We start from the raw sequence: 46,547 nt of genomic DNA on the forward strand, positions 1-46,547 counted from the left end.
TTAGAAAAATAATCTTTAATTAATGATCCCAAAGCATAGTATTGATGCAGCGTAGATGCATCTCCAGCCTCTTCTGCAAACATCGTTTGCAATTTTCTAATATAGTCAACTTTAAATGTTTTTTTATCAATAACCACAACATTCACCACCCAGTAATTTATAATTTAAATACTAAAAACTTATTTTATTATATTATTATATAAATCCATATAGTTTTTAGCTGAATTTTCCCAACTATTGTTTGAAAGCATGGCACTTTGAACTAATTTATCCCAGGATTCTTTGTCGTTATATAAATCTAGAGCTTTATTTATAGCTTCTAGTAACTCATTACTACTATAATTTATAAAAGAAAAACCATTACCATCACCTGTATATTTATTATATGGAATAATGGTGTCTTTTAATCCTCCCGTTTCGCGAACAATTGGAATACTTCCATATTTAAGTGCTATAAGTTGACCAATACCACAAGGTTCAAATAATGATGGCATCAAAAACATGTCTGAAGCAGCATATATTTGCTGTGCTAGCGTCTCATCAAAAACAATGTTTGTAGATATCCTACTTGGATATATAGAGGCGTAATGTTGGAATATATCTTCATAGTATTTGTCACCATTACCAAGCAATACTATTTGAATATTAAGGCTAAGTAATTCTTGGAGTTTAAGAGTTATCAAATCCAACCCCTTTTGTTTAACGAGTCTAGTAACAATGCCTATCATTGGTATATCTTTATTTACTGCAAAGTTTAATTTTTCTTGAAGATTTAACTTATTTTTAACTTTTTGATCTCTACTTTTCACATCATAATTACAGAAGATTTTTTTGTCCACTTTAGGATCGTATAGACCATAATCTATTCCATTTACTATGCCATATAAATTTTCTGATTTTGAGGATAATAGTCCATCTAGTGATTCCCCATAAAAAGGAGTCTGTATTTCCTCTGAATAAGTTTTACTCACAGTTGTTACTACATCTGAGAAAACAATTCCACCCTTCATAAAGGATATTGAATCATAAAATTTTAGAGCTTCATCCGAAAAATACTTCTCATCTAAATTTAATAAATCTCCTAATACTTCTTTTGAAAATATTCCTTGATATTTTAAATTATGAATAGTAAATATACTCTTTATTTTATCATATCGGGCATCCTCACTATAGTTTTCTTTAAGTAGTGTTGGAACAATTCCACAATGCCAATCATTGCAATGAATTATATCAGGTACAAAATCTCCCATGTACTTTATAGATTCTATGATTGCTTTTGAAAAATAAGAAAATCTCTCACCATCATCATAACACCCATATATCTCAGATCTTTTAAAATAATCCTCATTATCCACAAAATAATAAGGTATATCGTCATATGTTAAATATTGTAGCCCACAGTATTGATTTCTCCATCCAACATCCACATTAAAACTAGCAATAGTCTCCATGCAATTTTTAAATAACAATGGAATACTACTATATTTAGGAATAATTACTCTTGCATCAATTCCAAGCTTTCTTAGTTCTTTTGGCAGTGCATATGCTACATCTCCGAGACCTCCTGTTTTTATAAAAGGGTAAGCCTCCGAAGCTACAAATAATACTTTCATATTAAACCTCCTTTAGGCACCTTATTTTCTTAAGATGCCATTGATTTTAAAATTTTATAATCGAGTTTTTTTCTCTATAACAACCGGAAACTCTACCGCTCCCTTTAACACTGTATCTTCACTTAAAATAGTGTTTTTGTCAATAATGACATTCGTGAGGTTACAACCCTTTTTAATTACACAGTTTTGGAATATTATGCAATTTTCAATTTGAGCACTTTCCTCCACAGTAACCCTTCTTGATATTATACTATTCTCTATATTTCCTTTCAAAACACATCCATTTGAAATCAATGAATTATTAACATTCGATCCGTTAAAATATTTAGTAGGAGCTTCATCCTTTATCTTAGTATATATTAACCCATGACTATAAAACAATTCCTTTGTTACTTTAGCATTTAGCATATCCATACTTATTTTATAGTAATTTTTTATAGAATTTACACATTGTACGTAACCCTTAAACTCAAATGCATTTACATTTAATTCTTTAACACTATCATATATTGCAGCTTTTATTGAATTATGAGAACCTGTCTGGGTGCAATTGTTTATAATCGTTATTAGGGTTGTTTTTTTCATTATAAACATTTCCATAGATATATTTAATTTGTCCTCTGATCCCTTATTCTTACCAATACTCAAAACTTTATTATTGTCATCAATATATAAAGTACTAGCATCTAAATAATTCTTTTTACCATTACTTGTTTTTTTGTATAATAGAGTTATATCAGAACCAGATTCTTCATGATACTTAGCAGCCTCATTGTAATCTATGTTACATATTACATATGAAGAAGATATTATTACATAATCTTGTTTTGTTCTATGAATGTATTCCATATTTTCACTTAATGCGTTTATATCCTGTGTGCCTGCACCTTCCGTTGTAAAATTAAATACAAATAATCCATTTATTTTTCTATCCAAATCCCAAGATTTGCCTGAACCTAAATGATCCATTAATGACCTAGATTTTGTATTTGTGAATATTCCTATATTATAAATACCCGAATTAACCATATTTGAAAGCACGAAATCAATAACTCTATATCTTCCACCTATAGGTATGGATGCTATAGGTCTTGATTTGGTAAGACTTTTAATATTATCTTCTTGCTCATTTAACATTAACATTCCTATATAATTATTAAGCATACAATCACCCCGTTAAATTTATAATTTAGTTGATATCCTAGAATCAGCTTTAATCTCTTTTCCTTCTTCTATAACAATAATGTCTTCTCCATTACCAATACAAGAATTACGTCTTATGGTAACATTGCTTCCTATAATTGCCTTATCAATAACCACGTTATTTCCTATTTTAGTATTAGGTAGAATAACTGAATTAGTTATTTTAGTATTTTTGCCTACATGAACCCCTTGAAAAAGCACACAATTATCTATCTCTCCAAAAACAGTACAACCCTCATTTAGCATTGCGTTGTTAATTTTTGCTTGAGGCCCTATATATTGTGGTGGTAACATTGGGTTAACTGAATATATTCTCCACCTCGTATCGTAAATGTCCAGTTCATTATCATCAGCTAACATGTCCATATTAGCTGCCCAAAAACTTTCAATAGTACCCACATCTCTCCAATACCCTTTGAAAGGATATGCATATAGCTTCTGATTATTATTTATCATTTTCGGTATTATATTTTTCCCAAAGTCATTACTGGAATTTTTATCAAGGTTGTCCTCTTTTAAAAGTTGCTTAAGAGCAGCCCAATTAAAAATATAAACTCCCATAGATGCTAAATTACTTTTAGGTTTTGTTGGTTTTTCATCAAATTCATAGATACTATCATCTTTACGTGTGTTCATCATTCCAAATCTATAAGCCTCTTCTAATGGTACTTCTAATACTGCGATAGTAACATCGGCACCTTTTTCCTTATGATAATCCAGCATTTTGGAATAATCCATTTTATAAATATGGTCTCCTGATAAAATAAGCACATATTCCGGATCATAACTATCAATATAATTTGTGTTTTGATAAATAGCATCTGCGGTTCCATTATACCAATTCCCACCATCTTCACTTTGGTACGGTGCAAGCATGCTAACTCCACCATTTCTTCGGTCTAGATCCCAAGGTGTTCCTATTCCTATATGAGCGTTTAAAGCCAATGGTTGGTACTGAGTAAGAACTCCTACAGTGTCTATATCGGAGTGAGAACAGTTACTTAAAGAAAAATCTATAATTCTGTACTTTCCTCCAAATGGAACTGCAGGTTTTGCTATCATTTTTGTTAATTGCTTGAGTCTTGAACCTTGACCTCCTGCCAATATCATAGCTATTAATTCTTTTTTTATCATGCTAGTTTTCTCCTTTCTACCACTATACTAATGTAGCCTACTTATTAGTGATCTTTTAAATGTGTTGCAGTAAATCAAACCGTTTTCAAGCTTATTCTTGTAAATAAATATTAATACATCTCATTTGTTATAATATTTTTAATATATGTTTAATTATACCATATAAATATATAAAAAACATAAGTTACAAGACAATGTGTACTTACTTATTCTATAATTATTTTAATTTTATTTTTTAAAAAAAGACTTCAGAAGGCAATATAAATTTTCTTCTGAAGTCTTTAAATAATTTACTATGTTATTTATAAACAAAACATACTACAACCACTACAAATTAGGAACGTCCATGCCATAAAATATTTCTATCATTTCTTTTTCTAACTTTTGTATAATATCGCTTCTTTCATCCTCACTTAAATCTTCTTCCTTAATCTCAAAGAGATAATTAGGAAGATCTAATTCGTTTAACTTCATTTTTGTATGAAATATATTAGATTGAAATATATTCATATCGATTAAACTATATCTATCTTTGGTTTCTTTAGTAATGTAATTTTGGATGGAACTAATCTTATGATCTATAAAGCATTTTTTACCGTCCATATCTCTGGTAAAACCTCTAACCCTATAATCAATAGTAATAATGTCTGAATCAAAACTAGCTATTAAGTAATTTAAAGCCTTTAGTGGTGATATCGTTCCACAAGTTGATACATCTATATCTACTCTAAAAGTACTTATATCATTTTGAGGGTGACTTTCAGGATAAGTATGTACTGTTACATGACTTTTATCTAGGTGTCCCACAATATTCTCACGAATTGGTGTTAAAATACCTCTATTACAAGAAGGATCAACCACATATAGAGGAATTTCTTCCTCTGAGATAAGTAATGTTACGCTTGCTCCCTGAGGATCGTAGTCCTGCTTTGCAAGGTTAAGTACACTAGCACCTATTGTTTCAGTTACATTAGTAAGAATTTTAGTTAGTCTCTCAGCATTGTATTGCTCGTCAATATACTCTATATATTTTTTTCGATCTTCTTTTGTTTTTGTATAGCAAACATCATAAATATTAAAACTTAATGATTTTGTTAAATTGTTAAATCCATACAACTTTAACTTATCTTGATCATTTATAAACAACTTCATTCCCCATTCCTTTTAAACTCTTTCTACACATATTATATAACTTTAGCTTAATTAGCATAACATAAATTTATTATACATATCTATTCTATACAAAAATACACTTGAAGTATATACTTTTTACCATTATAATCAACTATAATAGAAATTCTTATATAAGTTTTATATTTGTTATTATTATTAACTTTATAAAATAGTTAAAAATATTTATAAGTATAAGTGCTTTTATTCTATCACAAGTATATATTATTAAATCAGGAGGTATTAATACAATGCATAAAAAATTAAAGGTTGGTTTACTCGGCGGAACTGGATTTGTTGGTCAACGTCTTATTACACTTCTTCACGAGCACCCATATTTTGAAATAGCTGTTATAGCTGCTAGTGAGAACTCAGTGGGTAAAACTTATTCCGAAGTCGTAAAAAATAGATGGAAATTAGACGTGCCTATGCCTGAAAGTGTTAAAAATATAGTAATAAAAAATGTTAAGCAAGTAGAGGAAATAAGCAGTGAAGTAGATTTCGTATTTTGTGCAGTTAATATGCCTGCAAATGAAATAAGAGAAATCGAAGAAAAATATGCAAAATCAGAAACTCCAGTAATTTCAAATAACTCTGCCCACCGCGGATGCGTGGATATTCCAATGATCATTCCAGAAATAAATGCTGAACATTTAGAGTTAATTCATATGCAACGTGAGCGTCTAGGCACTAAAAAGGGATTTATTGTTGCTAAGCCTAACTGCTCAATTCAAAGTTATGTTCCTGCTATAAATGCACTTATGGAATTTAAACCTACAAAAATATCAGTATGTACTTATCAAGCTATATCTGGATCTGGAAAGATATTTTCAGATTGGCCAGAAATAATGGATAATGTTATACCTTATATCGGAGGCGAAGAAGAAAAAAGTGAGCAAGAACCTATGAAAATTTGGGGACATATAGAGAACAATAAAATTGTTAATGCAACGGAACCTATAATTTCCGCTCAATGCATTCGTGTGCCTGTCTCAGATGGTCACTTAGCTGCAGTTTCCGTTTCTTTTGCAGTTAAACCAACTAAAGAAGATATTTTAGAACTTTGGGCGAGTTTCAAAGGTAAACCTCAACTTTTAAAACTTCCAAGTGCTCCGGAGAAATTTCTAACTTACTTTGAGGAAAATGATAGACCTCAATCTAGACTAGATAGAGATATTGAAAACGGCATGGGAGTATCGATTGGAAGACTCCGAGAAGACACTTTATTTGACTATAAATTTGTTTGTCTATCTCACAATACTCTACGTGGTGCAGCTGGTGGCGCAGTACTTACAGCTGAGCTTTTAATGGCTGAGGGGTATTTTAAGTAACGGTCAACTTATCGGGGATGGTTAACACTATTTTGCAAGTTGTTAACCGTCCCCCATTATTTTAATTATATATATACTCATTATTATCTACCTCAATTTGTTCTATCTTATCTATTTTAATTATTGGAATCACATTAGTTTCTCCACTTTTAGCATCTTTATATTCATATTGCCCAAGTGTACCCACTACATTTACCCAAGTGCCTTCAGTCAATGCATTTCCATCTGAGTAATCACACAAAATACCCACTAACTGAGCATCTGCGCTGCAACAACTTACTAGAACTCTAGATAATATAAATTCATTTTTATTAAGTCCATTTTGATTATATACGAACCCCTTCATATTAATAGTTTTACCAACATAATCATATGGATTTCCATATATATTCTCATAAGTATTTATAAAATTTTCACTTCCCATATCTATAGCTGCACTTTTTACTAGTGCTATACTGTCTAATGACTCATTTAACAGCACATAATCATCGTCACTAGAATGACTCTCTTCGTCATCACTATGCTCGCATATCTCTGTTCCATCATCTAACGTTGCATGTTTATGCTTTAAGGTATTAATTTTTAGTTGTGATGTTAATGAAAACCCTTTGTTTATTACATTATAGGCACTCACTCCCTCTGATTTTAATAAAAATCCTAAAGTAAGTGGGATCAAAAACATAATATAACCAATCTTTAACTTTTTATTTTTTTTAATACTAAAAATATTTTTGCATTGTAAAATAGTCAAAACAATAAAAAAATATAATGCAAACTTTACGTATTTAATCATTTTGGGATGTACGTATAGAGTTATTTTTTCTGTACTTATAATCATATAAAAATAATAAGAAAAACCTAAAAGTATAAAAAGCCATATTAATTCGTTCAAATTTATCTTTTTTCTCACACATTTCCCTCCTTATAATTTCCTACCAATTTATATAAATATCATTTACAAAGCAAACCTCTTGCTTAGAAGTTCGAGTGGAAATAAATTCGCTATTACTGCAAGTATAAAGCAAATAGTAATTATAAGGAAAATAAGTTTAACTACGAAATTTATTTTAAAGCTTCCACAAAGCATAATGGTATTTTTTATATCTATCATAGGTCCTAATATTAAAAAACCTAAAATTGAACCAGTGGTAAATTGTCCTAAGAAACTTCTAGCAATAAACGCATCAGTTTCTGAACAAACTGATAAAACAAAAGCTAATACCATCATTACTATTATAGATGATAAAACACCGCTACCTATTGACAATATAAATTCCTTTGGTATAAACACTTGCATACATGTAGATAGAAATACCCCCATTATAAAAAACCTTCCTATATCATATAACTCTGCACTTGTATGTGATATTACCTCTTCTAAATTTCTTATAAACATATTACGTGTATTACTTTGATTATGATTATGACCGCAAGAACAGTTATCATGACTTTTATCTAAATGACTATGATTATGTATAATTATGTTTCCTTTAGACGTTTTTATTTTTTTCACTTTAAATGGGCTATCTTTATGAAGTCCACCTATAAGAACCCCTATTGTTATAGCACCCATCATACCAAACATAGCTCTTGCTATTACCATATATGACATTCCCATAAAAGCATAATGTGTTGACAATAAAACCACTGGATTCATTATAGGCACGGATAACATAAAGGTAACTGCAATACCTAGAGGGACCCCTTTTTTAAGGAGTCTTCTTGTTATCGGAACAATAGCACATTCACATACTGGAAAAACAAGACCAACTAATGATGCTATAAGTACTCCTACGAATTTATTTTTAGGAATTATCCTTGCAATTGTTTCCTCCGATACGAATATTTGAATTATAGAAGAAGCTAAAGCACCAATTAAAATAAAGGGTATACCTTCAAGTATTATACTAAGAAATATAGTTGCAAAATCATTAATAACTCTTGAATTCACTTTAATAGTGTAGATACTATTTACAAAATATGTACCTAATAATAAGACAATGATGATACATAAAATTTTTATTAACATGATTTCACCATCATAAGTTCTTTTGTTTTCCTGCATTAAGTGTTCAACCCCTTAATAATAATATTTACACGTTCTAAACAATTATATTATTAAAGAGCTCTTACTATGACACTTGTGTGATTATGTAACAATAATCAATGAAAAAACTAAAATTGTCCACACTAAAACCAAACTTCCTGGCTATAGTGTGGACAACTCTGTTTATAACTTTATTATATTTTTAAATGTTTAATCATTCTCTACAATTAATTTAGCTAGCAAAAACATAGTTTTCATACCGAGTTCTGAGAATTTAGCTTCATATTCTGTAACTACATTCTCTTTAAAATCACTTTTGTGGAGATCATAGGTTAAAAATAATATTTCAAAGCCACTTTCTTTAAAGTATTCTAAAGATTCTTCAAATAATTGTGTATTATCTGTTTTAAACCAAATTTCAGAGCCTGGCTTTAGAAATTTTTTATAATTAGTCAAGAACCTAGTGTGAGTTAATCTTCTTTTGTTATGCCTTTCTTTTGGCCAAGGATTACAAAAATTTATATAAATCCTGCTTATCTCATCTTTTTTAAAGACATCATCTATTAGCATAATATTTAGAGGCATAAGTCTTACATTTACCTCTTCTGAATCTTCAATTCCTCTTACATCTAGTACTTTTCTAAGGGCAAATACTAGCACCTCATCTTTTAAATCTATACCGATAAAATTAATATTTGGATTTTGCTTAGACTTCTCTGCTATAAATCCACCTTTACCGCAGCCTACCTCTAAATATATTTCATTATTATTATTAAATATTTCATTCCATTTTCCTTTATGAGCATATTGGTCTGTAATTACAATCTGGCTAGAGTCTAACTCTGGTCTAGCCCAATATTTTTTTCTTAGGCGCATATAATTCTCTCCTTATATTTATAATATTAAAAATTACTACATACTTATTTCTAGATTTCACTTTATTATTATATCACAGGAGTTACTCTAAACAAACTTTATAGTTTTAGTTGTTATCTTCGGGTGATGGTTTAATATTTTTAAAGTGTTCCTTATATTGTCCATACCTTTGCTAGCACGTTAATACTGCTCTGAATGATTGATTTTAATTTAGGTATATTAACACCTAATAAAAGTTTCGCCACCTCTAATTACGTAAGAGCTCCATACAAGACATGTCCAATATAGAAAATTCATAAAGAATAATCCATCCTTTCATTTAAATCATATCCGCAATACTTATGAAAAAGGAAAATAGCTTAGACGCGGGTAGTCCTACAATTATATTAAATACTGAATTTCCACCAGGTAATATAGGGAATATAAGCACCATAAATAATAAGAATTGGTACTTAGTAACTGAATCTGATATATTGTAAAAAAACTTTGGAAACAAATCTCTAAGTATATGAAATCCATCAAACCCTGGTATCGGCACTAAATTAAGAAAAAACAACAAACAATTTATATATATTGCATTTTTTAGTATTTCTAGAATGATTTTGTTTAACTCACCTTGAATTGGTGAAATTCTAAAAAATAATACTGCAAAAATTGCAAATATAAGACCAAGTATCATATTGGCCATTGGGCCTGCTAGTGAAACTTTTAAATCATCCTTATAATAATTTTTATAGGCACTGGGATTTGTTTGAACTGGTTTTGCCCATCCAAAGCCTACCAATAAAATTAAAATAAATCCCATTGGATCTATATGAGAAATCGGATTAAGCGTAATTCGCCCTTGAAATCTAGGAGTTTTATCACCTAACATATCTGCTGTAATTGCGTGTGCAAACTCATGAAAAGTAAATGCTATTAAAATTGCTGGTATCATCAAAATAATTTCTCGAATGCTTGCTCCACTAAACATTTTATACCTCCTTTTATTTTTCTAGGATAACTAGCAATTATATCAATCAATAATTGTTAGTTATCCTAAAACCTAGTACACTTATTATAACAAAGTTTCTTCCTATTTCAAATTGTAAATTGTTAAAAATAAAATAATAAATTATTACAAATACTTCTCATTAAGTAAGCTTAGTTTATAAGTATGTAGGTTTTTTCAAGTAATAGAATAATTACTATATTTCCAAATACGCAAAATACCTTATCTTAAAAAGATAAGGTATTAAGTAACATTATATAATTTTAATTACGCTGCTTCATTTCTTCTTTTCCTGTCATTTTCTACAACTATATAACCTGCTCCTAAAAGCATCATCAAAACTCCTAAATTCACTAATACACTTGTATCAACCACTGAACCTGTTTTTGGTAAGTTTGTTACATTACCTGCTGCTGTTGGCGTTGTAGTCGTTACTGGTGCAGTACCTGAAACAAGGTTGTTATTGTTTGTAACTGATAATTTTTTAACTGCTTTTAATTCAGTTACTAATGCATCTCTTATTGGAAGCATAGTATCTACATCATCTATTGCACCTGTGAAGTCAAATTTATCTCCACCTGAGAACATAAAGTCGTTAGTTACTACTGAATAAGTTTTGTCCATTTCAACTGGAGTGCCATCTTCTAAGAGCATAGTCGAAATTCTATCCATAAACTCAGCTTTTTCATCATAGTAAACTTTAACTCCGCCTACTTGAACCCAACCAATTTCTGCATTGCCTATTCCATTTTCTATTACTCTCTTTAAATCTGAACCCTTAAGTTTCATAGTTACTAATGTATTATCAAAAGGCATAACTTCATACATGTTACCCATTGTAATATTTCCAGCAGCTAATGGAACTCTTAGTCCACCACCATTAGTTATACCAATTTGTGTACCTGCTACCTTTCTCATAACATCCGTTGTCCATTGTCCGAGGAGTGAGGTTCCTGGAGCACTTTTATCATGAGTCAATTTTTTATCTGTTGCTCCTAAAATCTCACCAAGTATAGGTTCTAATTCTTTAGAATATTTATCAGCAATTGCTTTTACTGTAGCATCTTCTACTAAAGTATCTGCTCTCTTATATAAAGTATCTACTGATGGCACTATTCCTGCTACTTTATCATCAGCATCAACTTTAATTGTTAATCTTCCTAAAGATCTTCCTTCTTTATATGCCTGAACTACAGGAATTCCATTAACCATACCACTTACTGTTTGATGAGTGTGAGCTGAAATAACTGCATCTATATTTTCAACGCCACAAAGGTCAGTTGCTTCTCCTGTAATTTTATCATCATCATCCTGGAAAGCTCCTAAATGAGTTAATGCAATAACTACATCTGCCCCATTATCTTTTGCAACTTTAGCCCATTCTTTAGCTGAAGCTACTGGATCTTTAAATTCTAAATTTTTAACTATTACTGGGCTTGTTTTGAATGCTGTTTCTGGTGTTGCAATTCCAACAAGTCCTATTTTAATTCCACCTTTTTCAACTATCATATATGGCTTAGCCCAAGTTACTGGCTTACCAGTAGTTTTATCATAGATATTTGAAGCTAAGAAATCATATTCACCTTCCTCTGCCCACTTAGCTATTTTATCAATGCCCCAATCAAATTCATGATTTCCTACTGCTGATGCAACCACACCAACTTCTTTCATCATTTCATTTACTGGTGCACCATAAGTTAAGTTAGACATTGCACTTCCTTGGAAGATGTCTCCTGCTGCTACTACTATAGTATTAGGATTGATATTTTTTACTCTATTTATTTCTCCAGCAAACTTAGCTATACCTGCATTCTTTCCACCTTCTTCTACAGCGCCATGGAAGTCATTGAAAGTAAGTATATTAACTTCTCTCTCACCTGTAGCTTGTACAAGATCCTTATAAGTTACAGATGCTATGTTTGGAGTTCTTCCATCTGCTGACATTGGCAATTGTAATTTTCCATCACTAATAGCCTTTACTGCATTGGCTCTAGCTTGGAATTCCCAATTATTTCCTATTATTTTCCAGTTACCATCTACATCTGGAGTTATTGTTCCACCTTTTACATCTTTAATATAATCACCAATCATTTCTCTTATCGGTCTTCCTTGATTTACGTCTGATTCTAATAGTATTGGTAGTGAATCTCCTTCTGAGAACACATCACCAATTTTAGATAATTGAGAAGAGTATCTATAATTATTTACAGCAACTTTAAAAGTATCTGTATCTAATACTTGTGTTCCATCAAGTTTTTTTAGATTTACTATTCTTTTTCCTGGTTCCTTTGATATATCTATATCATATTTTACACCAGATAACATATCATAGTTGTATCCTCTTATATCAGGATTAAATGAAACTGTTAAGTCTCCTGGCTTGTGAGTATTAAAATAGCTCGCTGACCATTCCATATACTTTTTAAGTTGTATTCCTGTCATTTTAACCAAATAAAGAGTGTTTGGATATTTGTAAATAAGAGCGGAATCTGATTTCTTGATATCACCTGCTTTAATGTTTGCATTACCATCTAAAGCCGCTGCTGAAGATATCTCCGCCCCACTGTAGTACATTTGAACTTCATTAATAAGATCAGTCATAGCATTATCTTGCACGTATGCATTGGATATTCCTTTAACCTCTGGAGCCGGAACTAAATCTCCACCTTCAAGCTTTCCTATAACTTTAGCCCCATTATCTTTTAACATCTTATCAAAAGGTACAAGTACAGCCGCAAGTGATTCTTCTGGCTGATAAACCACTTCCTTAGTAGTTGGATCTTTTACATATATAATGTTTTTAGTAATATCATTAGCCTTATCACTAACTACATATTTCCCATCGGTATAAGTGAGACTAATATTAATTTGTGCTAAGGTACCACCATCATTCAAATTCTCAACAAGCACAACTCCATTGTCATATACCTTTTGTGTTGCTTTATGCTGATGAGCTGCAATTATTGCAGTAAGTTCTGGACATGCTGCAGCTATTTCATCTGCACCGGAACCCGCTTCTCCATATTCAGGCGTTTCCGACATATGCATTATTCCAATCATTATATCTACTTTACCTTTTAATTCTGCTATTGCTTTTTTAGTTTCAACAATTGGGTTTGTAACTGTGTACTCTTTTAAGTTTGCTGCATCCCATCTTTTTATATTAGGACTAACCATTCCTATAAGACCAACTTTTACTCCGCCTATTTCTTTAATTGTATAAGCTTTTGCAATAGGTGTTCCATCTTTTTTAGATACATTTCCATTTAATGCAGTACCATTAAATTGGTTTGATATTTTTTCTAGAGTTGGTACTCCAAAGTTAAATTCGTGGTTACCATATGTCCATGCGTCATAATCCATTGTATTAAGTGCAGTCATAATAGCATGTTCATCTGCATCATTAAATACATCATCGACTGTGTTTCCTTGAATTGTATCCCCTGCGTCGATCAAAATTGTGTTTGGATTAGATGCCCTTAAATCTTTTACCGCTGATGCTACTTGAACCAAGCTTCCTCCATCTGAAACTACATTTTGCGCATAGTCAAAAGGCATAATTTTTCCATGAATATCGCTTGTAGCAAGAATCTGAATTTCTACTTCCCCCCCACTTTCTTCAGCAAATGCATTCACCGGTGAAATAAAAGTTAAAATCATCATTAATGTCAATAACCAGGCTGTAATTTTTTTCCCTTTGAATTTAGTAAACAAATAAACCCCTCCATTCATTAAATAAGGATGTCATTCTATAATTTGCATCTAAACTATAATTATTCATTTATATGTAAATTACGGACAAGCCAGTAAATTTAGTATATTACTAAATTTCCATTTTGTAAACATTTTGCATTTTTTTTACAAAATTCATTTCAAATAAAAAAACTATGCCATTGGCATAGTTTAAAATCATAAATATTCATTAACTACTTAAAAGAAACAAAAGATATTTTATTACCTATTAAGGTTACTATGCCTTTAGTATATGACTGCAATAATTTGCCTTTATAACTAGTTAATATACCAGACTTAATTTGTTTTACTACCCCTCTAAGGGAATCATTTTGATAAATTTTGCCTGATGGCGATACAAATAAATCATCTTTTACAGACGGTGTTTGTAGACCAATGTCTTCCCATTCACTAGTATTCTCCGATATTTGACCATAATAAATCTTGTTTATTATATTATTTTTTAATTCTCCAAGGTAAATATTATCGTCATCATCAGTACCAATTAACGTCAGCTTGTCTACATCTTTAATAGTTATAGCTTCATAACTGTTCGTAACGTATATTTCATTATAAACTAATCCCTCATACACCAGTTTGTCCTCACCACGAACTAATTCAATATTACTCACAAATTTAGGTATTGTATTAATTATTGTCATAGTTCCCATTCTGTCGAACCTATATATAGTAGTTAACCCATGAATATTTGAAACTTTTACGTAAGTAACTCCTGTTAACGTTGATACTTGTATATCTGCTACTTCTGATTTTCTGTCCCTGAGGTTTAAATCTTTAATCTTTACTTTTTCTCCCTTTGATACTTCATAAGAATATAATACTAAATCATTAGATTTACCATCACTTTTTCGCTCTACAAAAAGCATTCTATTTCTATCTGGAAGCCATTCATAAAAAGAGATTATATTTTCCTCATCCACCTCTATATTTTTAACACTTCCATCTTTGCAATTAGCAATTTTTAGTTGTTTATTTTCATAATAGGCTAAATATTTGGCATCATAGGATACTAATATATTTTCTGCGTTTTCAGGTACTATAATATCAATGTTTTTTACTTTGTCACTTTTATCGTCCTCAACTTTTTTTGAAACCACATTGGAATCAATAACTGAAAAATACTGATTTAAATAAAATAGAACTAACCCTTGTATAGATAAAGAAATTATTATCCATATACTTATTCTTTTCATCCATTTCATAATGCTTTCTCCTTTAATTTTAAATATCCTACTCTCTATCCTCTACATATATAATTGAAGGTACAGCTCGCTCTCCTAGACTATCACAAGGACTGTTTACAATTTCATCGTCATAAAATAACGTAGAAGAAGAACCTCCATCTAGGTTAGTAGCATTATAAGCTTCATACTCATCATATAACAAGTCTTGAACCTCTCTTAAAGTAGCCCCAAAACTATTTACCTGTCTACCATCAATAACCAGTAGTATTATAGCTCCATCTTTTCTTTGTGCTATCGCTGTTCTAGGAGCTATGCCCCATCCCCCATCCCCATTATTTATAGTTTTCTTTCCATTAACTATTAATGCTGGTCCAAAAGATACAGCTTCAGTTACCTCAGTTTCTTTCATCTCTTTAATGCTATGAGGTCCAACTAGAAGTTTTCCAGATTTGGTTAATGCTACAACATTTCTTTTTTGATTTTCATCTTTGATATCATTATGAATTATTTTTCCATCAGCCATTATAATTCCGGCTGGATTCGCTCCTGTGCCTGTCCAAAGTGCTCCATCAACTTTATCTGTAAACCCTCCGCCATTAACAGCTGCAATTGCACCATTATCTTTTGCAATTTTACTGGTTAATTGACCTTCTTTGTAAAGCTTACTGGTATACCCTACTTTTATCCTAGTTGGGTCACTAATTACTAGTACATATCCTTTGTATTTTTTTCCTGTTATATCATATCGTTCAATATTATTATCATTTTTATTTTCTATCTTTATACCAGACTCTTTGTCGTCTACACTATTTTGAACAATGGTTTCTACTGATTGTTCCTTCATTATTTCTTTTATTTTATCATCAGATAAAAATGATTCCACTACCCATTGCAATGTGAGTGTTGTCATTGCTGCACCAACTACTGTAGTTTTTACATTTTTGAAAGGACCATAATAAACCATAAACGGGCCAGTAATAGCTGTAAAAACTAATTCAAATGTGATAAATAGCAAAACCAATGTTTTTGCACTTGTTTTTTTGCTTCTTACATTTTTTATTTTTTTCATGTGTTCCATCCTTTTTTATTATGTATTATATTAAGTACTATAACATTGTACAATAAAACACTGAATATTTAAACATAATTTATATGTAATCTTTGTTAATTATACTAATAGTATACTAAATATATACAAAAGAGAGCATAAATCCATATGCTCTCTTCTATAACAACAATATATTTATAATTTTTTCGAAGCCTCATATGCTAAAGGTGACCTTTCACATTCATCATATTTGAGTGTTACCTGATAACATAAACTACTGCCCTTCATTTTTTCAGAGGCATAACACAAGCCATTTGATCTTGAATCAAGAAACGGATGATCTATTTGTTCTGGGTCGCCTATAAGAATAAGCTTAGTTCCATCTCCAACTCTAGTTATTATTGCTTTAACTTGTTTCGGAGACAAATTTTGTGCCTCATCTATAATTACCCAATTTTTTACTATAGACCTTCCTCTAAGGTAAGCAACTGCTTCAGTAGTTATAATTCTTCTATCAAACAAATCTTTTATCTTCTCAAGTAAATCTTTCTCATTTTTATAACGCTGCTTTTCATCAGAATCCACAAGTATCTCTAAATTATCAAAAATAGGTCTCATAAATGGGGCTATTTTTTCTTGCTCCGTACCAGGTAAGAACCCTATGTCCTCATCCATAGTAACATTTGGTCTACAAACTAGAATTCTTCTGTAATGTTCACTATTATCATTTAATATTTTTTGGAGCCCTACAGCTAATGAAAATAATGTTTTAGCTGTCCCTGCCGGTCCTTTAACAATTACAAGTGGTGCTTTTATTGAATCCATGCTTAACGCTTCTAACATAAATCGCTGTCCTACATTTCTTGGTACAACACCTAAAGGTTTACTATCCTTATTGTAAAGTGGTACTACATTTTTACCATCGTATCTACCCAGCGCAGTCTGTTTAGGATTTTCTAATGAATGCATTAATAAAAATTGGTTTATGAATAATATTGGGTTTGTATATTCTTCTGTATTCTCATCATAGTTAAGTAAATTATCAATTCCTAAAATCTTTTTACTGAAAAATTCTTGAAGTTTGTCTGGGGATACAAACACATCTAATCTTCCTGTATATTGATTATCATATTCTGGTACAAATTTTTCATAAAAATCTTCTACTTTTATATCTACTGCATCTGCTTTTATTCTTTGAAATATATCTTTAGTTATTAACCATACATCCTTACCTTGTTCTTTAAGTCCTTTACATACCTGTATTATTCTATTGTCCGCTTTTTCTTTATTCCAAGACGGAGGAATTTTTATATCATAATGATTCATTTCTACTCTAAGCCTTCCCCCATTTTCAAGCTCAATACCCTCATTTAATTTCCCATTCTTTCTAAGTTTGTCAATAAGTCTAGCAGCATATCTGGCATTGGCTCCTAAATCACTCTTATCTTTTTTAAAACTATCTAATTCCTCTAACACCACTTCAGGTATTATTACATCATTATCTCCAAAAGACAATATAGCACTTGGTGAATACAGAATAACGTTGGTATCTAGTACATAGGTTTTTTTCAATATATAAGCTCCCCCTTTCTATATTATTAATATATGTTACTTAATCTATAAATGAATTAAAAACACAATAATATTTTAAATACCGCTATAATATTTATATTATTTCTTTTGACAAGTAATAGTTTTTATTATATAATAAGTCTTATAGTAAATTAACTTATAGGATGGTGTATATGAATAATATAACAACGATATTTAAAGAAAAAAAATTAAAGCTTACACCTCAGCGCATTGCTGTCTATAAATATCTTCAATCAACAAAGGAACATCCTTCTGCAGAAATAATCTACAAAGCTCTACAACCCACATATCCTACTATGAGCTTGGCTACAATTTATAAAGCACTAAAAACACTTGTAGCGGTTGAACTCATAATAGAACTTAATGTAGGTGAGGGTAGTTTTAGATATGATGGCAATATGCAATCACATCCTCATATACAATGCATGAATTGTGGCAAAGTTGATGATGTAGAAGGTATAACCTTTTCAAATGTAAATGAAGATGTAAAAAAATATACAAATTATGAAGTTTTAACCAGTAAAATTTATTTTTATGGTCTGTGTGAAAACTGTAAATAATAATTCAATAAACAAAAAAGAAGTATAGTTAAATACTTCTTTTTTTTTATTGAATTATTATTTGTAACACTCTTTCAATATTTCATTCCACTCGCTAGTGCTAAACTTACCGCTTAAAATCCTTTTAGTAGCTAAAATCACACTTTTTTTAATTTTATCAGGCAAATTATATAATATAAGAATACTATTATCATTAGCTTTGTACATATGTCGAACCATTATTTTTCCAATTCCTGTTATTTTTTCATTTGCGACTTTATTTCCGCTTATAATTCCACTTTGAACAATTCTCCCTTGAACCTCATCACTATATATATATTTAATAAAATCCTTTACAGTATCTAAATTTTTAGCATTTACAGGAATTCCTAATAGGGAATTAATTATAATAGGTATATTAGAACCATAATTAGAATTATTATCATAATCCTCTATAATTCCAATATTACTTCCTGTGAGTTTAGAATTATAATAAGATATCCCTACGAGAAGTGGAGAATCCCCATTATTAAAACCATCAATACTTTGCTCATTCGAAACCTCAAAAGAATTTAGGTTAATTCCATTATTCTTTGTTAATGAGTTAAATTCATTAAATATCGCTTGCATAGCTTTTAATTTTTTATAACATTTTTCACCACCGTCATAATTCTCTTCAAGATCATTGATATTTATTGCCTTGCTAGCTAATAAGGAAAATAGAAAACCATTAGCATCCACGTCCTCCGTTAAAACTACTGGTGTCTTTATTCCCTTCCCATTAACTTTCTTCAAAACATCTAACCACTGATCTAAATTGTTAGGATTTGATATATTCAATTTTCGCAAATATTCTTTGTTATATAATAATTCAATTGAATATGGTATAACTCCTAGACCATAATGTATATCACCCACTCTACCATAAGAACTCATTATGTCATAATATCTATCTTTCAATGTCAATTGTTCGTAAACATCCTCTAAGTCACTCAAAACTCCCTTTTTACTAAGTTCAATAATAGTATTCCTATTAGTAAAAATCAAATCTATTTCGGTGCCTTTATTAATAGTATCTAGGATATTACTTTTACCACCTAATACATCATTAAATTTGATTTCCACATCTGAATTGTTTTTTTTGAAATCATCAATCAAAAACTTAATTACATTGGAAGAATACTCATCAGTTGTGTCCATATATATATTAAGCTTTTTTTGTTCTTCAATTTTTTCTTTTTTGCATGATGAAAGGCTGAACACCATAATTAAAATTACAAGCACACTATATAAATTATGGATAGATTTAGATTTCTTTTTCATAAGTCACCTCTTTATATTAAGAAATATAAATTTTTTAATATTTATTCTCGATAAATTAATTAAATATAGAATTGTTACATATAATCTAAAAGGGGGTGGAATATATGAAATTACAGGTAGTATTTCTTAAGAAGAAGTTTACTTATTATGCTTTGGTAATTATTATCTTTGCCATAACGTTAAGATTATTTTTATTTTTTACAAATAACTCAATAAGTACATTTAATATTATTGATGAAACTAAAATGTTGCAGTCTGATTTAACCGGGGATGGAACTAAGGATATTCTCTACATAAAAACAGATACAGATAAATATTATATTCAAATAAACTCAGAGGATAAAAGCTATTATCTAGAGTCTTCAAAAAAAATTAAGACTGTAGGTAATTATTATGTTGAGTGGCCCATGCGACTTACTTTAATGGATGTATCTAGAAACAGTGTACCTGAAATATTTACTCAATCCTCTAAAAATAAAAAACCTATTCAACATGTATTTCTTTGGAATGGTAAAAAATTCGACGATATATTTTGTAGTAATAACAGTATTTTAGGTTTTGTAGACAGTAAAAATAGTAAAACTCCTAAAGTTTTATCTGGAAATATTAAAGATGGTAAAATTAATTTTATCAGTCATATTTTAATTAAAAATAGTTTAAAGTCGTTTGACTATAACTATGCTGATAATTATATGGGGAAAGAAACAGTATTAGGTTTCATAAATCTCATGCATAGCTTTCCACTGGAAGAATTGAACATATCAAGGGATATTTTCGCACCTGGCTTAAGTGGTAATGACATTTCACTATTAAACGATTTATCAAACAGGAAAGTATATTTCAATTTCCAAGATGCAGTCTTCAAAGACGACGATTGGGATAAAGACGGTAATGCCAATCAAATTCTATGGACTTTAAATTTTAAAGGAACTAATACCCTTAATGTAAAAGAAATAAAAAACTATACTATAGAATTGATTGTTAAACTCACACCCAATAATAATGTTTCCACCTATAAAATTACCTCTATAGATATTAAATAATAAAATAAAGTCACTACGGTTATAAATACTTATACCTTTTATACAATTACAAAAGGGACCGTATTATCGGTCCCAAGGGGGATGGGGGGGTTCCGCATAAAATAATTTATTTTTATAATAATTTATTTTATGCTATTGGAGATTTAACTCCGATTACATTTATAATATTAACATTATCTTAAAGTTTTATTCACTATAAAATATAATTTAATTTTTTATTTTCAGATTATTGTTAAATCTTAATTTAATTTAAAATCGGAGGGATGTTTATATGTTTAATAATAAAGAAAAAGACTTAGATAGAATTGAAACGTTAATAGGTGATGGATGCTGTGTCATTGGTTGTATAACTGGAAATGGTCTGCTAAAAATAGATGGTTCTATTGACGGAGACTTATTTTCTGAAGATGATATAGTACTTGGTGAATCTGGTCAAATAAAAGGGAACACTATATGCAATAATGCATATATAAATGGAACAGTCCATGGAAATATAACTTGTAAAAACACATTAACCATAGAAAGTTGTGGTAATGTAAGCGGAGATATCTCTGTGAAAAAACTACTTATTTCTGAAGGTGGAATTCTTGATGGTAAATGTACCATGATAAGTTATATTCATCCGATTGATGACGATGACAATTAATAGCACACAATAATAAAAGCAACACATAAATTACAATTTATGTGTTGCTTTTAAAAACATAGTTTCATCACAATACACCTCAATAAAAATGCACAATTATTGAAAATCTAATATCAAAATCTTTAATTGGAATTTTCTTCAACAATCCTATTGAGCATTTCAAGTTTACTATCATCTACTAGATGAGCTAATATATATATTAACTGTCCCATATCCTCATCCTCTAAGTTTTTCAAAATACTATGTGTTCTTTCTTTAGGATTCGTATGTTTAAATTCAACATCATTACTTACAAATGAGTTATCGTTTGATATGGAATCTATCATGTCACTAAGGTTTGAACTATTTAAATCTAACCCAGATAGCATATTTGAAATTTGACTTAAATCTATATCTCCCATGCCTGAAAATATATTTGATAAGGGATTATCTTGCTGATCCTCATATGAATTTTGCAAATCATCATTTTCATCGTTAACCGTTGGGACCTTTTTAGTGGTATTCTTTTTAGCCTGTTTAGTAGTATTGGGGTGTGAATTTGAATTACCTGAGTTGGAATTATTTGTTGAATTATCAAATTGATTATTTCCTCCACCATTAAAATTGCTCATAAGGTTTGATAGCATATTATTGTCTTGTCCACCGCCACCTAAGCTACCGAGTAAATTCCCCAACATGTTATTGTCTTGACCACCGCCACCTAAGCTACCGAGTAAATTCCCCAACATGTTATTATCTTGCCCACCGCCACCATTATTTCCAGAAAGAAAGCTAGTTAGTAATCCCATAAGTGGATTTGCAGAATTTCCAGAATTTCCATTAAGCAATTGTGCTAATGGATTATTGCCAGAATTATTACTATTATTCTGATTGCCATTGTTATTTTGGTTATTATTTTGGTTACTATTTTGATTATTATTTTGGTTGTTATTCTGGTTGTTATTTTGATTGTTTCCATTATTTGTATCATTTCTATTATTCCTATGGTGTTTTGACACATTATCACCTCATTTATTAATGAGAGAGCCTAAACTCACGCCTAAGCTCTCCCTAATTTTTAACTAACTACGATCTCTTAATTTCTATACATAAAACCGCCCTTTCCTGGCCAAGTTTTAATGTTATATGAATTTTTCTATTGTAATTAATAATTTATTTATCCAATGTTTTATTAAGACAATCTTAGTATCTTCCACCGAATCCGTTTCCGCCGCAACCACAGATTATAATTATTAAAATTATTATCCAAAGACCGCCTCCACCAAAACCTGCACCTGCACCTGCGTTATTTCCACAACATACTGGCTTACTTTGACAACAACATGATTTTGACATATAAAATCCTCCTTTATGGGCTATTTTTAATTAATTATTTAACTAACAGTCTTCGTCAGAATCTAGGTTTATAATATTATTTGTACATCCTCTGTTTTTATTTCCGCCACAGAAGAGTATTAATATTATAATTATTACCCATATGCCGCCGCCGTCGCCTCCGAGTCCGCCTCCGAAACCACCGAGTCCACCGTATCCATTACCAGTTGATGATCCACCGACTTTACATAGTTCTTTCACATGTTTCGGATCACATCCACATACAGTACCACCTTCATTTTGTCCACCGATTCCAGCTCCTCCTATGAGAATTATCAAAATGATAATCCAGAGTATTCCTCCACCACCGAAGCCGCCATTTCCACAGTTACCGTTGTTATTACAACTTTTATTACCTTTGTTGCCTTGAGCACTAGCTAATCCGCTTAATAAGCCATTCATATCCACTATACGTCCCTCCTTATAGGTTGTTTAAATAAAAGCATTAATAATTTAATTTTCCTCAGTTTACTTCTTATTTCAATAATGTTTTTCTTTTGTTTTATAATATATACTATTCTGATAGAAATAAATTGACACAGATTTTTCAACTAAATACATCCTTTAAAAAAATTAATTTTAGTTTTAATAATAGCAAAAAAAAATAGACCCCATTACTTTTAGCGCTAATTTCTAATTTTAACACTGTAATGTAGGTCTATTTTTTTGTTTTTTACTTATACTTCGACTTGATCATTTCCAAACATATTGACTAAAAGCTCTTTTACACCAGTTTTTTTAAGTGAGGATATATTTATAATCTCTTCACTTGGCTCTAGCTGTAACGTTTCTCTTATAAGCTTATTACCATTCATTAACTCTGTTCTATTTAACTTATCTTTTTTTGTTGCAACTATTACAACTTCATATCCAAAATGTTTAATCCATCCATACATTAGGAGATCATCCTTAGATGGTTTACGTCTGCAATCCACCAATAATGCTACCTTTTGAAGTTGTGGTCTTTGAATTAAATAGTCCTCCATCATCTTTCCCCATTTAGCTTGTTCTGTTTTAGATACTTTTGCATACCCATACCCCGGTAAATCAACAAAATAACAGCTATTGTTTATTAAAAAAAAGTTTATAAGTCTAGTTTTTCCAGGTGTACCGCTAACTTTAACCAATTTACGTCTATTGGTTAAAGTATTTATTAGTGATGACTTACCCACATTAGACCTACCAATAAAAGCATACTCTACTCTATTATCTGTTGGATACTGAATTGGTTTTACTGCTGAAATTATGAATTCAGATTGTTTAATTTCCATTATTTATCTCTCCAATTAATGCATTTTCAAGTACATCTTCTACTTTATTTGCAATTATAAATTTTAATTTATCCTTAATACTATCTGGTATCTTCTGTATATCTTTTTCATTATCTCTTGGAATTATAATTGTATCAATTCCGGCTCTATATGCTGCTAATGCTTTTTCCTTAAGCCCTCCAATTGGTAGCACTCTTCCTGTAAGGGTAATTTCCCCTGTCATTGCAACATTATGTCTTACCTTTTGTTTGGTCAAAGCAGATACCATCGCAGTTATCATAGTTACCCCTGCTGAAGGACCATCTTTAGGAACTGCTCCCTCTGGTACATGAATATGAATATCAACATTTTTATAAAACTCCTTATCAATATTATATTTATGTGCATTAGCTCTAACATAACTGTATCCGGCTTTAGCCGATTCCTTCATAACATCTCCTAATTGACCTGTAAGTTGAAGTTTCCCAGTTCCCTCCATGACACTTACTTCAACAAGTAAGGTAACCCCGCCGTATTCTGTCCATGCTAGTCCATTTACAACACCTACGGCGTCTTCATTGTCAGCTTTATCATAAGTATATAAAACAGCTCCTAAATAACGCTTAACATTTTCGACTTCAATATTAACATTTTCTTTGTTTTTTTCTACCATTTCAGTTATTGACTTTCTAATAACTGAAGCAATTTGTCTTTCCAAATTTCTTACTCCTGATTCTCTAGTATAATTTTCTATAATACAGGTTATTGAAGAATCAGAAAAATTTATTTTACCATCTTCCATATTATGTTCTTTTAACATCTTTGGAATAAGATGATTTTTTGCAATATGAAATTTTTCTTCTGAAGTGTATCCCGATACTTCAATAACCTCCATTCTATCTAATAGTGGTCTAGGAATAGTATCTAATTTATTTGCAGTAGTTATAAACAAAACCTTTGATAAATCAAAATCTAATTCTAGATAATGGTCTCTAAAAGTTGCATTTTGCTCACTGTCCAAAACTTCAAGTAGTGCATCTGAAGGGTCACCCTTAATGTCTCCACTCATTTTGTCAATTTCATCCAGTAAAAATAGTGGATTTTTAGATCCAGCTTGTTTCATAGCATATATAATTCTACCTGGAATCGCGCCAACGTAAGTTTTTCTATGTCCTCTTATTTCAGCCTCATCTTTTACTCCACCTAGTGACATTCTAACAAAATTTCTATTGAGTGCATTTGCAACCGACTTTGCTATTGATGTTTTTCCGACTCCTGGTGGTCCTACTAAACAAAGTATTGGTCCTTTAAGTGTATTGCTTATTTTTTTAACTGCTAAATATTCTATTATTCTTTCCTTAACATCTTCCAGTCCATAATGTTCTGCTCCAAATACTTCTCTAGCTTTATTAATATCAATATTATCTTTAGTAGCTTTATTAAAAGGTAAAGCTAAAATCCAATCTAAGTAAGATTTTATCACGCCACTTTCAGCAGAATAATTTCCTGAACCTTTTAATCTATTTAGTTCATAAGTCGCCTTTTCTTTTGCCTCTTTGGGAAGCTTTGCTTTTTTTATTTTAATTTCATATTGATCTATCTCTTTCTTATTCTCGTCATCTTCTCCTAATTCTTCTTGTATAGCTTTAATTTGTTCTCTTAGATAATACTCTTTTTGAATTTTATCAATTTTACCTTTAACCTTTGTTCCAATTTTTTTTTCTATCTTTAATACCTCAACTTCATTTTTTAAAATAAACAACAACTTTTCTAGCCTTTTAGTAACCACTAGAGTTTCAAGTAGCTCCCGCTTTGTAGCAGGTTTTAGTATTAAATATGAACTTACAATATCACAATATCTTCCCGGCTCCTCCGTTTCTTCTATACTAAATAGTGCATCAGGAAAATTGATAGCCGACAGATTTATATATTCTTCAAATGATTTATCAATAGTCCTAAGTAAAGCCTTACACTTTTTGTCTTCTAGGCAAATCTCATCTTCGATAATTTCTACTTCTGCAAGTACAAAAGGACTCATATCTTTGTATTCCAAAATTTTTCCTCGTTTTATTCCTTCAACTAGTACCCTAATTGTATCTCCTGGTAACTTTAATATTTGTTTTATATTACAAACAGTACCAATGCTATATATATCCTTTTCCTCTGGTTCTTCAACTTTTGCTTGCTTTTGCGAAACCAAAAAAATCTCTTGATTTTTAAGCATAGCCTCTTCTAATGCGAGTGTAGATTTTTCTCTACCAATGTCGAAGTGCAATACCATATGTGGGAATATACTCATACCTCTTAGTGGAATTAGCGGAAGAAGCTTTATGTTTTCATCCATTATTCTCCCTCTTTTCTATATTAAATTAGTAGTCTTTTATTGGATTAAAATTGAATTTTATAATTCAACTACTATAGTATACCTATAATATAATGATTTTTCAATGCTTGTTGACACGATTCCACAACTATTACAGATACCACAGCATTTTTTTCTTGTGCCACCTATAAAATTCAATAAAGTAATCCACTATAATTAAATAGGGATTACTCCATTTTAAACCTTTAATGATTCTGCAGCCAGAACATCCACATCTTTCTCGAATGTAATTAACCCCTTTTTAGGTACATCCTGAATCAGTGCTTCACTTATTACCTCTGAAATGTTACTCACTAATATAATTTTTATGTTAGGGATAGTTTTGAAATTATCTTGCCAATTGTCTTTAGGGATAATAACTTTTGTAGCTCCTGCCTTTTTGGCCGCAGCTATCTTAGCACTAGCGCCTCCTATAGGTTTTACGTTCCCATGAATTGATATCTCTCCTGTCATCGCCACCATATTATCAACTGGTATACCTTTTATAGCACTATATATTGCCGTTGCAATGCTTACGCCTGCAGATGGTCCATCCACAGGTGATCCACCAGGAAAATTCACATGAATATCATAGTCATCACAATCTATATTGAAATATCGTTCAAGGACTGTAACTACATTTTCAACTGAAGAACTTGCAGTACTTTTTCTTTTGAGTTTTTTATTTGTACTACTTATTTCTTCTTCCTCAATAATTCCTGTGATTTTAAGTACACCTTTTCTAAGCTTTATTCTTTTGGCAGAAGCTTCAATTTCCATTACAGCTCCCATATTAGCTCCATAAACAGCAAGCCCGTTTACATATCCAATTTGCGGTTTATCAGATATTCTTGACTCTAATCTTGGTGAATACTGTCCATTTTCTATAACCCACTCAATATCTTCAATACTTACTTCATCTCTTTCATCATTAATAGCAATTCCGCTTGCTAGCTGAATTAAATTAACAGTATCTCTTCCATTTCCAGAATACTTCCCTATAAGTCTTAATGCTTTTTTACAAATTTTAAGTCCCATTTTGCCTATTGAATTTTCTGCAATTACTTCCAGCTCTTCTGGTAATAGTTGCCTAAAAAATATTTCTACGCACCTCGACCTTATTGCTGGGATTATTTCTTCAGGACTTCTAGTCGTTGCACCTATAAGTCTAAAATCAGCCGGAAGCCCTTCATCAAAAACCTCCTTTATGTAAAGTGGTGTGTTTGGATCTTCTCCATTATAATAAGCACTATCTAAAAATACTTTTCTATCCTCTAATACTTTAAGTAGCTTATTCATTTCTATAGGATGTAGTTCTCCTATTTCGTCAAGAAATAGAATTCCACCATGTGCTTTTGTAACAGCTCCTGGTTTGGGTTGAGGAACTCCCGCTACTCCTAGTGGCCCAGCGCCTTGGTAAATTGGATCATGAACAGATCCAATAAGAGGATCCGCTATCCCTCTCTCATCAAACCTAACAGTGGTTGCGTCTATTTCTACAAACTTGGAGTTTTCATTAAACGGAGATCGTTCTCTTCTTTTAGCATCTTCTAGCACTAACCTAGCTGCCGCTGTTTTCCCTATCCCTGGTGGCCCATAGATAATTACATGTTGAGGATTAGGACCGCATATTGCAGCTTGCAACGCTTTAATCCCTTTTTCCTGTCCTATAACATCTTCAAACCTTGTAGGTCTACTTTTTTCTGTCAGTGGCTCCGTAAGGCATATACTTTTCATTTTTTTTAATTTTTCCATTTCTTTTAGGTTTTCTTTATAAACACTACCCTTGTTACTTTGCTGACTTTTTAATGCATTAAAAAAATACAAACCAATGATTATTGTAAAAACAAGTTGTATTACCATAAGAAGTTGCATAGTCATATTATTTGAAGTTTAATATATTAATATATTAAACCAACCCTCCCTTCAAATATTAGATTACAACGTTTTGATAACATTGCATCATCTGTTATTATGCTCAAATTAAGTTAATATATTCTTTTAATTCATTATATATATTATAAAATTATCTAATTTTATAATTTCTCTAAATTAAAAAAAGGACAGATATATTATTGTATATCTGCCCTTCTTATTTATTAAATTATTTGATTACTATGCTGTTTCTATACTTTTTTTACTTTTAGTTTTTTTGGGAATCTTCAACTTCTCTCTTTTTCCATTTTCAGCTAAAATCAGTTGCGGAGTTTTAGTTTTAATAGTGTCCTCACTAACTATAACCTTAACTACTTGTTCATTTGATGGAATATCAAACATTATTTCCTTCATTGTATCTTCTATAATAGATCTAAGCCCTCTAGCTCCAGTTTTTCTTTTAATAGCTTCTTTAGCTATAGCTTTTAAGGCATCTGCTTCAAACTCTAATTCTACGTCATCCATTTCAAATAATTTCTTATATTGTTTTATAAGCGCATTTTTAGGTTCATTAAGAATTTTAACTAATGCCTCTTCATCTAAAGCTTCTAATGTAACTACTATAGGAAGTCTTCCTACAAATTCTGGTATTAAACCAAATTTAAGTAAATCTCCTGGCATTATAGACTCCAATAATTCTCCTACATTCAACTGTTCTTTGGATCTTATTTCAGCTCCGAAACCAACAGATGTAGTTCTAGTTCTTTTTTCTATAATTTTATCAAGTCCATCAAAGGCTCCTCCACAGATAAATAAAATATTAGCTGTGTTTACTTGTATAAACTCTTGGTGAGGATGCTTTCGACCACCTTGTGGTGGAACTGATGCTGTAGTTCCTTCTAATATTTTAAGTAATGCCTGTTGAACTCCTTCTCCAGATACGTCCCTTGTTATAGAAGGATTTTCAGATTTTCTAGCAACCTTATCTATTTCATCTATATAGATAATGCCCTTTTCTGCCTTTTCTACATCATAGTCAGCATTTTGTATAAGTTTAAGTAAAATATTTTCTACATCTTCTCCTACATATCCTGCTTCAGTAAGTGTAGTTGCATCTGCTATAGCAAAAGGAACATTCAAATATTTTGCCAAGGTTTGAGCTAGTAAAGTTTTACCACACCCTGTAGGGCCAAGTAATAAAATATTACTTTTTTGAAGTTCAACATCACCTTCGTTAATATTTGAATTTATTCTTTTATAATGATTATATACTGCCACAGCCAAAGACTTTTTAGCCTGGTTTTGACCAACTACATACTCATCTATATATTTTTTTATTTCTGCAGGTTTTGGTATTGCCCCTAAATCCAGTTCTACATCTCCCTGGAATTCATCTACGATAATTTCAGAACATAACTCTATACATTCGTCACAAATATACACTCCCGGTCCTGCAATTAATCTTCTAACCTGATCTTGGCTTTTACCACAAAAAGAACATTTCAGTTGTTTTTTTTCGTCAAACTTTGGCATATTTCCACCTCAATTATTGTTATTTCTTTTTAGTTATAACTTCATCTATTAATCCATACTCCATAGCCTCTTGTGAACTCATAAAGTAATCTCTTTCAACATCATGTTGAATTTTCTCAATTGTTTGGCCAGTTCTTTCACTAAGTATCCTATTTAATGATTCTTTAGTTTTAAGAATTCTTTTGGCGTGTATATCAATATCAGTTGCTTGACCTTGGAATCCTCCTAGGGGCTGATGTATGAGTATTTCACTATTAGGTAATGCAAATCTTTTTCCTTTCTCTCCAGCTGCCAATAGAAAAGCTCCCATTGATGCTGCCATACCAGTACATATAGTTGAAACTTGTGGTTTTATATACTGCATTGTGTCAAAAATAGCCATTCCTGATGTAATTGATCCACCTGGGCTATTTATATATAAATAAATATCTTTGTCAGGGTCTTCAGACTCTAAATACAGTAATTGAGCAACAATCAAGCTTGCAGTTACATCATTAACCTCTTCTCCTAGAAAAATTATTCTTTCTTTTAATAATCTTGAATAAATATCATAGGATCTCTCTCCCCTATTAGTTTGTTCAACGACCATTGGCACTAAACTCATATAATTCCCTCCTCTACTCTTATAATAGAACTACTTAAAACGGTGATCTATTATCTAATTCTAGCCTATATAATTATTTTTAAACATATTATTTTATCCTATATTTAAAATTAATTGCCAGAAATTTATCTGGCAATTAATTCTAGTATATATTATGCAATAACTTTAGCGCTTTCCACTAACATTTTTATTACTTTTTCATTTACAACATCAATTTTCAGATATTGTTTTTGTGCCTGCATAATTAAATCTGCTGTTTTTTCTAAATCTTTTTCTCCATATTGAGCTGCAACTTGTTTAGCTTTTTCTAACATTTCTTCATCAGTAGCGTCAACTTCTTCTTTTTTAGCTATTTCTGTAATTACTAAGTCAGTTTTAACTCTTTTCTCTGCTGCTTCTTTCATGAATTCTCTAACTTTTTCTTCAGTATTATTAGTGTACTGATAATATGATTCAAGATCTAACCCCTGATATTTAAGTTTTGTTTCTAAATCTTTTAACATTATATCAGTTTCTCTTTTTATCATAACGTCTGGAACGTCCATTTCAACATTTGAACAAACTGCATCCATTACTGCTTCTTCAAATTCTTTCTTTTCTCTATCTTCGCTTGCTTTTTTAAGTGATTCTTTAACATCGTTTCTTAGTTCCTCTAAAGAATCAAATTCTGAAACATCCTTAGCAAATTCATCATCAATAGCTGGTAATTCTTTTTCCTTCATACTTTTGATAGTTACATTGAACGTAGCGAGTTTTCCATTTAATTCTTCTCTACCATATTTCTCTGGAAAATTAACTTTAACTTCTTTGTTTTCTCCAATTTTTAAGCCAATTAATTGTTCTTCAAAAGTATCAATAAATGATCCTGAACCAATTTCAAGTTCAAAATCTGCTCCTTCTCCACCTTCAAAAGGTACATCATCAATAAATCCCTTAAAGTCTATAATAGCTATATTTCCCATTGCTACAGTGCCTTCAAGTTTCTCTTCAATTCTAGCATTTTTTTCTTGCATTTCTTTTAATTGATTTTCAACTTCTTCATCTGTTACATTGTATTCAACTTTTTTAGCATCAAGTCCTTTATATTCTCCAAGAATAACTTCTGGAACTACTACCACAGATGCTGTATATATAAAGTCTTTTCCTTCTCCTATTTCAATAATATCAATTTTAGGATAGTCTAGTGGACTTATATCATACTCTTTAAGAGCTTCTGGATATGTATCATCACAACAGAAGTTTATAGCATCTTCAAAGAAAACACCTTCACCATACATTTTCTTTATTATAGACATTGGTGCCTTACCTTTTCTAAATCCAGGTATGTTAATTGTTTTTGAATTTTTCACACTAGATTTTTTAAGTGATTCACTAAATCTTTTTGCTTCTACAGTTATTTCCAATTTAATAATATTTTTTTCTAACTTCTCCATCTTAACGTTCATTAATTTACGCCTCCTAATTACCACAAATGCTTGTTAACTTATCCATTATAACATAACTTTCAAGGTATTTACAAATATTATAGTTCCTACTTGCTTATATGGTCCAATAGTACTGATTATAACTAATTTCTTTGAAATTTACAACACAATCCAGAATATAATTCAAGTTCTTTTTAACTTGTCTATTTTATTACTTTACCTGTAGACGTAATATACACAAGTTTACCATCTATTATTGTTTCTAAACCTATGGAAGTTATATCTTTGAAAGTAATATTTTTACCCTTTGCAGGTTTCACTTGGGTATGAATATTGTTTTTTAAATTTACTTTCCAAATATATTGTGCAGCCTCTTCATTCATCCAAGGTAATTCACTAACGTAAACAATATTATCTTCATCAATAAATTTGGGCATGATTGACCAAATATAATTTGGCTTCTCTTTTATTTTATCTTGTTTATAAAATTTTTCACCTCTACTAGAGGTATGTATTTTTTTTGTAATATCTTTACTGATTTTATTTGCATCAAAGTATAGTATATCCTGATTTATCTTACTTTGTATAACTATTGATTTTTTATTTGGGCTTATATCATAAGATATATCTTTAGGATTTGATACACCTTCTATGTTTTTTTCTTCCCCTAATAACTTATACTCAACATTAATTTCTTGGCCATCGGACAATGTAACAGGAAATGTTTCATTCTCTATAACAACGTCTACCTGTGAATCTTTAGATTCTTCAGCCTCAGGTTGTGGTTTAGGTTTAGGTTTAACAACCACTTCTTCTTTTTTTACGTAAGGTGGCTCACTTTTTTCAATATCCGTATCCTGTTTTGATTTATTTAAGAAGATATTATTTAAATTTTTCTTCATACTTATTCCTTTATCTAACATTGAATCAAAATCTGTAATTAAAAATAATGTTAAGCCAATTATAGGTACAATAATTAATAAAAATATTTTTTTTCTTCGTTTTCTTATTTGTTTTTCATAATCCTTACTAAATATGCTAGGCCTCTTCACATAATCCACCTCCACTAAAATACATACAATATCATTATACCTTATTATATATGTAATTAATAATGTTTTTCTCATTATACCCGCGATTTAAATGTGTTTCATTTTTAAATTTTTCTGTTATACGATTTAGTTATTTTTTTAACACTATATAATCGTTATATATCAATGCCTATATGTTTAACACAATATTTTCAATATTAAAACTTTTATAAATCACTTGAACTGTTTCACTATTAATATTATAATATATATATTAACAGATTGTATTTTAAATAATGACAATATCCTTTAAATACTTTATGAATCTGTTATAAATTTTGTGTTTAAGTATTAACAAAACTTAAAAAGTAATGTATAATATAATTATCAAATAATTGTTATTAACTGATAATAATTATTATATTTAAATAATCCAGCAAGCACTACATAAGGAGGAATACAAATGTTTAAACAATGGAATGGTTTTAAAGGCGACGAATGGAAAAACGCAATTAATGTAAGTGATTTCATACAAAAAAATTATACACTATATGAAGGTGATGATAGTTTTTTAGTAGGAAAAACTGCTAAGACTAACAGTGTTTGGGATAAAGCTAATTCACTTATTATAGAGGAAATTAAAAAAGGTATTATAGATGTAGAAACAAATGAAATTGCAGGAATAGATAATTTTGCTCCTGGGTATATAGATAAAGAAAATGAAGTAATCTTCGGTCTTCAAACAGACGCTCCATTAAAAAGAATAGTAAACCCATTTGGTGGCTTTAGAATGGTAGAGCAATCATTAGAAGCTTATGGTTACAAGTTAAACAAAGATATAGAAGAATATTTTCCGAAGTACAGAAAAACTCACAACGAAGGAGTTTTTGATGCATACACTCCCGCTACAAAAGTCGCAAGAACTGTTGGTCTCCTAACCGGACTTCCAGATGCATATGGTAGAGGACGCGTAATTGGAGACTATAGACGAATAGCTCTTTATGGTATAGATTTTTTAATCCTACAAAAGAAGAAGGATTTAAATGAATTTACAGGACATGCCTCTGATGATTTGATACGACATAGAGAAGAAATAAGTATGCAAATAAGAGCTCTTGGTGAAATAAAAAGTATGGCTTCGAAATATGGTATTGATATATCAGAACCATCTACTACAGCTTGCGAAGCTACTCAAGCAGTTTATATTGGATACCTTGCAGGAATAAAAGAAAATAACGGCGCTGCAATGTCTCTTGGACGTACTACTAATTTCTTAGACATTTATTTTGAAAGAGATTTAGCAGAAGGTTTATTAACTGAAGATGGAGCACAAGAAATAATTGATCAATTCGTAATTAAACTCAGAATGGCAAGACATCTTAGAACTCCTGAATACAATGAACTATTTGGTGGGGATCCAAATTGGGTAACAGAATCAATAGGTGGTGTAGCTATTAACGGAAAAGCAATGGTAACAAAAAATTCCTTTAGGTTCCTTCACACATTAACAAATTTAGGATCAGCACCAGAGCCAAACATGACTGTACTTTGGTCAGAAAAATTACCTAAACCCTTCAAAAATTACTGTGCTAAAATGTCCATTGAAACAGATGCATTACAATATGAAAATGATGATATAATGAGGCCAATTTATGGAGAAGATTATGGAATAGCATGCTGCGTATCAGCTATGGAAATAGGCAAGAGGATGCAATTCTTTGGTGCTAGGGCAAACCTAGCTAAATCATTACTACTATCACTAAACGGTGGAATTGACGAATTAAAAGGTAAGCTTGTAGTCCCTGGAATTCCAGTAAATACTGATGAGATTCTTGATTACAAATCAGTTAGAGAAATGTACTCAAAAGTACTCGAGTACGTTGCAGAAATGTATGTAAATACAATGAACACTATACACTATATGCATGATAAATATGCTTATGAAGCAGGACAACTTGCTTTTCATGATACTGATCTCAAATACTTCATGGCATTTGGAATAGCAGGACTTTCCGTTGCAGCAGACTCCTTAAGCGCTATAAAATTTGCTAAGGTAAAACCAATAAGAAATGAAAATGGCATAACTATTGACTTTGAAATAGAAGGAGATTTCCCTAAATACGGAAACGATGACGACAGAGCTGATGATTTAGCTGTTAATCTTATTAAAGAATTCAGCGATGAGCTTAAGAAACATCCAGCTTACAAAGGAGCAGAACATACCTTATCAGCACTGACTATTACATCTAACGTTGTTTATGGTAAGAAGACAGGATCAACTCCCGATGGAAGAAAACAAGGTATAGCACTTGCTCCTGGAGCAAACCCAACACAAGGTAATGATGAAAATGGAGCTTTAGCATCGCTAAATTCAGTTGCTAAGATACCTTATAGAAATTATTGCCAAGATGGAGTTTCAAATACTTTTTCAATAGTACCAGCTGCACTTGGAATAGATGAATCTACAAGAATAAACAATCTAGTTTTCCTTTTGGATGGCTATTTTGCACAAAGCGCACATCATTTAAATGTAAATGTATTAAATAGAGAAGTTTTAATTGATGCTATGGAGAACCCAGATAAATATCCAACATTAACAATAAGAATATCAGGTTATGCCGTTCACTTCAACCGATTACCAAAAGAACAACAGCTTGAAGTTATTAGTAGAACTTTCCATACTACATTCTAATTTAGAGGGCATTAATTCATTTTATACTAAAACTGAGGAGGAACGTATATGATAAAAGGTAATATTCATTCTATAGAGACTATGGGACTAGTTGATGGTCCTGGAATAAGAGTAGTGGTTTTCTTTCAGGGCTGCAAATTAAGATGTGCTTATTGCCATAACCCAGATACTTGGAATCTAAGTGGTGGTATAGAAATGACGCCTGCACAAATCCTACAAAAGATAATTAGATTTAAACCCTACTTTGACCGTTCTTCCGGTGGAGTTACTTTCTCCGGTGGTGACCCATTAATGCAGCCAGAATTTTTACTTGAGTGCTTGAAGTTATGTAAACTAAACGGAATTCATACTTGCTTAGATACATCTGGCTTTGGAAGTGGTAACTATGATGAGATATTAAAATATACTGATTTAGTACTTCTAGATATAAAGCATACCACAAGTCGTGGTTATGTTAACTTAACTGGTAAAGATACCTCTGGTATTAAATCATTTTTAGTCGCTTTAAGAAAATCAAAATCTAGGGTTTGGGTAAGACACGTTGTTGTGCCTGGAATTACAGATTCCGTGGAACACATAACTAAAATGTCCCAAATTATAAATGAAGAAGTTCCAAATGTGGACAAAGTAGAACTTCTTCCATATCATGTTCTAGGAGCACATAAATACGAATCTTTAGGTATACCTTATAAATTAAAAGATGTAGAACCTATGGATAAAGATAAAACTAAAGAGCTTCAAATGTTAATAAATAATTTACTGAAGACTAATAAAAAATCGAAATCACAAATAGCATAGTTGCAGAAAAGGGGATGTCTCTATAAATGATTTTTAATCATTTTGAGACATCCCCTCTTTAATTTATTTTTAAAGACTGCTAAAAAAGGTATGTATTGCGTAGAATGCATTGGAACAAGCTTTAGTAATTCTTAATTTATTTTATTTTTGGTTGCGTATATAAAAATGCATGTTTGAGTGTAACGAGTTTGCATTTTTTAGCAACTAAAAATAAATTTTAGAATTTCTTAGCACCGTGACAGCATTTGAGCAATATATACCTTTTTATATATTTCTACTACCAGGTTTTATATAAGCTGTTCCCGCTTTACAAAGTGGGCAATTCGTCGTGTCATAGCTCTCAATTTCAAGCTTTATAGAGCTGTATATAGGATAATCAATCTTGCTACTTCCTCTATCCACAATACAACATATCCCAATTACTTCTGCACCAAGTTCCTCTAAAACCTTTATTGTTTCTAGTGAAGATTTACCTGTAGTTACTACATCCTCCGTAATTAAAACCTTCTGACCCGTTTTGATTTCAAATCCACGCCTAAGCTCGAAGGTGCCGTTTACTCTTTCTGTAAATATAGCAGGTTTTCCAGTTTGTCTGCCTACTTCATAAGCTACTATTATACCGCCCATAGCCGGGCCTACAACTATATCAAACTCTATATCTTTAATCTTTTGAGTTACTACACTTAACACCTTTTCAGCTTTGTCTGGATACTGTAGTAACTTTGCACATTGGCAATATCGGTTACTATGCCTTCCTGAGGATAGCAGAAAATGTCCCTCTAGTAGTGCTCCTGATTCTTTTAATATCTCTAAAACATTAATATTAATATTACCGCCTCCTAAATAATCCCTCTAATCTCACTTAAATCACTAATACCTTCGCGCAACATATACTGTTCAATTCCATCTATTATATCATTACAAATATCCGGTTTTATAAAATTAGCCGTTCCAACTTGAATCGCCTCCGCTCCCACCATTATAAATTCTATAGCATCTTCGTATGAGCAAATACCTCCCATACCAACAACTGGTATATTAACAGCATTGCATACTTCATGAACCATTCGAAGAGCCATCGGTTTTATAGCGGGGCCTGATAAACCTGCATATATATTATTAAATATTGCACTTCTTTTATGTATATCCACCGCCATCCCTTTAAAAGTATTTACAAGGGACAATGCATCTGCTCCAGCTTCACAACATTTATAAGCCATGTCTACTATATCATGTGCATTGGGCGAAAGCTTAACCATAAGCGGTTTTTTGCATATGCACTTTACCTGTTGTACTACATCATAGGCAACCTTTGAATTGATTCCAAAAGCCATTCCTCCACATTTTACATTAGGGCAAGATATGTTTAGTTCTATTATATCTACAGCCTCATTATTTAATTTTTCTATAGCTGCAATATAATCTTCTATGTTTCCGCCTCCAACATTTGCAATTATAGCTGTGTTATATTCCTGCATCAATGGAAGTTCAGTATTTATAAATTTTTCAACACCTGGATTTTGAAGTCCTACACTGTTTAGCATTCCACCACGCGTTTCGTAAACACGTATGCCGTCATTTCCCTCTTTTTTATTAATTGTAAGTCCTTTAGAGGATATACCTCCAAGTCTTGATATATCAAAATACTGCCCATATTCCGATCCAAAGCCAAAGGTTCCGGATGCAGCTATAACAGGATTTTTTAGATTAACACCACATAGTTCCACACTAGTCAACAAAAATCAAATCCTTTCCTAAAAATACTGGGCCATCCTTACAAGTTCTTTTATTACCATCTGTTGTTTTACAAGTGCATACAAGACAAGCACCTATTCCACATGCCATATGACTTTCCATAGACACATATATTGGAACGTTTAAATCATTGCATTTACTTACGACTTTTTTCATCATAATTTCTGGTCCACAGCATATAACTGTTTTATATTTTTGTGGATCAATTAAATCTGTTACGTATCCTTTGTGACCAATTTTACCACTTTCTGTGGATAAGTACATTTTGTTTACATTTTTTTCCACAGTATCCACAGAATAATCCACAGTTTTAAACCCTGCATACAAATCTATTTCACAATCTGTAAGTTTTTTTATGAGGTAAATAAGTGGTGCTATACCAATTCCTCCTGATACTACAGCAATTTTCCCCTTTATTTTTTCTACGTCAAATCCATTTCCAAGAGGTCCCATTATCTGTATTTCGTCATTTTCTAATAATTTACTAAGAAGTTTTGTACCTTGACCTACTATTTGATATAAAAAGCTTATTTTGTCGGCCGCTACATCATATACACTTACCGGCCTTGGTAATAGTGGTTCTTTACCCTCTACCTTTAACATAAAAAATTGACCTGGCTTTACATTAAATTTACCCTTTATAGAAAGCATATACACGCCTTCGCTTATTTCAACATTTTCATATATTTTCTCTACTGAACATATCAACTAAACCCCTCCAGTACTTCATGTATAATGACGAATTATTTCACATTTATAGTGCTTGCTGCTGCTCTTATTTCATCTCTCATCTTTATTGCCTCTTCCCTAGCACATTCTTCAAAATGAGTTTGCCCCTGCTCCTTTTTCGTGTAAGCTAGCAAAATACTTCTTGAGGCATTTACCACTCCACCATTTCCATTATTTAAATATATGGCCACATCCTTTGCTGCACCACCCTGGGCTCCATAACCAGGTATCAAGAAAAACATATTTTCTAAATCTTTCCTCATCTTTAATCCTTCATCAATATGTGTGCATCCAATAACCCCACCTATTGAGCTGTATCCACATTGTCCTCTATACTCGGTTCCAATTTTTAATATTTTTTCACCTACTATATCATAAACTCTTTTATTTTCTTTATTCTCTATATATTCAATATCCTCTGCTCCTTTATTAGATGTTCTTACTAGTGAAAATAATCCTTTTTCTTTGTTTTTTACATAAGGAAGATATGGCTCTATGCTGTCCATTCCCATATAAGGATTCACAGTTATAAAATCGCTTTCAAAATCTCCTTCAAAATGAGCTTTAGCATACATCTGCGCAGTTTTCGCAATGTCTCCTCTTTTAATATCTGCTATTACTATTCCACCCTTACTTTTTATATAATTTAAAGTATCTTTGTACACTTTTAAACCTTTAAGACCAAGAGCTTCATAATATGCTATTTGTACCTTATAACAAGCTGATACATCAAACGTAGCATCAATTATATCTTGATTAAATCTGTATAGCGCATTGTCCTCATATACAAACTTATTTTTAAAATCCAGCGGTAAATATTCTAGCGCTGTGTCAAGTCCAACGCAGACATTACCCTTCTTTTCTACACTTTCAAATAATCTATCAATAATCAAAGGTTACTCCTCCTCTACTTTTATACATGGAAACTAGTTATTCGCTTTTAAATTCAGGCGCTTTATAAATTATGTTCCCTGCCTTAATAGTGCACATTACTGCACCCGTAACAGTTTTTCCCTCAAATGGAGAATTAGTTCCTTTAGATAAAAACTTTGAAACATCAATATTATATTTACTTTTTATATCTAATAGCACTATGTCTGCGTCAAATCCTATTTTAATCTCACCTTTATTTAATCCCATAATTTTAGATGGATTCTTAGACATAAGTTCAGAAAGCTTTTTTAGAGTAATATGCCCTTCCCCTACTAGTTTAGTAAAACATATAGGAAATGATGTTTCAAGGCCAGATATACCAGGTGCCCCTTTTATTTTATCGGATGTACTATGTGGTGCATGATCTGTAGCTATAACATCCACAAAGCCGCACTTTATAGAGTTAATTAAGAACATTACATCCTCAGTTTCTCTTATTGATGGATTTACTCTGTATCGAGTTTCCGAAGTATCTGTTAAGTGATGAGGCGTAACTTCGCAGGTTATCTTTGCTCCCTCTTCTTTGGCTTCTATAATGTATTTCATAGCCTCTTTTGTACTAACATGAGCTAAGTGAAGTTTACACCCTGTAAATTTTGAAAGAGTTATATCTCTCCAAGTCATCATGTTTTCAGCAAGCCTAGTATCAAATTCTACTAATTCTTCATTTTCAGCATGAGATATTATTGTTAAATTCATCTTCTTTGCTTTTTCCATTGCCAAGAGCATTATTTTGCTATTAGAAACGCCCTTACCATCATCGGATATGAATTTAACTTTAGATGTTAATTTATCTAGATGTTCTATAGATTCTCCTTTTAAATCCTCGGTAATAGATGCACACTGATGAATGTCCACAAGGTTTATTTCCGCGGCCTTTTTTAGCACTTTATCTATTGTCTCCATCGCGCTGCATACCGGGTTTGTATTTGCCATAAGGTTTACCGCAGTATATCCACCACGTGCCGCCGACTTACTTCCTGATAATAAATCTTCTTTATACGTATATCCCGGTTCTCTAAAATGACTGTGAATGTCCACGAAAGAAGGGGCTAAAACATACCCTTCTCCGTCTATTACCTCACAGTCCTTATCTAGCCTTTTTCCTATTTCATATATTATTCCATCAGTTATATAAACATCAGAAATAAAATCCTGTGATGAATCAACTATTCTTGCATTTTTAATTAATAATTCCATAGTTTTACCCTCCTCTCTCATTTCCCTACATTACTTACTAGTTTGATTATTTATTTCATCACAGTACATACATCTGTACTCACCCTTTTTTCTATCTGAAAGATAAAAACTATGCATAATTTCTTGTTCTATAGATGAGATACATCTTGGATTATTGCATTTAATAACATTGTCAATTTTATCTGGTAAATTTAATTTAACTTTACTTTCAATTTCTTCTCCAGATATTATATTTATTGTTATGTTAGGGTCTATAAAGCCTAACACTGTAAAATCTATATCAATCTCATTTTCTATTTTTATTATATCTTTCTTACCAAGTTTTGAGCTTGGTGCATTCATAATAAGTGCTACTGTAAAATCGGCCTTATCAAGACCTAAATAGTTGAATATGTTAAGGCCAACACCTGCTTTAATATGATCTATAACTATTCCTCTTTTTATACTATTTATTGTTACCATTATTTATCCACCCCCAAAAGCTTAGCAATAAGCGCCATTCTTACATACATACCATATTTTGCTTGTCTGAAATAACAGGCTCTTGGGTCGTTATCAAGCTCTACGGCTATTTCATTAACTCGAGGAAGCGGGTGAAGAATTATCACATCACTCTTAGCTTTTTTCATTTTCTCTTTATTTAATATATAAATATCTTTAAGTCTTATATAATCTTCCTCATTAAAGAATCTTTCCTTTTGAACTCTTGTCATATATAAGATATCTAAATCACCTATAACATCTTCTAATTTTTGCGTTTCCACATACTCTATATTATTTTTTTCAAGTACCTCTGTTTTAATGTAACTTGGAACTTCTAGTTCCTTTGGTGAAATTAGTACAAACTTGATGTTTTCATATCTTGACATGGCTTTTATTAATGAATGAACTGTTCTTCCAAACATTAAATCCCCACAAATTCCTATGGTCAAGTTTGAAAGTGTTCCTTTTATTTCTCTTATGGTTAAAAGATCTGTTAGAGTTTGAGTTGGATGTTGATGTCCGCCATCACCGGCATTTATTACTGGCATTTTTGACTGCATAGATGCAACCTTAGGAGCCCCTTCTTTAGGATGCCTCATCGCTGCTATATCTGCGTAGCATTCTACTGTTCTTATAGTATCTGCTACGCTTTCTCCTTTTGATGCTGAACTAGATTTTGCCTCAGAAAAACCTAATACCGAACCTCCAAGCCTTAACATTGCAGCTTCAAAGCTTAATCTTGTTCTTGTACTTGGTTCATAAAATAATGTTGCCAAAATTTTTCCATCACATTTATGAGAAAAGTTTGCAGGTTCTTTGATTATTTCATCTGCATAATCAAAAATCTCCTCTAGCTCTAGTAGTGTAAAATCCATTGGTTCAATTAAGTGTCTTCCTTTTAACATATTAAATCCTCTCCTTTTCAGCCTCTCTGGACTACATTTAAAGGTACTATAGTATTTTTAAAACTTAACTTATTACTATAACTTCTAAATAAACAAAAAACGCCATCTCTATTATGAGAAGGCGTAGCAATACCAGTTTAATCTTTGCTTCCTTCTCAGCCTCTCGGACCAAATTAAAGGTAATTCATTATTTATTCTTTCGTTTATAATACTATATATTTAAATACCTGTCAACTTAATTAACAAAGCTTAATTGTTGCGCTGTTTATTATATCCATTCTTAACTTTAGTTGTTGACTACAACCAGTAAGTGGTGCAATCAAAGTTATCGCCAATAACTTTATTAAAATCGATCTTTTCATTTCTAAATTTTCTATATATTATTGCATTATTTATAAGCTATTTAATTCATGAATTTATTGTTTTTTATAAATCTAGAATAAATCATGAATTATTTATTCTAAAAACTTTAAAACTTTTATATATTTTAGTATAATGTAAATTATAAAGTTTAAAGAGGAGATATAAATTTATGGATTGTTCTAAATGCGGTTTTGAAATAGATGATTCTGCAAATCTTTGCCCAAAATGTGGTAATGAAATTATACAAAATGATTTACTCCATCAAGATAAAATTTCAACCACTTATGAAATTGGTACTCCAGAGGTGGATACTCCAGAAACAATCGCTTCTAAAAAAAATAAGATTTTACGTTCATTCGTGATTAGCTTTTTACTTGTTCTTATATTAGTTTCTGTAGGATATGCAAGTTATCATTTTGCATTTGAAAAATATAACATTACTACTCCTAAAAAATCAGACAAATCCACCTTAAAAACCACTGATACTATGAGCAAAGAGAAAAATTCCAATAAAGTTTCAGATACAAGTAAATCAAACGAAGATGCTAATTATATATTCGCTAAAAGCGCAAGTGAAAAGCTTTTAGAATCTGATTTAGCTACATTAAACAAAGAAAACTTAGCTTTAGCCAGAAATGAAATTTATGCTAGGCATGGATATGTATTTAAATCCGAACCATTTAACAGTTATTTCGATAGTAAATCTTGGTATAAATCAAACACTAGCTTTAAAGGTCAGAATGGAGAATTCAATTCTGTTGAATCATATAATATAAATTTTATTACAAAACATGAATAATAACTAAATGCCAACAAACCCATGCTTACAATGTAATGTAAGCATGGGTTTGTTTAGTAATTTAGTAATTCATGATATAATAATTTTAATTATTATAGGGAAAATCGCAATTATAAACACATATCTTACAAGCTGAAATATAGCAACTTTTGGTCCATCTCCACCTAAATCCTTAGCAATGATAGCCATATCTGATACTCCCCCAGGTGCGCTTGCGAGAAGTGAAGTGACTAACTCTAGTCCACTTACTTTAGTTATTAAAATTCCGATACAAATGTTCACTGCGATAATACCTATTAAAAGTATAATAGCTGGAAGTAATACACTTTTAAGTGCTATTAAATCTGAATACATCATTCTTTCCCCTATAAGTATTCCAGCAAATACTTGGGTTGCACGCCTCATGTTTATTGGCATGTAGCCTTTATTAAAAAATACATTCAATGCCCCAACTGATAACATTGCGAAAGTCATTGCTCCTGCTGGTATTTTTGAAATATATCCTATAAATCCGGCTATTAAAGCAACAACTATTGTTATCATTAATTTAATTCTTTTTTCTTTCTTGCAAATATCATTTTCTGCATACTCATTAATAGAATCAATCTCATCACATTTTTTAGGTGCATCATATCTTTTAGATATGAATTTGATCATTGTTGGGAATATGAGCATTACACTGAATAATCTTACTAACTGTAATATTGCTACTTTAGAAGAATCCGCACCTAAATCTTGACTAATAAGTGTCATATCCATAAGTCCACCTGGAGCACTAGCAAAAAGACATGTTACTAGGCTTATTCCCGTCACCTTATACATTATATATCCCATTAGCAAATCTAAGGTTATCATAAGTGACAACATTAATACTGCAGATTTCATCATTTTTCTAAGATCCAAAACATCCTTTTTTTTAATTCCTGATCCAATAAACGCCCCCGCTGCAATCTGAGTAATTACTCTTGCATCCTGAGGCAGAAATGCATTCCCTGTTATTATACTATACGCTGCTACGAACAGCATAGATCCGATCATAGCGCCAGCAGGAACCCTTAATTTCAATGCTATTATCCCACCACTAAATCCAATTAATGCAGTTATAATTAATTCTATCATATTTAAAACCATCCTACGCTTTCTTATTTCCATATATTTGCCATTGTTTTACATTCTATTATATTGTATCATTTAACTTGTACCATACCAAATACTATAATATTAATAAAACATATAGCTATTAGCCTATATGCTATAAATTATAAGTTATATAAATAAGTTAGGAGTGAACTATGGAATTTCGTCAGCTTCAATATATGTTAACAGTAGCAGAAGAAAAAAGCTTCTCGAAAGCTGCTCAAAAATTATATATAGCGCAACCCTCCTTAAGTCAATATATTCAAAAATTAGAACAACAATTAGGTGTTCAGTTATTTGATAGATCTACTAATCCATTAAGACTTACATATGCAGGAGAACTATACGCTGAAACAGCTAAAAAGATTTTAAGTTTGAACTTACAACTTTCAAATCAAATGGAGGATATATCAAATTTTAAAAAAGGCCGTATCACCATAGGACTTTCCTCTTTTAGAAGTGCTTATATAATTCCAAAAGTTCTTCCACTGTTCCATAAAAAATTTCCTGGCATTGACGTAGTTTTAGTAGAAGGTAATTCAGTTAAATTAGAAGATCTAGCTGTTAAAGGAATCACAGATATTTCAATAATGACTTTGCCCATAAAAGAGAATTTTTTTTCATATGAACCAATATTTAGAGAAAATATTCTTTTAGCAATGCCACCTAATCATCCCATTTGTAAAAAGTCACTAACTAACCACCGTTCTCATCAGCATGATGCTGCTTCTGCTGACAATATACATTCTGAAATATCTCTTCATGAACTGCGTGATGAACCTTTTATTTTATTAAAACAGCATCAAAAATTGCACCAAATTGCTACTTCCCTTTGCAAACAAGCTGGATTCAGCCCTAAAATCATACTTGAAAGTGAAAGTATTGAGGCTACTCATGCTTTAGTATCCTCAGGTATGGGTATTGCTTTTATTCCTGATAGCATAACCTTATTTCCACAAACCTCTATTACTCCTATTTACTTTCTAATAAAAGATTTAGAAACAACTAGAACTTTAGCAGTTGCCTACATAAAGAAAAGGTACCTTTCTAGAGCGGCTAAAGAATTTATTACTATAATGAAAGATGTATTATCCACATTTTAAGATATTATAAATAGCCATCGATGTTATAAACTTTTATAAGGGGCAAAAGAGGGCAAAACTGTTTTCAAAGCAAAGATAAAAGCCTTACAAACATAGTGTTTGTAAGGCTTTGTTGGTGCGCCCAGGGGGAGTCGAACCCTCGACCTTCAGATTCGAAGTCTGCAACTCTATCCATCTGAGCTATGGGCGCAAAATAAAAATAATTTTTAAAAAAGTCTTTAGTATAAATACTAAAGACTTAAAATGGAGCGGGTAGAGGGAATCGAACCCTCGTAATTAGCTTGGAAGGCTAACACTCTACCATTGAGTTATACCCGCATATTTGGAGCGGGAGACGAGATTCGAACTCGCGACGTTCACCTTGGCAAGGTGACGCTCTACCACTGAGCCACCCCCGCATGTTTTTTAATGGTAACTATATGTCTTATAAATAACATTTTACTTATAGATAGTAATGGTGCAGGTGAAGGGAGTTGAACCCATACACCGTAAGGCGCTAGATCCTAAGTCTAGTGCGTCTGCCAATTCCGCCACACCTGCTTATTATTACTATTTTGGTGGCTTACCGGGGAATCGAACCCCGGACACCATGATTAAAAGTCATGTGCTCTACCAACTGAGCTAGTAAACCATATTGGCTGGGATAGCAGGATTTGAACCTACGAATGCCACAGTCAAAGTGTGGTGCCTTACCGCTTGGCGA

The 46,547-nt window shown here is 31.3% G+C and carries 39 protein-coding genes and 5 tRNA genes; 8 read left to right on the plus strand and 36 right to left on the minus strand.

All coding sequences use genetic code 11. The annotated features are described in order from the left end of the window. Positions 1-179 precede the first annotated feature (179 nt). From glgA to speD, 4 genes are all read right to left on the minus strand, one after another. Complete coding sequence (gene glgA, locus ACJAX4_RS02680) at positions 180-1,613, minus strand: glycogen synthase GlgA (RefSeq protein WP_435787914.1); 1,434 nt, start codon at positions 1,611-1,613, stop codon at positions 180-182. 54 nt (positions 1,614-1,667) lie between these two features. Continuing rightward, complete coding sequence (gene glgD / locus ACJAX4_RS02685) at positions 1,668-2,777, minus strand: glucose-1-phosphate adenylyltransferase subunit GlgD (RefSeq protein ID WP_435787915.1); 1,110 nt, start codon at positions 2,775-2,777, stop codon at positions 1,668-1,670. A gap of 18 nt (positions 2,778-2,795) precedes the next feature. Then, positions 2,796-3,950 (minus strand): glucose-1-phosphate adenylyltransferase, encoded by a 1,155-nt coding sequence (locus ACJAX4_RS02690; protein ID WP_435787916.1) that lies wholly within the window; start codon positions 3,948-3,950, stop codon positions 2,796-2,798. A 327-nt stretch (positions 3,951-4,277) separates the two neighbouring features. Further along, positions 4,278-5,102, minus strand: coding sequence for an adenosylmethionine decarboxylase (speD, locus tag ACJAX4_RS02695; protein WP_435787917.1), 825 nt, complete (start codon positions 5,100-5,102; stop codon positions 4,278-4,280). 269 nt (positions 5,103-5,371) lie between these two features. Here speD and asd point away from each other — a divergent pair, with 269 nt between their 5' ends. Next, positions 5,372-6,451 carry an aspartate-semialdehyde dehydrogenase gene (asd, locus tag ACJAX4_RS02700; RefSeq protein ID WP_435787918.1) on the plus strand — a complete coding sequence of 360 codons (1,080 nt, stop codon included), beginning with the start codon at positions 5,372-5,374 and terminating at the stop codon, positions 6,449-6,451. Positions 6,452-6,512: 61 nt separating this feature from the next. On the opposite strand, the gene ACJAX4_RS02705 is transcribed toward asd, so the two are convergent. The 8 genes from ACJAX4_RS02705 to ACJAX4_RS02740 all read right to left on the minus strand — a co-directional run bounded on the left by ACJAX4_RS02705 (position 6,513) and on the right by ACJAX4_RS02740 (position 17,922). Continuing rightward, positions 6,513-7,361: a TIGR03943 family putative permease subunit gene (locus ACJAX4_RS02705; protein WP_435787919.1), complete on the minus strand. Its 849-nt coding sequence runs from the start codon at positions 7,359-7,361 to the stop codon at positions 6,513-6,515. 45 nt (positions 7,362-7,406) lie between these two features. Then, a complete protein-coding gene (locus ACJAX4_RS02710; RefSeq protein WP_435787920.1) occupies positions 7,407-8,516 on the minus strand; it encodes a permease in 1,110 nt (369 codons plus the stop codon). 192 nt (positions 8,517-8,708) lie between these two features. Further along, complete coding sequence (gene trmB, locus ACJAX4_RS02715) at positions 8,709-9,374, minus strand: tRNA (guanosine(46)-N7)-methyltransferase TrmB (protein WP_435787921.1); 666 nt, start codon at positions 9,372-9,374, stop codon at positions 8,709-8,711. A 319-nt stretch (positions 9,375-9,693) separates the two neighbouring features. After that, complete coding sequence (locus ACJAX4_RS02720; RefSeq protein ID WP_435787922.1) at positions 9,694-10,347, minus strand: site-2 protease family protein; 654 nt, start codon at positions 10,345-10,347, stop codon at positions 9,694-9,696. Positions 10,348-10,632: 285 nt separating this feature from the next. Beyond that, a complete protein-coding gene (locus ACJAX4_RS02725) occupies positions 10,633-14,079 on the minus strand; it encodes a 5'-nucleotidase C-terminal domain-containing protein (protein WP_435787923.1) in 3,447 nt (1,148 codons plus the stop codon). Between the two features lie 212 nt (positions 14,080-14,291). Next, complete coding sequence (locus tag ACJAX4_RS02730; RefSeq protein ID WP_435787924.1) at positions 14,292-15,320, minus strand: hypothetical protein; 1,029 nt, start codon at positions 15,318-15,320, stop codon at positions 14,292-14,294. A 28-nt stretch (positions 15,321-15,348) separates the two neighbouring features. After that, on the minus strand, positions 15,349-16,371 hold the full coding sequence (locus tag ACJAX4_RS02735) for a phosphodiester glycosidase family protein (protein WP_435787925.1): 1,023 nt from the start codon (positions 16,369-16,371) through the stop codon (positions 15,349-15,351). 174 nt (positions 16,372-16,545) lie between these two features. Further along, the gene (locus ACJAX4_RS02740; protein WP_435787926.1) at positions 16,546-17,922 is read right to left on the minus strand and encodes a PhoH family protein; all 1,377 of its coding nucleotides are present in this window, start codon (positions 17,920-17,922) and stop codon (positions 16,546-16,548) included. A gap of 173 nt (positions 17,923-18,095) precedes the next feature. On the opposite strand from ACJAX4_RS02740, the gene ACJAX4_RS02745 reads away from it, so the two are divergent. Further along, positions 18,096-18,503: a Fur family transcriptional regulator gene (locus ACJAX4_RS02745; RefSeq protein WP_435787927.1), complete on the plus strand. Its 408-nt coding sequence runs from the start codon at positions 18,096-18,098 to the stop codon at positions 18,501-18,503. A 57-nt stretch (positions 18,504-18,560) separates the two neighbouring features. Here the strand turns inward: ACJAX4_RS02745 and ACJAX4_RS02750 are convergent, their stop codons facing one another. Then, positions 18,561-19,805, minus strand: coding sequence for an ABC transporter substrate-binding protein (locus ACJAX4_RS02750; protein ID WP_435787928.1), 1,245 nt, complete (start codon positions 19,803-19,805; stop codon positions 18,561-18,563). A 104-nt stretch (positions 19,806-19,909) separates the two neighbouring features. Here ACJAX4_RS02750 and ACJAX4_RS02755 point away from each other — a divergent pair, with 104 nt between their 5' ends. Together ACJAX4_RS02755 and ACJAX4_RS02760 are read left to right on the plus strand one after the other, a co-directional pair. Further along, complete coding sequence (locus ACJAX4_RS02755; RefSeq protein WP_435787929.1) at positions 19,910-20,848, plus strand: VCBS repeat-containing protein; 939 nt, start codon at positions 19,910-19,912, stop codon at positions 20,846-20,848. 271 nt (positions 20,849-21,119) lie between these two features. Next, on the plus strand, positions 21,120-21,494 hold the full coding sequence (locus tag ACJAX4_RS02760; protein ID WP_435787930.1) for a bactofilin family protein: 375 nt from the start codon (positions 21,120-21,122) through the stop codon (positions 21,492-21,494). A 122-nt stretch (positions 21,495-21,616) separates the two neighbouring features. Here ACJAX4_RS02760 and ACJAX4_RS02765 read toward each other — a convergent pair whose 3' ends face one another. The 10 genes from ACJAX4_RS02765 to ACJAX4_RS02810 all read right to left on the minus strand — a co-directional run bounded on the left by ACJAX4_RS02765 (position 21,617) and on the right by ACJAX4_RS02810 (position 32,968). Beyond that, entirely contained in the window at positions 21,617-22,492 is an 876-nt protein-coding gene (locus ACJAX4_RS02765; protein WP_435787931.1) for a hypothetical protein, read from the minus strand. Positions 22,493-22,676: 184 nt separating this feature from the next. Beyond that, the gene (locus tag ACJAX4_RS02770) at positions 22,677-22,829 is read right to left on the minus strand and encodes a hypothetical protein (protein WP_435787932.1); all 153 of its coding nucleotides are present in this window, start codon (positions 22,827-22,829) and stop codon (positions 22,677-22,679) included. A 42-nt stretch (positions 22,830-22,871) separates the two neighbouring features. Further along, positions 22,872-23,276, minus strand: a complete 405-nt coding sequence (locus ACJAX4_RS02775) for a hypothetical protein (protein ID WP_435787933.1) — start codon at positions 23,274-23,276, stop codon at positions 22,872-22,874. Between the two features lie 269 nt (positions 23,277-23,545). Then, positions 23,546-24,139, minus strand: coding sequence for a ribosome biogenesis GTP-binding protein YihA/YsxC (gene yihA / locus ACJAX4_RS02780; RefSeq protein ID WP_435787934.1), 594 nt, complete (start codon positions 24,137-24,139; stop codon positions 23,546-23,548). Continuing rightward, positions 24,129-26,462: an endopeptidase La gene (gene lon / locus ACJAX4_RS02785; protein ID WP_435787935.1), complete on the minus strand. Its 2,334-nt coding sequence runs from the start codon at positions 26,460-26,462 to the stop codon at positions 24,129-24,131. Before lon ends, yihA begins: the two co-directional genes overlap by 11 nt. 216 nt (positions 26,463-26,678) lie before the next feature. After that, positions 26,679-28,361 (minus strand): ATP-dependent protease LonB, encoded by a 1,683-nt coding sequence (gene lonB / locus ACJAX4_RS02790; RefSeq protein ID WP_435787936.1) that lies wholly within the window; start codon positions 28,359-28,361, stop codon positions 26,679-26,681. Positions 28,362-28,595: 234 nt separating this feature from the next. Next, entirely contained in the window at positions 28,596-29,888 is a 1,293-nt protein-coding gene (gene clpX / locus ACJAX4_RS02795; protein WP_435787937.1) for an ATP-dependent Clp protease ATP-binding subunit ClpX, read from the minus strand. Between the two features lie 19 nt (positions 29,889-29,907). Continuing rightward, on the minus strand, positions 29,908-30,492 hold the full coding sequence (clpP, locus tag ACJAX4_RS02800) for an ATP-dependent Clp endopeptidase proteolytic subunit ClpP (RefSeq protein ID WP_291643603.1): 585 nt from the start codon (positions 30,490-30,492) through the stop codon (positions 29,908-29,910). 152 nt (positions 30,493-30,644) lie between these two features. Beyond that, entirely contained in the window at positions 30,645-31,937 is a 1,293-nt protein-coding gene (gene tig, locus ACJAX4_RS02805) for a trigger factor (RefSeq protein ID WP_435787938.1), read from the minus strand. 182 nt (positions 31,938-32,119) lie between these two features. After that, on the minus strand, positions 32,120-32,968 hold the full coding sequence (locus ACJAX4_RS02810) for a hypothetical protein (protein WP_435787939.1): 849 nt from the start codon (positions 32,966-32,968) through the stop codon (positions 32,120-32,122). A gap of 442 nt (positions 32,969-33,410) precedes the next feature. Between ACJAX4_RS02810 and pflB the strand changes: the two genes are divergently transcribed. After that, positions 33,411-35,639 carry a formate C-acetyltransferase gene (gene pflB, locus ACJAX4_RS02815; protein ID WP_435787940.1) on the plus strand — a complete coding sequence of 743 codons (2,229 nt, stop codon included), beginning with the start codon at positions 33,411-33,413 and terminating at the stop codon, positions 35,637-35,639. 48 nt (positions 35,640-35,687) lie between these two features. Next, the gene (gene pflA / locus ACJAX4_RS02820; RefSeq protein ID WP_435787941.1) at positions 35,688-36,437 is read left to right on the plus strand and encodes a pyruvate formate-lyase-activating protein; all 750 of its coding nucleotides are present in this window, start codon (positions 35,688-35,690) and stop codon (positions 36,435-36,437) included. Positions 36,438-36,701: 264 nt separating this feature from the next. Here the strand turns inward: pflA and pyrE are convergent, their stop codons facing one another. The 7 genes from pyrE to pyrB form a co-directional block, all read right to left on the minus strand. After that, positions 36,702-37,265 carry an orotate phosphoribosyltransferase gene (pyrE, locus tag ACJAX4_RS02825; RefSeq protein ID WP_435787949.1) on the minus strand — a complete coding sequence of 188 codons (564 nt, stop codon included), beginning with the start codon at positions 37,263-37,265 and terminating at the stop codon, positions 36,702-36,704. Positions 37,266-37,276: 11 nt separating this feature from the next. Further along, positions 37,277-38,173: a dihydroorotate dehydrogenase gene (locus ACJAX4_RS02830; RefSeq protein WP_435787950.1), complete on the minus strand. Its 897-nt coding sequence runs from the start codon at positions 38,171-38,173 to the stop codon at positions 37,277-37,279. Continuing rightward, positions 38,166-38,843 (minus strand): dihydroorotate dehydrogenase electron transfer subunit, encoded by a 678-nt coding sequence (locus ACJAX4_RS02835; RefSeq protein WP_435787951.1) that lies wholly within the window; start codon positions 38,841-38,843, stop codon positions 38,166-38,168. The genes ACJAX4_RS02830 and ACJAX4_RS02835 overlap by 8 nt, the downstream gene beginning before the upstream one ends. 92 nt (positions 38,844-38,935) lie before the next feature. After that, complete coding sequence (gene pyrF, locus ACJAX4_RS02840) at positions 38,936-39,814, minus strand: orotidine-5'-phosphate decarboxylase (protein WP_435787942.1); 879 nt, start codon at positions 39,812-39,814, stop codon at positions 38,936-38,938. A 37-nt stretch (positions 39,815-39,851) separates the two neighbouring features. Further along, complete coding sequence (locus ACJAX4_RS02845; RefSeq protein WP_435787943.1) at positions 39,852-41,054, minus strand: dihydroorotase; 1,203 nt, start codon at positions 41,052-41,054, stop codon at positions 39,852-39,854. Between the two features lie 30 nt (positions 41,055-41,084). After that, positions 41,085-41,516: an aspartate carbamoyltransferase regulatory subunit gene (locus tag ACJAX4_RS02850; protein WP_435787944.1), complete on the minus strand. Its 432-nt coding sequence runs from the start codon at positions 41,514-41,516 to the stop codon at positions 41,085-41,087. Further along, positions 41,516-42,442 (minus strand): aspartate carbamoyltransferase, encoded by a 927-nt coding sequence (gene pyrB / locus ACJAX4_RS02855; protein WP_435787945.1) that lies wholly within the window; start codon positions 42,440-42,442, stop codon positions 41,516-41,518. Before pyrB ends, ACJAX4_RS02850 begins: the two co-directional genes overlap by 1 nt. Positions 42,443-42,974: 532 nt before the next feature. On the opposite strand from pyrB, the gene ACJAX4_RS02860 reads away from it, so the two are divergent. After that, positions 42,975-43,604: a YARHG domain-containing protein gene (locus ACJAX4_RS02860; RefSeq protein WP_435787946.1), complete on the plus strand. Its 630-nt coding sequence runs from the start codon at positions 42,975-42,977 to the stop codon at positions 43,602-43,604. A gap of 69 nt (positions 43,605-43,673) precedes the next feature. Here the strand turns inward: ACJAX4_RS02860 and ACJAX4_RS02865 are convergent, their stop codons facing one another. Further along, positions 43,674-44,723 carry an AbrB family transcriptional regulator gene (locus ACJAX4_RS02865; RefSeq protein ID WP_435787947.1) on the minus strand — a complete coding sequence of 350 codons (1,050 nt, stop codon included), beginning with the start codon at positions 44,721-44,723 and terminating at the stop codon, positions 43,674-43,676. Between the two features lie 173 nt (positions 44,724-44,896). Here ACJAX4_RS02865 and ACJAX4_RS02870 point away from each other — a divergent pair, with 173 nt between their 5' ends. Continuing rightward, on the plus strand, positions 44,897-45,844 hold the full coding sequence (locus tag ACJAX4_RS02870) for a LysR family transcriptional regulator (protein ID WP_435787948.1): 948 nt from the start codon (positions 44,897-44,899) through the stop codon (positions 45,842-45,844). A gap of 113 nt (positions 45,845-45,957) precedes the next feature. Here the strand turns inward: ACJAX4_RS02870 and ACJAX4_RS02875 are convergent. The 5 genes from ACJAX4_RS02875 to ACJAX4_RS02895 form a co-directional block, all read right to left on the minus strand. After that, a tRNA-Arg gene (locus tag ACJAX4_RS02875) sits at positions 45,958-46,034 on the minus strand. A gap of 54 nt (positions 46,035-46,088) precedes the next feature. Then, positions 46,089-46,162: transfer RNA gene (locus ACJAX4_RS02880), tRNA-Gly, on the minus strand. A 5-nt stretch (positions 46,163-46,167) separates the two neighbouring features. After that, positions 46,168-46,242, minus strand: a tRNA-Gly gene (locus ACJAX4_RS02885). A gap of 57 nt (positions 46,243-46,299) precedes the next feature. Next, positions 46,300-46,384: transfer RNA gene (locus tag ACJAX4_RS02890), tRNA-Leu, on the minus strand. Between the two features lie 15 nt (positions 46,385-46,399). Continuing rightward, a tRNA-Lys gene (locus ACJAX4_RS02895) sits at positions 46,400-46,475 on the minus strand. Positions 46,476-46,547: the final 72 nt, after the last annotated feature.

Source organism: Clostridium sp., from assembly GCF_051278035.1.
Taxonomy (GTDB): Bacteria; Bacillota; Clostridia; order Clostridiales; family Clostridiaceae; genus Clostridium_AD.

What these genes read in the sequence shown, in the direction of transcription:
- glgA (WP_435787914.1), bottom strand. Translation starts at nt 1,613, where the DNA reads ATGAAAGTATTATTTGTAGCTTCGGAGGCTTACCCTTTTATAAAAACA.
- glgD (WP_435787915.1), bottom strand. Translation starts at nt 2,777, where the DNA reads ATGCTTAATAATTATATAGGAATGTTAATGTTAAATGAGCAAGAAGAT.
- ACJAX4_RS02690 (WP_435787916.1), bottom strand. Translation starts at nt 3,950, where the DNA reads ATGATAAAAAAAGAATTAATAGCTATGATATTGGCAGGAGGTCAAGGT.
- speD (WP_435787917.1), bottom strand. Translation starts at nt 5,102, where the DNA reads ATGAAGTTGTTTATAAATGATCAAGATAAGTTAAAGTTGTATGGATTT.
- asd (WP_435787918.1), top strand. Translation starts at nt 5,372, where the DNA reads ATGCATAAAAAATTAAAGGTTGGTTTACTCGGCGGAACTGGATTTGTT.
- ACJAX4_RS02710 (WP_435787920.1), bottom strand. Translation starts at nt 8,516, where the DNA reads ATGCAGGAAAACAAAAGAACTTATGATGGTGAAATCATGTTAATAAAA.
- trmB (WP_435787921.1), bottom strand. Translation starts at nt 9,374, where the DNA reads ATGCGCCTAAGAAAAAAATATTGGGCTAGACCAGAGTTAGACTCTAGC.
- ACJAX4_RS02720 (WP_435787922.1), bottom strand. Translation starts at nt 10,347, where the DNA reads ATGTTTAGTGGAGCAAGCATTCGAGAAATTATTTTGATGATACCAGCA.
- ACJAX4_RS02730 (WP_435787924.1), bottom strand. Translation starts at nt 15,320, where the DNA reads ATGAAATGGATGAAAAGAATAAGTATATGGATAATAATTTCTTTATCT.
- ACJAX4_RS02735 (WP_435787925.1), bottom strand. Translation starts at nt 16,371, where the DNA reads ATGAAAAAAATAAAAAATGTAAGAAGCAAAAAAACAAGTGCAAAAACA.
- ACJAX4_RS02745 (WP_435787927.1), top strand. Translation starts at nt 18,096, where the DNA reads ATGAATAATATAACAACGATATTTAAAGAAAAAAAATTAAAGCTTACA.
- ACJAX4_RS02750 (WP_435787928.1), bottom strand. Translation starts at nt 19,805, where the DNA reads ATGAAAAAGAAATCTAAATCTATCCATAATTTATATAGTGTGCTTGTA.
- ACJAX4_RS02755 (WP_435787929.1), top strand. Translation starts at nt 19,910, where the DNA reads ATGAAATTACAGGTAGTATTTCTTAAGAAGAAGTTTACTTATTATGCT.
- ACJAX4_RS02760 (WP_435787930.1), top strand. Translation starts at nt 21,120, where the DNA reads ATGTTTAATAATAAAGAAAAAGACTTAGATAGAATTGAAACGTTAATA.
- ACJAX4_RS02770 (WP_435787932.1), bottom strand. Translation starts at nt 22,829, where the DNA reads ATGTCAAAATCATGTTGTTGTCAAAGTAAGCCAGTATGTTGTGGAAAT.
- yihA (WP_435787934.1), bottom strand. Translation starts at nt 24,139, where the DNA reads ATGGAAATTAAACAATCTGAATTCATAATTTCAGCAGTAAAACCAATT.
- lon (WP_435787935.1), bottom strand. Translation starts at nt 26,462, where the DNA reads ATGGATGAAAACATAAAGCTTCTTCCGCTAATTCCACTAAGAGGTATG.
- lonB (WP_435787936.1), bottom strand. Translation starts at nt 28,361, where the DNA reads ATGACTATGCAACTTCTTATGGTAATACAACTTGTTTTTACAATAATC.
- clpX (WP_435787937.1), bottom strand. Translation starts at nt 29,888, where the DNA reads ATGCCAAAGTTTGACGAAAAAAAACAACTGAAATGTTCTTTTTGTGGT.
- clpP (WP_291643603.1), bottom strand. Translation starts at nt 30,492, where the DNA reads ATGAGTTTAGTGCCAATGGTCGTTGAACAAACTAATAGGGGAGAGAGA.
- tig (WP_435787938.1), bottom strand. Translation starts at nt 31,937, where the DNA reads ATGAACGTTAAGATGGAGAAGTTAGAAAAAAATATTATTAAATTGGAA.
- pflB (WP_435787940.1), top strand. Translation starts at nt 33,411, where the DNA reads ATGTTTAAACAATGGAATGGTTTTAAAGGCGACGAATGGAAAAACGCA.
- pflA (WP_435787941.1), top strand. Translation starts at nt 35,688, where the DNA reads ATGATAAAAGGTAATATTCATTCTATAGAGACTATGGGACTAGTTGAT.
- ACJAX4_RS02835 (WP_435787951.1), bottom strand. Translation starts at nt 38,843, where the DNA reads ATGCTTTCTATAAAGGGTAAATTTAATGTAAAGCCAGGTCAATTTTTT.
- ACJAX4_RS02845 (WP_435787943.1), bottom strand. Translation starts at nt 41,054, where the DNA reads ATGGAATTATTAATTAAAAATGCAAGAATAGTTGATTCATCACAGGAT.
- ACJAX4_RS02850 (WP_435787944.1), bottom strand. Translation starts at nt 41,516, where the DNA reads ATGGTAACAATAAATAGTATAAAAAGAGGAATAGTTATAGATCATATT.
- pyrB (WP_435787945.1), bottom strand. Translation starts at nt 42,442, where the DNA reads ATGTTAAAAGGAAGACACTTAATTGAACCAATGGATTTTACACTACTA.
- ACJAX4_RS02860 (WP_435787946.1), top strand. Translation starts at nt 42,975, where the DNA reads ATGGATTGTTCTAAATGCGGTTTTGAAATAGATGATTCTGCAAATCTT.
- ACJAX4_RS02865 (WP_435787947.1), bottom strand. Translation starts at nt 44,723, where the DNA reads ATGATAGAATTAATTATAACTGCATTAATTGGATTTAGTGGTGGGATA.
- ACJAX4_RS02870 (WP_435787948.1), top strand. Translation starts at nt 44,897, where the DNA reads ATGGAATTTCGTCAGCTTCAATATATGTTAACAGTAGCAGAAGAAAAA.